The following is a 46439-nucleotide window of genomic DNA, read 5'->3' on the forward strand; positions in this document are numbered from 1 at the left end:
GCTCGTCGGGGCGCTCGGGTGGGACATCGTGCGGCACTGGGAGCCGACCCTGCCCGCCAACGCCCCCGACGAGCTGGGCGTCCCCGAGCTGACGCTGCTGCTGGCCACGGACCTCGCGGTGGTCGACCACCACGACGGCTCGGTGTGGCTGGTGGCCAACGCGATCAACTTCGACGACACCGACGAGCGCGTGGACGAGGCGCACGCCGACGCGCTCACTCGGCTGGACGCGATGGAGGCGGCCCTGCTGGAGCCGACCGAGTCGGCGGTGGCCGTGCTGGCGGACGTGCCCGAGCCCGAGCTCGCGTTCCGCTCCACCCGTCAGGAGTTCGAGGACTCGGTGCGCACCGGCCAGGAGGCCATCCGCGACGGCGACGTGTTCCAGGTGGTGCTCTCGCAGCGCCTGGACCTGGACTGCCCCGCGGAGCCGCTGGACGTCTACCGGGTGCTGCGGACCATCAACCCGAGCCCGTACATGTACTACCTGCAGCTGCAGGACGCGGACGGCCGCGACTTCGCCGTGGTCGGGTCGAGCCCGGAGACGCTGGTCAAGGTGACGTCGGGCCGCGTGGTGACCTTCCCGATCGCGGGCTCGCGGCCGCGCGGCGCGACGCCCGACGAGGACCGCCGCCTGCAGGACGAGGTGCTCGCGGACCCCAAGGAGCGGGCCGAGCACATCATGCTCGTCGACCTGTCCCGGAACGACCTGGTCAAGGTGTGCGAGCCCACCAGCGTCGAGGTCGTCGAGTTCATGGCGGTCAAGCGCTACTCCCACATCATGCACATCTGCTCGACCGTGGTCGGGCGGCTGCGCGAGGGTGCGACGGCGCTGCAGACGCTGGTCGCGACGTTCCCGGCCGGCACCCTGTCCGGTGCGCCCAAGCCGCGCGCGATCGCGCTGATCGACGAGATCGAGCCCGCCCGGCGGGGCATCTACGGCGGCACGGTCGGCTACTTCGACTTCGCCGGCGACATGGACATGGCCATCGCCATCCGCACGGCCCTGATCCGGGAGGGACGCGCCAGCGTGCAGGCGGGTGGCGGGATCGTCGCGGACTCGGTGCCGGCGCTGGAGTACGAGGAGTCCCGGAACAAGGCCGCGGCGGCCGTGCGCGCCGTCCAGATCGCGTCTCGGCTGCGTCGGGCGGGCGCGTGACGGTGGCTGCGCAGCGGCGCCGGACGGGCCGGGGGCGGGCGGCGGTCCTTCTCCTGCTCCTTGCGGGGCTCACCGCGATCGTCGCCGTACCCACCTGGTTCACCACGACCGGCACGACCGCCCTGGAGGGCACCGTCACGGTGCACGTCTCGGGCTCCCAGGTGGCGCCCGCCATCCTCGCGGCCGCGGTGGCCATCCTCGCCGCCGTCGCCGCCGTCGCCCTGGTCGGTCGAGCCGGCCGCTGGGTCGTCGCGGTGGTCGTCGTGGCGTGCGGCGTGCTCGTCGTCGGCACGACCCTTGCCGTGCTGGGCGACCCCGCCGCGGCGGTGACGCCCGTGGTCGCCGACGAGACTGGCGTGGGCAGGCTCGCGGGACCGGTCACGACGAGCGTGTGGCCCTGGCTGGCCGTCGTCGTCGGGGTCCTCGACGTCCTCGCCGGCGTGTGGCTGGTGCTCGCGTCGCGTACGTGGGCGGGGCCGTCCCGTCGGCACGAGAGCGCGGCCGCCCCGGCCGTCGCTGCGGATCCCGACGAGCGGGCCGACTGGGACGCGCTCAGCCGGGGCGACGACCCGTCCTGACCTGCGCCGCGGCGCGCCGGGCTGGGGCTCTGCCGTCCGATAGGGTGAGCGCAGAACCGAGCACGAAGGGCACCACCATGGCCGACAACACCCTCGCGCACCGCGCGCAGAACGCCACGACCACCGAGGCGATGCACCTGCCGCCGACGGCGGCCCCGACCAACCACGGCAAGACGCTCGCCGCCTGGTTCACCACCTACAGCGTCGTGATCGCCTTCACGATCGCCGGGCTCGGCGTCGCGTTCGCCCTGGTGTGGCTGTTCTGGGTCGGCATCGCCCTCGTCGTGCTCGGCCTCGTGATCGGCAAGGTGCTGCAGAGCTCGGGCTACGGCCAGGGCGGCGCCAAGACGCGTGCGCGGGCGGCACGCACCGGCGGGCACTGACCCGCAGCTGTTCCACCGTCATCCGGGACCGGGTGGCGCACGCGACGCAGGAGGACCGATGTCGACCCCCGACGAGCCGCAGAACCCGTACGGCGCACCCCAGCCGCAGGACCCGAACGCCGCGCCGCAGCAGCCGGCGACGCCGCCGCCTCCGGCCGCTCCCCAGTACCCGGCCGCGCCGCAGTACCCCGGTGCGGCGCCGCAGGCACCGAGCGCGCAGCCGCAGTACCCCGGCGCACCGCAGTACCCGAGCGCGCCGCAGTACGGCGCGCCGACCCCGTACCCGGCCGCCGCGCCGTACGGGTCCGCCCCCGGCGGCTACCCGCCGCCCGGCTACGGCGCCGCGTACCCCAAGAACAGCCTCGGCGTCTGGGCGCTCGTCCTGGGCATCCTGTCGTTCGTGCTCTGCGGGATCTTCTCGGCGGTCGCCGCGGTGATCGTCGGCTACAAGGCGCGCAAGGCCGTGGCCAACGGTGAGGCCAACAACGGCGGCATGGCCACGGCCGGGATCGTCCTCGGCTGGATCGGCATCGCGCTGTCGATCGTGGGGATCATCGCGTTCTTCGCGATCGTCGCGTCGAACCCGGACTGGATGACCACGTACGACACCGGCTACTGACATGGCGGCCGTCGACGACGGTCCGCAGCTCCAGCCGACCGGCCCGCTCCCGTCCGTCGCCCTCGCGGCGGGCGTGGCGGGCCGTCGTGCGTCGGTGCGCGGGCCGCTCGTCGCCGGCGGCCTGGTCGCCGCAGCGACGGTGGTCCTCGCCCTGCGCGACCCGCACACCTCCGGCAGCTACGGCTACTGCCCGCTCCACGCGCTGACCGGGCTGTGGTGCCCGGCGTGCGGTGGGCTGCGCGCGACGCACGACCTCGCGCACGGGAACCTGGCCGGGGCATGGTCGATGAACCCGCTGTTCGTGCTGGCCGTCCCGCTCGCGATCGCCCTGTGGGCGCGGCTCGTGCTGCGACGGACGCAGGGCCGGGCCGTGCGCCCGACGCCGGCGTGGCTCGCGTGGGTCGGTCTCGCCGTGGTGCTCGCGTTCGGGGTGCTGCGGAACATCCCGGCTCTGGCGCCGTGGTTGGCCCCCTGACCAAGGTCCCTGTCCCACCCACCGGCCTGTGGTCCGGGTCACTCCGGGACCGATCTACGATGTCCCACTGGACCACCGCCACGATCGACGGCGAGGACGAGGTCCGGAACCGACCGGGGGAGAAGGTGAGCTGTCGATGACCGTGCTGGACGACATCGTCGCGGGAGTCCGACTGGACCTGGCCGTCCGGGAGCAGGCGACGCCGCTCGCCGAGGTCAAGGAGCAGGCCCATCGCCGCGAGTCCGCGATCGACTGCGTCGGGCGCCTGCGCGCCGAGGACGCGGTCCGGGTCATCGCCGAGGTCAAGCGCTCGAGCCCGAGCAAGGGTGCCCTCGCCACCATCAAGGACCCCGCCGCGCTCGCCGCCGAGTACGAGAAGGGCGGCGCCGCCGTCATCTCCGTGCTGACCGAGGAGCGCCGCTTCCACGGCTCGCTGGCCGACCTCGACGCGGTGCGCGCCCGGGTCGACATCCCCGTGCTGCGCAAGGACTTCGTCGTCACGCCGTACCAGGTGTGGGAGGCGCGGGCGCACGGCGCCGACCTGGTGCTCCTCATCGTGGCCGCGCTCGAGCAGACCGTGCTCGAGTCACTGGTCGAGCGGGTGCACTCCCTCGGCATGACCGCCCTCGTCGAGGTGCACGACACCGAGGAGGTCGCGCGCGCAGCCGACGCCGGTGCCAAGGTCATCGGGGTCAACGCCCGCGACCTGCGCTCGCTCGAGGTGGACCGCACCACGTTCGCCCGGGTCGCCCCGTCGATCCCGTCGCACATCGTGAAGATCGCCGAGTCCGGCGTGCGGGGCCCGCACGACGTCATGGACTACGCCCGCGCCGGCGCGGACGCGGTCCTCGTCGGCGAGGCGCTGGTCACGGACGACGCCCCGCGCGAGTCCGTCGCCGACCTCGTGGCGGCGGGTGCGCACCCGTCCCTGCGGGCGGTGCGTCAGTGAGCGGTCGACCGACCGTCGGACCCGTATCGGACAAGCTGCTCGAGGCCGTCGCGAGCGGACCGCTGTCCACCCACGCCGGCCCGTACTTCGGGGAGTTCGGCGGCCGGTACGTGCCGGAGGCGCTGATCGCGGCGCTCGACGAGCTCGACACGGCGTACCACAAGGCCCTCACCGACCCGGCGTTCGGGCGGGAGCTCGCGCGGCTGCACAAGACCTACACCGGTCGGCCGAGCCCCCTGACGGAGGTGCCCCGGTTCGCCGCGCACGTCGCGCCGGGCGTGCGGGTGTTCCTCAAGCGCGAGGACCTCAACCACACGGGCTCGCACAAGATCAACAACGTGCTGGGCCAGGCCCTGCTGGTCAAGCGCATGGGCAAGACGCGCGTGATCGCGGAGACCGGCGCAGGCCAGCACGGCGTCGCCACGGCCACGGCGGCCGCGCTGCTCGACCTCGAGTGCACCGTGTACATGGGCGAGGAGGACACCCGGCGCCAGGCGCTCAACGTCGCCCGCATGCGCCTGCTCGGCGCCGAGGTCGTCCCGGTGACCATCGGCACGCGCACGCTCAAGGACGCCATCAACGAGGCGCTGCGCGACTGGGTGGCCAACGTCGAGACCACGCACTACCTGCTGGGCACCGTCACCGGACCGCACCCGTTCCCCGAGATGGTGCGCGACTTCCACAAGATCATCGGCGAGGAGGCCAGGGCCCAGCTCCTCGAGGAGATCGGCCGGCTGCCCGACGCCGTGGCCGCGTGCGTGGGCGGCGGGTCCAACGCGATGGGCATCTTCAACGCGTTCCTCGACGACCCCGAGGTCCGGCTGTTCGGCTTCGAGGCGGGCGGCGAGGGCATCTCGTCGGGGCGCCACGCCGCGCGGTTCTCCGGCGGCGAGCCGGGTGTGCTGCACGGCGCGAAGTCGTACCTGCTGCAGGACGACGACGGCCAGACGCTGCCCAGCCACTCGGTGTCGGCCGGCCTGGACTACCCGAGCGTCGGGCCCGAGCACGCGTGGCTGCACGACATCGGGCGCGCCGACTACCGGCCCGTCACCGACGTCGAGGCCATGGACGCCTTCCGCATCCTGTGCCGGACCGAGGGGATCATCCCCGCGATCGAGTCGGCGCACGCGCTGGCGGGTGCGATCCAGCTGGGCGCGGAGCTCTCGACCTGGACCGGCGACGACGGACACGAGCCCGTGCTGCTGATCAACCTGTCGGGGCGCGGGGACAAGGACGTGGCCACGGCCGCGGCGTGGTTCGACCTGATCGAGGACGAGCCGGTCGTGCTGGCCGACCAGGGGGAGCAGCTGTGAGCGCCGTCGCCGTCCGGTCGCAGGTCGCCGAGCACCTCGACGCGCTCGGTCGTCCGGCGTTCATCGGGTACCTGCCGGTCGGGTACCCCACGGTCGACGGCTCGGTCGAGGCCGTGCGCACGATGATCGACGCCGGCGTGGACGTCGTGGAGCTCGGCGTGCCCTACAGCGACCCGGTCATGGACGGTCCCACGGTGCAGCGCGCGGTCGACGCGGCGCTGGCGGGCGGCACCCGGGTCAGCGACACCATCCGGGCGGTCGAGCAGGTCGCCGGGCGCGGTGCGCCGATCCTCGTGATGACCTACTGGAACCTCGTGCTGCGCTACGGCGTCGACGCGTTCGCGCGCGACCTGGCCGCGGCGGGCGGGGCCGGGCTGATCACGCCGGACCTCATCCCCGACGAGGCCGGCGACTGGCTCGCCGCCTCCGACGCGCACGGCCTGGACCGGGTGTTCCTGGTCGCCCCCAGCTCGACGCCCGAGCGGCTGGCCTCCACCAGCGCGGCCTCCCGGGGCTTCGTCTACGCCGCCTCGACCATGGGTGTCACGGGGGAGCGGTCGACCGTCGGCAGCCGCGCGGAGGAGCTCGTCGCCCACACCCGGGCGGCCGGCGCCCAGCACGTCTGCGTCGGCCTCGGCATCTCGCGTCCCGAGCAGGCCGCGGAGGTCGCCGGCTACGCCGACGGCGTCATCGTCGGCTCGGCGCTGGTGCGCACGCTGCTCGACGCGCCCGACGAGGCGGCGGGGCGTCAGGCCTTGGCCCGACTCACGGCCGACCTCGCCGAGGGCGTCCGCTCCGCGACCGGACGCGACCGGTGAGCGCGCTGCTGCCGCTCGCCATCCCGAGCCCGTCGCAGGGCGTCTGGCACCTCGGGCCCTTCCCGGTGCGCGCCTACGCGTTCGCCATCCTGCTCGGCATCGTCGTGGCGCTCTGGATGACGCGGCGCCGCTGGGTCGAGCGTGGGGGCGAGCCTGACACGACCCTGGAGATCGCGTTCTGGGCGGTGCCGTTCGGCATCGTCGGCGGCCGGATCTACCACGTCATCACCTCGCCCGACGCGTACTTCGGCGTCGGGGGGAGCCCGATCCGTGCCCTGTACATCTGGGAGGGCGGCCTCGGCATCTGGGGTGCCGTCGCCCTCGGTGGTGTCGGCGCCTGGATCGGAGCCCGCCGCCAGGGCGTCCGGCTCGCACCCTGGGCCGACGCCCTCGCGCCCGGTCTGCTCGTGGCGCAGGCGATCGGCCGGCTGGGCAACTGGTTCAACCAGGAGCTCTACGGCAGCCCGACCACCCTGCCGTGGGGTCTGCGCATCGACCCCGAGCACATGCCCGTCGGCGACCCCGCGGGCACGCTCTACCACCCGACGTTCCTGTACGAGATCGTCTGGAACCTCGCGGGTGCCGCGCTGCTGATCTGGATCGACCGCAAGTTCCGGCTCGGCTACGGCCGCGTGTTCTGGCTCTACGTCGTCATCTACACGACCGGCCGGCTGTGGATCGAGCTGCTGCGCATCGATCCGGCGCACCACATCCTGGGCCTGCGCCTCAACGTCTGGACGTGCATCATCGTCGGCCTCGGAGCGCTGGTAGCGTTCGTGGTGGTCGGACGCCGGCACCCAGGACGTGACACGACCCTCCTGCTGGCACCCCCGACCGCGCAGGACGACGAGGAGAACGCGACCGACCCCGCCCGCTGACCCGCGGAGGGCTGGTAGCTCCCCCTCATCGCTGACGATGCGAACGGTCCGCCGACCGCCCTGTATCGTCGCCACACACTGGGCCGACGACGTCCCGCGTTCCCCCCTTGTTCGTGCTACGCCCCGACCCCTCGGGGACCGTGAGGACGGTGCTGATGTCGACGTCGCCCGCGAGCCCTGGCGCCATGAGTGCGCCGCCGCCGCAGGGTCTTTACGACCCCGCTGCCGAGCACGACGCGTGCGGTTTCGCGTTCGTCGCGACGCTGCGCGGGACGCCCGGCCGGGACATCGTCGACGCGGGCCTCACCGCACTGCTCAACCTCGACCACCGCGGCGCCGTGGGCGCCGAGGAGGACAGCGGCGACGGCGCCGGCATCCTCACGCAGATCCCGGACGCCTTCCTGCGCGACGTGGTGGACGCGGAGCTCCCGCCCGCCGGCTTCTACGCCATCGGCATGGCGTTCCTGCCCGTCGACGAGACCGAGCAGCGGCGCGCCGTCGCGGCTCTCGAGTCGATCGCCGCGGAGGAGAAGCTCGACGTGCTCGCCTGGCGCGAGGTCGTCGTCACCGCCGACCTGGTCGGGCCCACCGCGCGCGCGTCGATGCCGGTCTTCCGCCAGCTCGTGGTCGCGGACCCGTCGCGGGAGCTCTCGGGCATCGACCTCGACCGCCGCGCGTACCGGCTGCGCAAGCGTGCCGAGCGCGAGCACGGCCTCTACTTCGCGTCGCTGTCGGCGCGCACCCTGGCCTACAAGGGCATGCTCACCACGGGCCAGCTCGAGCCGTTCTTCGCGGACCTCTCGGACCCGCGCTACGCCTCCGAGATCGCGCTGGTGCACTCGCGCTTCTCCACCAACACGTTCCCGTCCTGGCCGCTCGCGCAGCCGTTCCGGATGATCGCCCACAACGGCGAGATCAACACGGTCCGCGGCAACCGGAACTGGATGGCTGCCCGCGAGGGCACGCTCGCCAGCGAGGAGCTGGGCGACCTGGCGCCGCTCATGCCCGTCTGTACCCCCGGCGGCTCGGACTCCGGCAGCTTCGACGAGGTCCTCGAGCTGCTGCACCTGTCCGGCCGCACGCTGCCGCACGCCGTGATGATGATGATCCCGGAGGCGTGGGAGAACCACGCCCAGATGGATCCCGCGCGGCGCGCGTTCTACGAGTACCACTCGACGCTGATGGAGCCGTGGGACGGCCCCGCGGCGATCACGTTCACCGACGGCACGCTGATCGGGTCCGTGCAGGACCGCAACGGGCTGCGTCCCGGTCGGTACTGGGTCACCGAGGACGGGCTGGTCGTCTGCGCGTCCGAGGCCGGCGTGCTGGACATCGACCCCGCCACGGTCGTCGCCAAGGGACGGCTGGAGCCCGGCCGCATGTTCCTGGTGGACACCGGCAAGGGCCGCATCATCGACGACCAGGAGATCAAGTCGTCGCTCGCGGCGCAGCGTCCCTACGCCGACTGGGTCCGCGACAACTCCGTCTACCTGCAGCAGCTGCCCGAGCGCGAGCACGTCGCGCACTCGGCCGCCTCGGTCCGTCGCCGTCAGCGCGCGTTCGGGTACACCGAGGAGGAGCTCAAGATCCTTCTCAGCCCGATGGCCGCCGCCGGCGCCGAGCCGCTGGGCGCCATGGGCTCCGACACGCCGGTCGCCGTGCTCTCGAGCCGGCCGCGGATGCTCTTCGACTACTTCACGCAGATGTTCGCGCAGGTGACCAACCCGCCGCTGGACGCCATCCGCGAGGAGCTGGTCACCGCGATCGGCGGCGCGATCGGGCCCGAGCCCAACCTGCTCGAGGACGGCCCGGGCCACGCCCGCAAGCTGATCCTGCCGTTCCCGGTGATCGACAACGACCAGCTGGCGAAGATCGTGCACGTGGCCAAGGAGCCCTCGCTGGGCTTCCGGGCGACCACCGTCCGCGGCCTGTACAAGGTGTCCGGCGGGGGAGAGGCGCTCGAGGCGCGCCTCGAGGAGATCTTCGCCGAGGTGGACGCCGCGGTCGCCGACGGCGTCAGCTTCATCGTGCTCTCGGACCGCAACTCGGACGCGGACCTCGCGCCCATCCCGTCGCTGCTGCTGCTGAGCGCGGTCCACCACCACACCCTGCGCCGGCACACCCGCACGATGATCTCGCTGGTGGTCGAGGCCGGCGACGTGCGCGAGGTGCACCACACCGCGCTGCTCATCGGCTACGGCGCGGCCGCGGTGAACCCGTACCTCGCGATGGAGACCGTCGAGGACCTGGCGCGCTCGGGGTACCTGCCCGGCGTCGGCCCGGAGAAGGCGGTCGCCAACCTCATCAAGGCGCTCGGCAAGGGCGTGCTCAAGGTCATGTCGAAGATGGGCATCTCGACCATCGCGTCCTACCGCGGCGCGCAGGTGTTCGAGGCCATCGGGCTCTCGCAGCCGCTGGTCGACAAGTACTTCACCGGCACCACCAGCCGGCTCGGCGGGATCGGCCTCGACGTCATCGCGGCCGAGGTCGCGGCCCGGCACGCCGACGCCTATCCGGCCAGCGGCAACCGGCAGGCGCACCTGCGGCTCGCGGTCGGCGGGGAGTACCAGTGGCGTCGCGACGGCGAGGACCACCTGTTCGACCCCGAGACCGTGTTCCGCCTCCAGCACTCGACGCGGACCCGGCAGTTCGACGTCTTCCAGCAGTACACCACGCGGGTCGACGAGCAGTCGTCGCGCCTGATGACGCTGCGCGGGCTCCTGGCGTTCAAGGACGGCGTCCGCGAGCCGGTGCCGCTCGACGAGGTCGAGCCCGTGAGCGAGATCGTCAAGCGGTTCAACACCGGCGCGATGTCCTACGGGTCGATCTCGATGGAGGCCCACGAGACCCTCGCGATCGCGATGAACAGCATCGGCGCCAAGTCGAACACCGGCGAGGGCGGCGAGGACCCCGAGCGGCTCCACGACCCCGCCCGGCGTTCGGCGATCAAGCAGATCGCCTCGGGACGGTTCGGCGTCACCAGCGAGTACCTCACCAACGCCGACGACATCCAGATCAAGCTCGCGCAGGGCGCCAAGCCCGGCGAGGGCGGCCAGCTGCCGGGCAACAAGGTGTACCCGTGGATCGGGCGGACGCGGCACTCGACGCCGGGCGTCGGCCTGATCTCGCCGCCCCCGCACCACGACATCTACTCGATCGAGGACCTGGCGCAGCTGATCCACGACGCCAAGAACGCGAACCCGCGGGCGCGGATCCACACCAAGCTGGTCAGCGAGTTCGGCGTCGGCACCATCGCGGCGGGCGTCGCCAAGGCGCACTCGGACGTCGTGCTGATCTCGGGTCACGACGGCGGCACCGGCGCGAGCCCCCTGACGTCGCTCAAGCACGCGGGCACCCCGTGGGAGATCGGCCTGGCCGAGACCCAGCAGACGCTCGTGCTCAACAACCTGCGCGACCGCGTGGTCGTCCAGGTCGACGGCCAGCTCAAGACGGGACGCGACGTCCTCATCGGCGCGCTGCTCGGGGCCGAGGAGTTCGGCTTCGCCACGGCACCGCTGGTGGTCTCGGGCTGCATCATGATGCGCGTCTGCCACCTCGACACCTGCCCGGTGGGCGTCGCGACGCAGAACCCTGAGCTGCGCGCCCGGTTCACGGGCAAGCCCGAGTTCGTCGTCACGTTCATGGAGTTCATCGCCGAGGAGGTCCGCGCGCTGCTCGCGCAGCTGGGCTTCCGCACGCTGCTCGAGGCCGTCGGGCACGTCGAGCTGCTGGACACCCGCGCGGCGATCGACCACTGGAAGGCCGAGGGCCTCGACCTGGCCCCGGTCCTCGCGGTCCCGTCGCCCGTCGCCGGCACCGAGCTGCATCGCACCAAGGACCAGGACCACGGCCTCGACCGCGCCTTGGACAACCGGCTGATCGCCCTGGCCGAGGACGCCCTGGAGCGCAGCGAGCCGGTCCGGATCGACCTGCCCGTCCGCAACGTCAACCGGACGGTCGGCACCATGCTCGGCCACGAGGTGACCAAGCGGTTCGGCGGGGAGGGCCTCGCGGACGACACCATCGACGTGACCCTCACGGGCTCGGCGGGCCAGTCGTTCGGCGCGTTCCTGCCGCGGGGCATCACGCTGCGGCTGTTCGGCGACGCCAACGACTACGTCGGCAAGGGCCTCTCGGGCGGCCGGATCGCGGTCCGCCCCGACCGGAACGCCGCCCTGTCCAGCGAGCACAACGTGGTCGCGGGCAACGTCATCGGCTACGGCGCGACCACCGGGCAGATCTTCCTGCGCGGGCTGGTCGGCGAGCGGTTCGGCGTCCGGAACTCCGGCGCGACGCTGGTGGTCGAGGGCGTGGGCGACCACGGCTGCGAGTACATGACCGGCGGCACCGTCCTGGTGCTCGGCCGGACCGGCCGCAACTTCGGCGCCGGCATGTCGGGCGGCACGGCCTACGTGCTCGACCTGGAGCCCGCGCTGGTGAACATCGACGCCCTGCGGTCCAACGAGCTCGCGCTCGACCCGCTCGACGACGAGGACGCCGAGACCGTCCAGGCGCTGCTGCGTGCGCACCTCGACGAGACCGGCTCGCCCGTCGCCGCCCAGCTGCTCGACGACTTCCCGACGACCCGGGCGCGGTTCACGCGCCTGCTGCCCACCGAGTACGCCCGCGTCCGCCGCGCGCTGGCCAAGGCCGAGGCCGACGGCCTCGACCCGGCTGCGCCCGGCGTGTGGGACCAGATCCTGGAGGTGGCCCGTGGCTGACCCCCGCGGCTTCCTGAAGGTGCGGGACCGTGAGCTCCCGCCCAACCGCCCCGTCGACGTGCGCCTGCGCGACTGGAAGGACGTGCACGCCCACCTGCAGGACGGCCAGCCGTACCTCAAGGAGCAGGCCGGGCGCTGCATGGACTGCGGCATCCCGTTCTGCCACAACGGCTGCCCGCTGGGGAACCTCATCCCCGAGTGGAACGACCTGGTGTGGCGCGGGCAGTGGTCCGACGCGATCGACCGCCTGCACGCGACGAACAACTTCCCGGAGTTCACGGGCCGCATCTGCCCCGCGCCGTGCGAGTCGAGCTGCGTGCTGGGCATCAACCAGCCGGCCGTGACCATCAAGAACGTCGAGGTCTCGATCATCGACGAGGCGTTCGACCGCGGGTACGTCACGCCGCAGGTCCCGCAGCGCCTGACGGGTCACACCGTCGCGGTGGTCGGCTCGGGTCCGGCCGGCATGGCCGCCGCCCAGCAGCTCACGCGCGCCGGCCACACGGTCGCCGTGTACGAGCGTGACGACGCCATCGGCGGGCTGATGCGGTACGGCGTGCCGGACTTCAAGCTCGAGAAGATCCACATCGACCGCCGGCTGGCGCAGATGGAGGCCGAGGGCACGCGGTTCCGCCCGGGCGTCGAGGTCGGCCGGGACGTCACGTGGCCGCAGCTGCAGGCCCGGTACGACGCGATCGTCATCGCGACCGGCGCCACCGTGCCGCGCGAGCTGCAGGTGCCCGGCAAGGAGCTGGGCGGCGTGCACGTCGCCATGGAGTTCCTGCACCAGGCCAACGCGGTCGCCGCGGGCAAGCCGGTGGCGGACCAGATCAGCGCCGAGGGCAAGCACGTCATCATCATCGGCGGCGGTGACACCGGGTCGGACTGCCTGGGCACCGCGCTGCGGCAGGGGGCCGCGTCGGTGACGACGCTGGCCATCGGGAAGCGTCCGCCGGAGGACCGGCCGGCGCACCAGCCGTGGCCCACCGACCCGATCCTGTTCGAGGTCTCGTCCTCCCACGCGGAGGGCGGCGACCGCGACTACCTCGCGTCGACCGTCGAGTTCGTCGGTGACGACGCGGGTGCGGTCCGCTCGTTGCGGCTGGCGACCACCCAGTACCTGTCCGACGGGCGGCGCGTGCCGACGCCCGGGACGGAGCGGGAGATCCCCGCCGACCTGGTGCTGGTGGCGATGGGCTTCACCGGCCCTGAGGTCAGCCCGCTGACCGACCAGATCGGCATCGAGCTGACGCCCCGCGGGCTCGTCTCCCGCACCGACGACTACGCGACGACGGTCCCTGGGGTGTTCGTCGCGGGCGACGCCGGCCGCGGTCAGTCCCTCATCGTCTGGGCGATCGCGGAGGGCCGTGCGGCCGCCGCGGCCGTCGACACGTACCTCTCGGGCAGCACCGAGCTGCCGTCACCCGTCACCGCCAGCACCGTGGCGCTGCGCCCCTGAACCCCTCCTGACCGGGGGTCCTCTACCGGCCGGCCATGGTGGCCGGACGGGACCTTCGGTCCGACCACGAAAACACGGAAGGCATAGGCTCGCCCCATGCGTAGAGCAAAGATCGTCTGCACCATCGGCCCCGCGACGGAGTCGGCGGAGCAGATCCAGGCCCTCGTCGATGCCGGGATGGACGTGGCTCGGCTGAACCGCAGCCACGGCGACACCGAGGTGCACAAGAAGGTGTACGACAACGTCCGCGCGGCTGCGCAGGCGTCCGGCCGGTCGGTCGCGGTCCTCGTCGACCTGCAGGGCCCGAAGATCCGCCTCGGCCGGTTCGTCGAGGGCAAGCACGACCTCGCGGTCGGTGACACGTTCACCATCACGACCGAGGACGTCGAGGGCACCAAGGAGCTCGTGTCGACGACCCACAAGGGTCTGCCGAACGACGCCCGCGTGGGCGACCCGATCCTCATCGACGACGGCAAGGTCCTGGTCCGCGTGACGGCCGTCGAGGGCCCCCGCGTGGTGACCCGCGTCGAGGTCCCCGGCCCCGTGTCGAACAACAAGGGCCTCAACCTGCCCGGCGTCGCCGTGTCCGTCCCCGCGATGAGCGACAAGGACGAGGAGGACCTGCGCTGGGCCCTGCGTGTCGGCGCCGACATCATCGCCCTGTCGTTCGTGCGGTCCGCCGTGGACTACGACGACGTGCGCCGGATCATGGAGGAGGAGAACCGGGTCGTCCCGGTCATCGCCAAGATCGAGAAGCCGCAGGCCGTCGAGAACCTGGCCGAGATCATTGCCGCGTTCGACGGCATCATGGTCGCCCGCGGCGACCTCGGCGTGGAGCTGCCCCTCGAGCAGGTCCCGCTCGTGCAGAAGCGCGCGGTCGAGCTGGCCCGCCGCAGCGCGAAGCCGGTCATCGTCGCCACGCAGGTGCTCGAGTCGATGACCACCAACCCGCGCCCGACCCGCGCCGAGACCTCGGACTGCGCCAACGCGGTGCTCGACGGCGCCGACGCGGTCATGCTCTCGGGCGAGACCAGCGTGGGCGACTACCCGATCGAGACCGTGCGCACCATGGCGCGGATCATCGAGGCCACCGAGGAGCTCGGTCGCGAGCGCATCGCCCCCCTCGGCTCGACCCCGCACACCCGCGGTGGCGCCATCACGCGCGCCGCGGCCGAGATCGGCGAGACGCTCGACGTCAAGTACCTGGTGACGTTCACGCAGTCGGGCGACTCGGCCCGCCGCATGTCGCGCCTGCGCTCCGCCATCCCGCTGCTCGCCTTCACGCCGAACGAGGACGTGCGCAACGTGCTCTCGCTCAGCTGGGGCCTGCAGACGTACCAGGTGCCGCCCGTCGAGAACACCGACGCGATGGTCAACCAGGTCGACTCGACGCTGCGCGCCAACGGCCTGGCCGAGATCGGCGACTACGTCGTCGTCGTCGCCGGTGCCCCGGTGGGCGTGGTCGGCTCGACGAACTCGATCGTCGTGCACAAGATCGGCGACGAGGAGAGCGTGAGCGGCCGCGTCGCCTGACGCCTGACTCGCACGTGCTGGACGGAAGGCCCGGGGGATCCCCCCGGGCCTTCCGCCCTGTCCCAGGGGTGTCGCGGGGACCCGGGCGTCGTTGCCCGGCGTCCGCCCGACCTGTCACCATCGAGGGGCAGACCGGGCGGCGCAGCGCGCGGACGTGGCCCGCGGGCGGGCGGGCGCGCGTGGGGGAGCCGTGGACGATCCCGGTCCGGAGATCCCGTTCGTCGACGTCGTCGTCGGCGACGCCCTGACCCTGCGGGCGGACCTCCTCGTGCTCCCGGCCACCGCGAGCGGCACCCTGGGCGAGCCGTGGCACTCGTACCTCACGCGGCTCGGCGTCACCCTCCCGGTCGACGGAGCAAGCCTGGGGCGGCTCGTGATGGTCCCCGTGCACCGCGGGTCGTCGGCGCGGAACGTGGCGGTCGCCGCGACGGTCGGGGCGGGCGGCGAGCCGGCGGAGCCGCAGGTCATCGTCCAGATCGCCGAGCAGCTCGGGCAGGCCACGCGGGACGACGGGTTCGACGTCGTGGTGACGCCCGTGCTGGGCTCGGGGCTGGGGCGGCTCGAGCCGGAAGCGGCGCTCGGCGGCCTGGTCGACGGGTTCATCCGGACGGCGGCGCCCGGCGCCAGGCTGCGCGTCGTCGCCCGGTCCGAGACCGAGCAGGTCGTCCTCGACGGGTGGCTCGAGAAGCTCCTGGTCGACGCGCTGATGGCCCGGCTCGGCGCGGAGGTGAGCAGCGAGCAGATCGCCGCGCTGGCGGCGTCGTCGGTCGGGCATGCTGCCGAGCCGGAGTCGTCGTCGGCCCCCGCCCCGGGCTTCGCCGTCCATGCGGAGGCCCCGTCGCCGCAGCCGACGTCGGCGGCGGAGCCGACCGCGCCGACGTCCTCCTTCGTGGACCCGTCGTCGGAGGCGGGGCCGAACGACCCGCTCTCGTCGGCTGAGCCGAGCGCCCCGCCGCCCGTGGCCGTCGTGGACGAGACGTCCACCGGTCGCACGAGGCTGGTGCACGACCAGCCTGCGTCGGCCGACCAGCTCGGCCGCGCGAGCCTGGCGGCCGAGGTCGCGAGCCTGCTGCGGGAGCTGGCGGCGAGCGACGACCGGTCGGACGAGGCGTTCGCGGTCCACCTCGATGCTCCGTGGGGCGCGGGCAAGAGCAGCCTGGTCGGGTTCATCGGCCAGGAGCTCTCCGTGCCGGAGGGCGACGATCCGGGCTGGACCGTGATCACCCTCGACGCGTGGCGGTCGTCGCAGCTGTCGCCCGCGTGGTGGGCGCTCCTGGGTCATCTGCGCTCGGGGGTCCGGGAGTCGATGGATCGTCGGGGCAGGATCCGGTTCTCGTGGCGCCGGTTCGTCACCGCGGCGCGCCGGCTCTGGCGGATCTGGCTGCCCCCGGCCGTCGTCGTCGTGATCCTGCTGGTGCTGTGGCTGGTGCAGGGCGATGTCGGCCCGACGATGACGGTGCTCACGGGAGTCGTCGCCTTCACGGTGGCGATCGGCGGGCTGCTCGGCAAGTTCTTCTCCCTCGACTCGCTGCAGGGCGCGCGAGTGCACGAGCGGCTCAACGAGAACCCCATGGAGGAGGTCTCCGAGCAGATCTGGGCGGTCCGGCAGCAGAGTCCGAAGAACGTCCTGCTGGTCCTCGACGACCTCGACCGGTGCAACGAGCGGTTCGCGGTGGAGCTGCTCGACGCGGTGCAGACCCTCCTGCGCAAGGGGCCCGAGCGACCGCGCCGGCGTGCTCCGCAGCAGAAGCGGATGCCGGCGCTGGTCGTGCTGGCCGTCGGGGACGGGCGCTGGCTCCGGGCGGCCTACGAGGACGCGTACAAGGTCTTCTCGCCGTACGTGAGCGAGCCGGGCCGGCCGCTGGGGCACCTGTTCCTGGACAAGCTGTTCCAGCTGCGCATCGAGCTGCCGACGCTCAACCGCACCCAGGTCAAGGGCTACCTGTCCGGCCTGCTGAACGTCACGCCGCCCCACCCCACCGCGGACCTCCACGACCTCCTGGACCGGATCGCCAAGGCGCCGTCCGAGGTGGGCGCGGACTCGCTCGACGAGCGGATGACCGACCTCATGGGCGAGGCGCGCGGGGTCGACGAGGTCCAGCGGCAGCAGGTGGCCGCGAAGGTGCTGGAGACCCGCCGCAACGATCCGGAGCGCAGGCAGCGCGAGCGTCACATCCTCGAGGAGTTCGCCGAGCTGCTCGAGCCGAACCCGCGGGCGACGAAGCGGTTCCTCATGGCGTACAACGTGGCGTTCGCGGCGCGGCTGTGCGAGCTCGACCCGCCCGAGCCCAAGACGTTGGCCCTCTGGACCGTGGTGACCACCCGGTGGCCGGCGCTCGCCGAGTGGGTCCGCGGCGAGCTGCCCGACGGCGACCTCGCGCTGGTCGACGCACCGGGCCACCCGAGCGGCCTGCTGCGTGATCCCGAGGTGCGGGTGGTGGTGCGGTCCGACAAGGGCGGCCCGCTGGACCTGGAGCGCGTGATGCGGTGCTGCGGGTACCCACCGCCGGCCACGGGTCCGGGCTGACGCCGACTCTGCCCGGCTCGGGCGGTCAGGACTGGCGCAGCGGGGGGTGCCCCTCGGACGCCTGCACGACGACGACCCCCTGGCCCGAGAGGCCCAGCTGGTACGCCTCGCCGGACCCTCGACCGATCGCCGCCGAGAGCTTGGCGGTCTTGCGCACGCTCGACGTCAGCGACGTGGACCACAGCACCGCAGCCTGCACGTCGACGAACGTCGGCACGTCCACGTTGAGCACGACGGGGGTGCCGTAGGCCGTCACGGCGATCGCCCCGGAGCCGGAGAACGTCGTGTTGAACAGGCCGCCGCTGATCATCGAGGCGCCCTCGACGCGCTGGATGTCCCAGGTCAGGGAGCTCTCGAACGCGAGGATGTTCGTGCCGTTGACCGTGACGCTCTCGTTCTCCAGCTCGAGGACGAAGATCTCGTCGGCGTCCTGGGCCAGGAACACGTCCCCGCTGCCGGACACCTTCATGAGCGACATGCCCTCGCCGGTGAAGGCCTTCTTGAACATCTTGGAGACCCCGCCGCTGCCCTGGTAGGCGAAGTCGACGTCACCCTGGTACGCGACCATCGAGCCCTGCTTGGCGTAGAAGAACCCGCCGGTGCCGGCGAGGTCGACCTTGAGCATCCGTTCGTTCTGCAGGACGAAGCTGCCGGGTGCGGTGGAGCGTTCGGCGTTCTGGAACAGGGAGCCTCTCATCGCTCGATGCTATCGGCGGCGCCCGTCACGTCCGCCAGCAGTCGGCCGGCCGCGGTCTCGAAGCGGGTGGGGTCGCCGTGCGACCGCGCGACGAGCATCGCCCCCTCGAGCCCGCCGACGATGATCCGGGCGGCCTCGTCCGACGGTCCCGTGAGCCGGAGCGCTCCCTGCGCGCGCCCCGCGTCGAGCACCTGCTCGAGCCACGCCTCGTTGTCGTCGAAGAACGTGGTGACGGCCGCCCGCATGGGCTCGGGGAGGGTGGGGTATTCGGCGGCGAGCATGCCGCACAGGCACATCCGCTGGTCGCGCAGGACGTCGGTGTACAGGGCGACGTAGGCGTCGAGCTTGCGTCGGGCGTCGTCGGGGCGCTCGGCGATCACGGTCAGCGCGGCCGCGAACCGCTGCGCGTAGCGGTGGATGAGGGCCTCGCCGAGGTCGGCCTTCGTCGCGAAGTGGTAGTGCAGGCTCGGCTTGGCGATGCCGAGCTCCGTGGCGACGTCGGCGTAGCTGAACCCGTTGAAGCCGCGCGTCTGCACCAGGCGCTCGGCGACGTCGAGGATCCGCGTGCGGGTGTCGGGCGTCGCGCGCGCCTCGGTCTGGGTCATGCCGGCTGCCCCCCGCGGGTGAGAGTCGTTGACACCTACCTACTAGAAGGTCAGGATACCTCATATCAGGACAGAACGCCCGAGGTACGAGGAGGCCGGACCGATGCAGGAGACAGCGCACAAGACGTTCCAGGCGCCCGACGAGATCCGGGAGTTCCCGCACGGCAGAGCAGAGATCGTCACGGTGGGGGACAGCGAGATCGGCCGCCTGGTGCTCGACCCGGGCTGGCGCTGGTCCGTCGACGTCAAGCCGATCGCGGGCACGCCGAGCTGCCAGGCGCCGCACTTCCAGTACCACGTGAGCGGGCGGCTGGCGATCCGCATGGATGACGGCACCGAGATGGTGGCGGGCGCCGGCGACGTCACGTCCCTGCCACAGGGGCACGACGCCTGGGTGCTCGGCGACGAACCCGTCGTGGTCGTCGACTGGTACGGCGCCAGCGACTACGCGCGCAGGCGGTGATCACGATGAGCGTGGCGGAGAACAAGGCCGTCGTCGAACGGCTGGTCCAGTGCCTGAACGACCGCAAGATCGAGGTCATGGACGACCTGTTCCACGAGGACGCGGTGATGGACTGGCCGCAGTCGGGGGAGACGGTCGTCGGCGGCGACGCCCGGCGCGGCGTCTACGGCGCGTTCCCGGGACTGCCGACGATCACGCCGCGGCGGTTGCTGGCCGAGAACGACCTGGTCGTACTGGAGGCGCGACTGGACTACGACGGTCCGGTGTTCCTGAGCACGTTCATCTTCGAGCTCCGGGACGGGAAGATCGCGCGCGAGACCGCGTACTGGGCCGAGCCGTTCGAGGCGCCCGCGTGGCGGGCGCAGTGGGTCACGCTCGCGTGAGCCCCGGCCGCACGTAGACCGTCGTCGCGGTCCGCGTGCGGCTCAGGCTGCGGGTGAACAGGCTCAGGCGCCGGTCGAGCGGCGGGGCGTCCCGCCAGGTCGGCGCCACCGCGGCGAGCAGCGCGGCGAGCGGCGCGGTCTCGGCGCCGGTCGTCGCCAGCCACCGCAGCACCCGCGCGTCCACCTCGTCGCGCCCGACCAGCGGCGGGGGGAACGCGGACGTGACCGTGAGCTCGCCGACCGCGCCCGTCGCCGGGTCGACCCGCAGCGAGACTCCCGCGCGCTGCCGGGCGGCCAGGGAGGCACGCAGCACGCCGGGCACCTCCGGGGTCAGGCTCGCGATCTCGTCGGGCAGCCGGCAGGCCGCGAGCACCTCGCGGACCAGCTCGGGGCGCCAGCCGCTGAGCTCGTAGTAGACCTTCAGCCCCCAGCGGCCGTCGGCCGTCAGGCCCACCCCGATCTGCTGGCACCAGCCCGAGGTGGCCAGCAACGCGGTCGCGTCGTGGACGGGGGCGCCGTCGGGGACGCCCGCCGCGACGAGGGCACCGGACTCGCGCGCCCGCCAGCCGGGCACGTCGCCGCCGTGCATCGACACGTACGCCTTGAGGGTCGTCGAGGCGTCCGCGTGCAGGTCGAGGCCGCCCCAGAGCCAGAACCGGCTCCCGTCCGGGACGGGCAGGTCGCGGTCCGTGAGCTGGGCGAGCACGGGCCGGGCGGCGTGCCAGGCGTCCCCGAGCCCGAGGTGGTCGGCGGTCCGGGCCACGGCCGCGAGGCCGGAGCGCGCGCGCCGGTGCGGAGCGAGGCGGGGGTCGCCCACCTCGCAGGCGAGCCGGAGGGCGGGGTCGTGGTGCGCGGCGAGCTGCACCGACAGCTCGACCGGAAGCCCGGCGGCCAGGGACGACAGCTGCTCGGCGGGCCACGGCGAGGGCGCGGCGAGGCTCTCGCGGGTGAGCGCACCGAAGGCGGCGCGCGCGACGGCGGTGTCCACGCCCTGGCTGACGGCGGCGTCGGCGACGACCGGGTCCCAGCGGTCGTCGCGGGCACGGGCGGGAGGTCGGCGTGCTGGTACCGACGGCCACGGGCGGGTGGCCAGGAGCGCGTCGAGCGCGGTCGCCGTGGTGAAGGCGCCGCGGGAGTCGGTCGTGCGGGTGGGTGCGTGGCCGGTGTGGGCGGCGGGGACCAGCAGGACCGTGGAGCCCGGCCACTGCCCGTTCCGCTGGGCGCCCGCGAGCAGCCGGTCCAGGGGGGTCGGCACGCCGAGCGCGGCCGCGATCCGCACGAGGTCGGCCGGGTCGCCGGTCGCCGGCACCTCGACCGGGGGACTCCCCGCGGGACGGCCGGCGAGCTGCCACGCGCTGAGCACGAGGGCCGTCGGGTGCGCGGTGCCCGGCCACCAGTGGCTCGACCAGGCGCGGTCCGCGCCGAAGCGCTCGACCCACCGGGCGGCGAGCTGCTCGCGCGACAGCAGTCCGCCCTCGTGCTGCGCCATCAGCACGGCCGCGGTGACCTCGGACATCGCGTCGGACCAGCGGCCCGCGGCGTGCGAGCCGGCATAGGTGCGCACCCCGTCCGCGCCGGAGTGCTCGTCGAGGAAGGCCCACGTCCTCGCGTCGACGGTCCGACCCGTGGCCGACAGCAGCCGCACCGCCCAGGCCGTCGAGTCGGCGTCCGGCCGGACCGTCGGGGACCAGCCCCAGGCGGCGTCGCGCGAGGTGCGCAGGAGCGCGTCGGCGGCCCGGTCGGCGGTGCGGCGGGCGAGCTCGCGCACATCGGCGTGGAGCCGGTCGTCGTCGGCCGCGTGGGCCAGCGCCAGGCCGACGTAGCCCGTGACCCACGACGAGGACGGACCCGGGTCGAGCCAGAAGTCGGTCCACGTGCCGCCCCGGTGCGCGAGCTGCGCGAGGCGACGCACGGCCGCGCTGACCGTCACCTCGACGGTCGGCACCGTCAGTCGCCCGGCGTGGCGTTCGGGTAGACGACGAGGTCCGTGCCCGACTGCTGCTGGCTCTCCGTCCACTGGCCCTGGTGGTCGGCGTAGTTGTTGCGGACGCGGAAGCCGACGGACGTGATGCCGCCGGGCGCCCCGGCGGCCACGTCCTGCAGCGTGATCCGAGCGGCGATGGTCTTGGTCGGGGCGGTCGGGCTGAGCACCACGGACGTCGGCGCAGCCCCGGGCGGGGTGACCTCGACCTCGATGCTGACCAGCGTCTTCCAGCGGTCCGGCACCGTGGCCGTGGCGAACACGGGCGACGTGACGTTCAGGTCGCGGCTCGTGTCCGAGGCGCCGGCGAGCTCGTGCACGTGCTTGAGCATCTGGTCGGGCGTGGTGATCAGGCGCTTGTCGACCAGCTCGAACAGCACGCCGTTCCAGATCATCGCGGCGTCGGGCGTCGCGGCGTCGTCCACCGGCTCGATCGACACCTCGACCGACCCGGTGCTCGGGATGGTCAGCGGGAACGTCGCCGTGCAGCGGGCCGGGCACGTGTCGATCGGGCTCACGGACTCCTCGTCGATCTGCAGGAGCGTGACCTCGGCGCCACCGACCGTGATGTCCACGCCCGACGTGTTGGTCACCGTGACGGTGCGCGGCGACGAGACCGCGGGCAGCGCGACCGTGCACGGTAGGTCGTCCACGTGGTCCAGGCGCAACTGGACGGCGACGGTCGTGGCCTGCACCGAGGCCTGCGCCCCCTCGGTCGCCGGCGGGGACGTCGCCAGGACGACGTCGACCGTCCCGGGCACACCGATCGGGGTCGTGATCTGCTCGCAGAACAGTTGGTAGTACGCGAGCGACAGGTCGAGCGTGAGGTCCAGGCCCGTCAGGGGCGCGGGGGCGTCCGCGTTCCCGACGACCGTGAGCTCCTCCGGGAACGAGCCGCCCATGCGCAGCATCGACTTGTCCACCTCGCCGATGAGGACGGTCGCAGCCGGCTTGTCGATCAGCTTGCGCAGCGTGGCCAGCTTGCGGGCGTCGTGCCACGGCGCGAGCCGCAGCAGCAGACGGACGCGCATGTCGCCGGTGGACGTGCGGTGCAGGGTGGGGATCATGTGCGGGCCGCCCAGCTCGGCGTCCCACGCCAGGCGCAGGTCGTCCGGCAGCCGGAACACGGTGTTGTCCTGGCCCGATCCGCGCATCCAGCCCGCCTCGCCGCGCACCCACTCGTCGGTCAGGTCCGGCACCCCGTGCAGGGCGTGGTAGATCGCCGCGTTCTGCTCGTCGTGCGGGTCGAACACGAACGGGACGCGGCGGACGACCGTCTGCGTGCGGTTCTCGGAGGTGGTCTGCTGCGCGGCGATGATGGCAGTGAGGTCCTGGCCCGCGAGCACCTCGCTGATGCGCGAGTCGAACCGGCGGGTGATCGAGGCGATGGGCACGTCGGCCGCGACGACGGCCGCCGAGACGTCGAGGGGCTGGAGGTCGGCCTGGGGGGACAGCTGCACGCGTTGCTCGAACCGGTGGTCGCGGACGACGGCGTCGTCGAGCACGTGGTGGCGGTGGTCGCGGACGATCGGCCCGTCGAACACCGGACCGGTGGGCGACTGCCCGCCGTCGACCGGCACCTGGACCGTGTAGTCGTAGGTGTACGTCACCTCGAGCTGGCAGCCCGAGCCCGTCTGGCTCAGCGCCGCCTCGAACGCGTTCGCCTGCGCGCGCAGGAGCGGCCCGGCCCCGCCGTGGACCAGGTAGCCCACCCCGGCGACCGGTTCTAGCCCGGGCGACGCGAAGTCGAACGAGCCCTGCCCCCACGTCATGTGGACCCCGGTGATCGTGAACGGCAGCGGGACGGCCGCGGGGTTCGCGGCGAACGGCGCCGTCGACAGCGTCCACTGGAGGCTGAACTCGCCGGCGTCGTTCTTGAGGAACCAGACGTCCGGGCCGACGTGCAGGCCGCTCTGCCGGGGCGCCACCATCAGCTCGGGCCGGAAGTAGACCGTGCCGTCGGTCGCCGTGTACGCGGTGCCGTCGAGCACGGGCTCCTGGCCGGCGGCGAACGTGGGGCCGCCCCCGCCGACGACGAGCGCCGCGTGCTGGAGCATCGAGAGCCTGACCGAGGTCGCGATGGTCTGCGACCGGGCCAGCTGCCACGTCTCGCCGGACAGTCCGGCGATCGCCATCGTGTTGTCGGCCACGGCTCAGGCCACCGGGGTCGGCGGGGTGACGGTCCCCGGACCGGGCACGGCCGGACCGGCCGGCGGAGCGGGCGTGACCGGAGGCGGCGTGGCGGCGGCGTCGGCCCGGACCAGCAGCACGCTGTCGGTGCCGTCCTTCCAGCCCGAGTCCCACGGCTGCCCGTTGCCCAGCGCGAGCAGCTGGATGCGGTAGCGGTAGGACCGGGCCGCGGCGTCCTTGAGCAGCACCCGGAACACGGGCGGCGGCGAGGCGTTGGTCAGCTGGTAGCTCTGCGTCTGCGTGCCACCGGCAGGGTCGTGGTACTCCATCTGCACGATCGCCGAGGAGTACGTCCGGTCGTCGATGTTGGGCACCAGCATGACCTCGAGCGCGGCGGTCGCCCCGACCCCGACCAGCACCGTCTCGCCGAGCACGGCCGGCGTCGGGCCGTGCTGCTCGCTCGAGCCGTTCTTGAACAGGACGGTCGTGCGGTAGCTGAAGGCCGTCTTCGCGGGGTCGCGCAGCGCGACGGACCAGGCGTCGGACGCGGCGTTGGTGGCGAGCTCGGCATGGTGGGTGAGGCGCAGGTCGTGGTCGGCGTCGTCGTAGGAGGCGTCGACGATGACCTTGTCCACCACCGAGAAGTCGCCCTGCGCCACGAACGTCGCGGTGGTCCGGCCCTCGAACGGGTTGCCGATCGAGAGCACCTCCGAGCGCCCGGTCTGCGGGGCGACGTCCATCTGCTGGCCGTCGGCGAGCACGTACGTCACCGCGTAGGTGTACGGGTCCGGGTCGCCGTCGTGGCCCGTGTACGTGAAGTACCGGCCGGTCGGGGACGCGGGCGTCAGCTCGATCGTCTGGCTGGCCGACTGGGCCGTCGATCGCGGGTACGTGAACGCGATCCGCACGGACACCACCTCGGCCGGCTGCGGCCCGAGCGTGACGCCGACCTTGACGAAGCCGAGCGAGCGGTAGCTGATGATCAGCTCGCTGCCGGTGCCAGGCAGGAAGCCGGTGGCGGGCACGCGGATGGTCTGCCCGGTCTCCTTGTAGATGATCTCGGAGAAGTACCGGTACTCGTCCTTGGTCTTGCCGTCGGCCCCGCGCGCGAGGATCTGGCGAAACGTCTTCACCTCGTCGGCGGTGGTGAACAGCATCGACTTCGCGCCCTTCACGGGCCGCGGGATCTGGTCGTCCTGCTGGTCGTACTCGACGTTGACCTTCAGCCCGTAGACCGGGTCCTGCTCGAAGTTGACGTTCGCGTGCACCCGCAGGAAGAGCTCCTTGAAGTACGGGTCGCTGAGGTCGAGGTACGTGACGGCCTTGGTGATCTCCTCGGGCGTCAGGTCCTTGGCCAGCGCGCCGTTCGGGTTCTTGGCGATCTGCACCACGGCCGACTTGGAGAAGGTGATGTCGACCGTGCCGGTGACGGTCGACGTGATCTCCTGCCACGAGATCTCCGGCGGCGGCTTGGTGGGGTCCTGGCCCTTGGCCATCGCCTCTCGGGCCGCCTTGATCTGCTCCTCGGCGCCCTTCATGATCGACGGCACCACGGACTCGGTGAAGATCTTGATCGCCATCTCCTCGAACTTGGCGCGGATGGCCACCGAGTCGGGGTCGGTGCGGAAGTCGGAGTCGTCGATGTCGAGCGTGATGGACTGCGTGTCGTTCTGGAACTGCGTGATCGTGACCCCCGGCGTCGTCCAGCGCCGGTAGTAGTCGTAGGTGAAGGTGATGAGGCCGCCCAGGTACTCGTCGGTCGTGCGCGTGTGCTCGACGTGGACGTTCTGGTAGCGGTTGATCGCCTCCTGCATGAACGAGCTGCGGTCGCCGTGGATGCGCACCGTGATCGACGGGATCCGCGCCGCGAACGTGAGGTTGGTGTAGTTCACGGCCATCGGCAGGCCGCCCTTGAGCACCCCCTGCCGGGCCAGCTCGGACGCGTCCTGGCTCAGGTCCCCGGCCAGGGTGGCCACGTTGGTCCCGATGAGCGAGGGCTTCGACGTCGTGATGGTGCTGGAGCCCCCCGGCGAGGGCATCGAGAGCGCGACGTCGCCCGAGATCCACTCGGCGGGCAGCGTGATCTTGGGCTCCCGCGGCGCGAGGTCGAGCGAGTAGAAGCGCGCGAACCACAGGAAGCGACCGGTGTTGATGACGTCCTTGAGGTACGCCCGGACCTGGTCCATCTCCGCGTCGGTCAGCCGCAGCTCGACGGACGCCGCGATCCAGCCGCGCTGCGCCTCGAGCTCCTCGGGCGGCAGGGTGTCCACGTTGCGCGCGTAGATCATCAGCTGCAGCAGGAGCTGCCCCTGGTCGTCCCGGGCCATGCGCGGCGTGGACGGCATGACGTAGAAGCGGCACGCGTCCTCGTCGTCGCGGTAGACGGTGACGCTCTCCAGGCCGGGGACGGTGAGGCTGTCGTAGAAGCTGAGCATGGTGCGGGTCCTCTCGGAGCTGTGATGCCTAGAGGTGGATGTCGGACAGGCGGGAGATACGGGCGGCGGCCGGAAGGTGCAGGTCGGACTCGAGCGTCAGGTGCTCCTCGGTGCTCTGGGCGACGTCCACGGCGACGCTGACCGTGGGCCCGGACGCCGTGGCCGACGAGCGCCGGACCGCCCGGACCTGCAGGTCGGCGACCGCGTGCGCGTCGGGCAGGTCGGTGGCCCAGGCGGCGGCGACGGCGGGTGCCGACGTGGCGTCGAGCGTGAGCACGACGGTCGCGCGGTTGTCCCCGAGCAGGGAGGGTGCCGTCGAGACGGTGACCCCGTCGGCGAGGTCGATGCGGACCGTGCCGGTCAGCCATTCGGGGGGCGCGAGGACCGGCGGCGGCGGGGTCGGCCTCCCGCGCGTGGCCGTCGGGGTGGCCGCGCGGACGACGGCGTCCCGCTCCGCGGCGGTGAGCGCCAGGTCGACGCCGAGGGTCGCGGTGCCGCCCTCGACGGGTCCCGTGCCGCGGCGGTACAGGACCAGCGAGACGTCCGGTCCGCCGTCGGGGGCGACCACCCACCGCGGCCCGGCGGCGCACGCCCAGACCCGGCCCGGGTCGGTGTCGTCGCGCCACGCGCGGACCGCGCCCGGCACCACGAGCGGTGCGGCCAGGTCGATCACGGCGTGCCGCCCGGGTCCGGCGGCACGGGCTGGGGCGCGACCGGCGTGGGCGTCGCCACCGGAGTCACGGGAGTCACCGGAGTCACCGGAGTCACCGGGACCTTGGGTGCCGGGGGGACGACGAACAGCTGGTCCTGGTCGGCGGTCGCGGGTTTCGTGGAGTCCTGCGAGCCGTCCGCGAGCAGCGAGGTCACAGACCAGCTGTACCGGCGCGCGGAGCGGTCCTTGAGCCGGGCCCGCCACTCCTGAGGTTGGGCCGCGGCGGCGTCGTCGAAGAACAGCGACTCGTTCTGCGTGAACGCCGCGTCGCCGCCCGGGTCGGCGTAGGAGAGGGCGACGACGACCCCGGCCAGGCCCAGCTGGGAGGGCAGCGGGCCGATGTACCGGACGTCGACCTTGAGCACGCCCTCGGCCGGGATGCCGGCGACGATCGCCGGGGTCGTGGCGTCCACCCACTCGCCCGTCTCGACCCCGCCGTCCGCGTACGTGAGGCGCTGGCGCCAGCGGACGGTCGCCGGGACGTCCCGCTCGGGCAGCCGGACCGACCACGGTGTACGGCCGGCCGCGCCGGAGAGCTCGAGGCTCGTCGACTCGACGACCTTGCCCTTCTGCGCCACCTGCAGGTCGACGACGACGCGCGCGAGCTCGCCGAGGGCGTCGACCAGGATGACGTCGCCGTCCACCCGGTCGGCCTTGGGCACGGCGACCACCAGCGCGTCCTCGGCCTGAGAGTTCGGCAGGACGACGGGCGCGAGGTCCTCGCGGGTGCCGTCCGCGTAGAAGACCGTCGGCGTGAACGTGACCTGGTCGCCGGCCGCGACGAGCCGGAGGTTCACCAGCTCGCTGCGGTGGTCGGGGCCCAGCCGGATCTGCGCGCCGTCGTCGACCCCCGCGTCCGGCCGCTGGTAGCGGACGGCCACCTGGACCTCCGTGATGTCGTCGGGGGTGTTGGGCGCCAGCTGCACCATCGCGGGGATCATGACGCCGAGCCAGCGGGGATGCACGGACAGGCTGCGCAGCTCGGTCGTGGTCCACGGCCCCTCGACGTGCGTCTGGCGCACGCCCACGCCGAAGTCCGCCTTGTAGTCGATGATCAGCCGGTACTCGTACGACAGGTCGCGCTTGTCGTCCACGAAGAACTCGAGGTCCTTGACGTCCGTCGACGTCCGCAGGATCGCCGACGCGGTGTCCTTCGGCTTGGTGCCGTCGGGCCGTTGGCCGTACCGGATCTCGACCGTCATCTGGTTGACGCCCTGCGCCGCGAAGTCGACGTCCGCGCAGTCGACGTGGATGGGCAGCCGCTCGAAGAACGGGTTGTTCAGGTCGATGACGTGCACCCGCTGTGCCAGCTCGCCCAGGCTGCCCATCGTCCCGAGGTGTCCCTGCGGGGCCACGTGCCGGGCCTGCGCGGTGACCTGCTCGAGGTTGTACGTGATCGTCTTGCGTTCCGTCTGGCTGACCGACTTCATGGCGAACGCCACCTGCGGGCGGCCCATCTTGTCCCAGACCTCCGTGGCGCCCGACGCCGGCGCCTGCGTGCCCGGCGTCGTGGCGGTCTGCTGGGTTCCCGGCTTGGTCGTCGCCGGCTGCGTGGTCGTCGTGGCGGGCTTGGTGACCGGCTGCGTCGTGGTGGTCGCGGGCTTGGTGGTCGCCGTGGTCGTGGTCGGCGTGGCCGAGTGGTCTTCGAGCGGCGGCGGCGGGTCCTCCTTCTTCGGCGTGGTGGGCGTGGTCGTGGTGCCGGTCGGGGTGCCGGTGGTTCCCGTGGTGCCGGTGGTCGTGCCGGTCGTGCCCGCGGTCGTCCCCGTGGTGCCGGTGGTGCCCGTGGTGGTGCCCGTGGTCGTCCCGGTGGTGCCCGTGGTCGTGCCAGTCGTGCCGGTCGTCGTCCCGGTGATTCCAGTGGTGGCCGTGCCGGTGGTGGTGGTTCCGGTGGTGCCGGTCGTGGTGCCGGTCGTGCCCGTGGTCGTCGTCCCCGTCGTCGTGCCGGTCGTCGTCCCCGTCGTCGACAAGGGCGGGTTCGGCTGCGTGGCCACCATGAGGTTGCCGGCGACGGCGGGCTGTCCGGGCACCAGGGTCGGCTGGAACAGGGCGCCGCTGCACAGGGTCGCGACGAGGTCCGCGATCTGCCGCTGACGGGCGGCCATGCCCTCGGGCGTCGACATCTCGAGCAGCCGGGCCGTCTCCTTGATCGTGATGCTCTGGTTCTTGGTGAGCTCCTCGGTGATCGAGTCGATGTCGGCCTTGAAGAAGACCGTGCCGGCCGTGAACCGCTTCTCCATGAACTCGTACGACGACTTCATGTCGATGGTGATGCTCAGGCTGTAGGCGGGCAGCAGGCCGACGTACTCGAGGTCGTAGACGACGCCGATCGGCAGGGCGTTGGCCGTCGAGCCGAGCACGCCGAGGAAGAACGCGGCGCCGTCCTCGGTCAGGCTCATCGAGATGATCGACCGGTTGTCGCCGTCCAGCGACGCGGTGCCGGAGCTCATGACCTCCTCGACGAACCGCGGTCCGGCGGCGACGGGTGCTCCGGGCGCGGCCGCGGCGCCGGGCTGGAGGCCGACCACCCGGACGGTGCCGCTGGAGTACGGCACGCTGGTCAGGGACACGTCGTCGCCCGCGCGGGCCTTGAGCTTGGACAGGATCGAGCCATACAGGCCGCCCAGGCCCACGTCGACCGTCATCGCGAGGAACCCGCCCGCGTAGGCCTCGGAGGCGTCACCGCCCTTGCGGAACGCGTAGAGGTCGAACAGCGGGCCGTTGGCGTCGCGGCTGATGTGCGGGTTGGCCGGCAGGTAGTAGAAGGCCTTGGGGTTGTCGGCGTCCGCGAGCACCGTGATGCCGAGGATCTCCATCCTGCTCTCGAGGTTCAGCATGGCGTCTCTCCTTGGGTCAGACGGTGCGGGTGGAGACCGCGATGAACGGTCCGATGCTGTCGGTCCAGGCGGACTGGCGTTGGGTGCCGTCGGCCCGGAAGCTCGTGGTCTGCGAGCGGAAGCCCGCCGGTGCGTCCGGGCCGGCGGCGAGGCTGAGCGTCTGCGCGACCGCCGTGGTGGGGTCGAAGAACGCGCTGGCGGCGGTGTCGTCCGGGGCGCCGGCGACGGCCACGCGCACCTGGACCGCGTCCAGCCCGGCCTCGGCGAGCGGGGGACCGACCAGGCGCACCTCGACGGTCCGCATCCGGCTGCCGGTGCTGCCCACCAGGATCGACGGGTCGGTGGTCTTCTCCCAGTCGGTGGTGTCGATGACGCCCCCCGCCGCGGTGGTCACGCGGTACCGGATCTCCTGCGCGGCCGCGTCGAGCACCGGCCAGCTGAGGGTCACCGGCTGCCAGCGCAGCGCGACGGGAACGGGGGGCGGCGCGGCCTGACCGTCGACGGGCGGCGGCATGGGAGTCGGGCCGAGCGTGCGCGTGAAGCGGCGGTGGTACCCGGCGGCGTCGTCGTCGTAGGTGACCTCGACGGTCACCGAGGAGACGTCCTCCGTGGTGACGTTCGGCTGGACGAGCAGCGACCTCGTGCCGTGGAACGGACCGTCCACCCGCAGCAGGGAGTCGTCCGTGACCACGGGCGGCAGCGTGAGCGCGCTGGAGTCGTCGAACGTGAGCACCGCCGCGGCCGTGTAGTGCCGGTCGGCGTCCGGGCCGGTGCGGACCTGCCAGCGGCGCTGCTCGACGGGCGTGACAGGGTCCACCGCGAGGCGCATCTGCTGGTGGGCGGTGAACCCGGTCGCCTTGTCGAGGTAGTCGAGCGTCACGTCCACGTCCTGCACGCCGGAGCCCAGGTGGCCGGTGTCCACCTCGACGTCGAGCACGCCGAGGTCGTCGTACGGCCGGACGGACAGGGTGCGCCCGCTCTCGGGCCGCTGACCGGTCGAGTACGTGAGCGACGTGGCGTCCACCGACCCGGACCGCGTGAACTCGTACGTCACGGCCGCGGTGTACGACAACGTCGGGCGGCCCTTGCGTCGCACGGCCCAGGTCAGGTCCGTCGGCCCTCCCGGGCGGAACACGAGGCTGCCCGTCTCCGGCGGGACCGCGCCGCCGGGCTTCCCATACACCAGGTCCACGGTCACGCTGGTCAGCGACAGCGCCGCCATCTCCTCGGCCGCCGGGCCTGTGACCAGCACCTCGAGCAGCTCGAAGAAGTCGCTTGCCAGGTCCACCTTGTGCGTCCGCGCGGCCACCTCCTCCTTGGTCAGCAGCGTGGCCAGGAACCCCTGCGGCGCGTGCGTGCGCTCCTCGGGCGAGCGCTCGGAGAAGTCGTAGTCGACGACCCGCAGCTCCTCCGCCTTCTTCGCCTTGAGGGACAGCGTGACGATCGAGGTCTTCGGGGCCTGCGCGGGCGGCATCCCGGGGATGGCGGGCATCGTGAGGTTCGGCATGCCCGGGGACGGCTGGTAGAGCTCCTGGATGATCTTGTCCTTGAACAGGGACAGCGCCAGCTCCTTGCTCCGCTGCGCCTCCTCGCCCATGGCCTGCGACGTGAGCTCGACGGTGACGACGCCCTTCTGCACCAGGTCGCTCAGCGTCCCCTCGACCTCGGCACGGATGTACGGGCAGCCCACCGACGCGGAGCCGCCGAGCTCGCGGTACACCTGCGAGACGTCGGCGTGCACGTGCGCCTGAACGCTCGGCCGCAGCCCGAGGAACGTGAGGTCGTAGACCACGCCGATGGGTGCCGCGCCGTCCGCGAACAACGCCTCGAGGAAGGTGGCGCCGTCCTGGCTCAGGCCGAACGAGAAGATCGAGCGCAGCCCGCCCAGCAGGGACGGCGTCCCGCCGCCCACCATGCTCTCGACGAACCGTGGCCGGCCCGGGGTGATCGTCGGACCGCCGGGCGGGACGACCGTCGCCAGGTCGAGCGCGATGACCGAGACGGACCCCCGGACGTAGGGGATGGCGGACAGTGAGACGGTGTCCGGGTCGCGGTCGAGCAGGCCGGCCAGCTTCTGCACGGCGGCGGCGTGCTGGGCGGCGGTCAGCGTGCACTCGACGCCCATGGTGAGGAACCCGGCGCCCAGCTCCGCCGGGATCGTCGTGCCCTTCAGCGGGGACTGCGCCAGCTCGACCGCGTACGTGAACAGGTCGAACATCGGTTGGCCGCCGGTGCGCGCGATCGTCGGCTCGGGGGCGGCGTAGTAGAACTGCGCGGGGTCGGCGTGGTCCGCGAAGACGGTGAGGTTGCCGACGCTCGTCGGCGGCTTCTCGAGGCTCAGCACCGGGTCACCCGCTCACCGTCGCGGAGCGGACGTCGACGACGAGCAGGTCGCTCGTGCCGGACCCCCACGGCTGCACGGACACGAAGCCGTTGGCGTCGACGGTGGTCAGCTGCCACCACACCTGGCGCACCGGTGGGTCGCCCAGCCGGTACACGAACGGCGTCGCCGCCGACTGCTCGGTGCCGGGCACGAGGGTCACGTCCGCCGAGGCGCGCACGTGCTGGTCCATCGGGTCACGCACCTCCAGCCGGAGGGCGGCCCGCAGCAGCTTGCGCTCCGCCAGCGTGCCCAGCACCTTGACGACGACCTGGCGCTCCTCGACAAGCCGGCGGTCCACGATCACGCGGTCGTCCGTCGCCGCCCGCCAGGACCCGTCCACCAGGGCGCCGACCAGGGGCTGCAGGGTCAGCCGGTACGCCACCGACCGCGACCCGCCGGCGGTGATCGAGTACGTGCGGCTGATGTTCGGGGTGTCCGCGCCCAGCCGGATCGTCTCCTCCGGGTACCGCACCCCGGCGGCCTCGTCCTCGTACCGGACCTGCAGCAGCGCCGCGGCGAGCTCGGCCCAGGGCAGGTCGACGAAGAACGTGACGGTGAGCTTCTCGGGCATCGGGTCGGGCAGCGAGCAGAACGGCTCGATCGCCGACGACCACGGCGAGACCACGTCACCGCCGGCCTCGGGCGGGCGGTGGTAGGTGGTGCGCCAGGAGTAGCTCACGTCGTCCGGGAGCGACGCAAAGAGCCAGTGCTGCAGGGGGTTCTGCGCGTCGAGCTGCACGCGGGCTGTCGCCGGGGCGTCCGACGCCGACCCCGGGTGCAGCTCGACGGTCACCGCCGGGAAGAGCGCGAACGAGAACAGGGGCGCCACGGTCACCGTCACGTCGGTCACCGCGTACGCCTCGCGCGGGTCCACCACCAGGTCCGTCGACTGCCGGGTGCGCCAGGCCGAGACCGCCGCGCCGGGCGGGCGCACCGGCGAGGACGGGTCGAAGTCGGCGGACACGCGGTAGACGTACGGGCGGTCCCACACCGTCTCGCGCTCCGCCTCCTCCAGCAGGTTCACCACCCAGTCCTTGTGCTGGCCGGGGGCCGTGAACGTCAGCTCCGCATCGACCGTCGGCTGCGCAGCGGCATCCAGCGGCGTGCGCGCGACCTCGACCTGCACCGACCGCAGGCGGTCGGAGGCGAACCGGTCCACCACCTCGACGCCCACCTCGAGCCGCGGGAACCCGCTGAGCTCCACCTCCTGCACCAGGTGCTGCCGCACGGCGGGCCAGGTCGGGCGGACCTTGCCCTTCTCGTCCAGCCGCAGCGCGTTCAGCAGGCCGCCCAGCGTGCCCTGCGGCCGCAGGTCCCGGACCTCGGCGACGCGCTCGCGGGCGCGCAGGTCCATGCGCCGGACCGAGTTCTCGTCGACCTCCTTGAGCCGGAACGACGCCCCCGGGATGATCGCGCGGCTCAGGCTGGACACCACGTCGTCGACAACCGCGGCGATCTGCTCGCCCGTGCTGGGCGGCGGGATCATCGGCTGGAACAGCTTGTCCAGCACCCAGTCGGTGAGCTGCGTGCGGGTCCGCTCCGCGGCCGCGGCGGCGCCCTCGCCCGTGCCCTCGACCACGGTGTCGATCCGGATGCCCGAGTCCTCGAACGCCTTCGAGATCGCGGTCTCGACGTCGGCGGCGACGTACCAGGCGTTGGTCGTCAGCTTGGTCTTCAGCGACGAGTAGACCTTCGCCCAGTCGGCGTGGATGTCGATGGTGAACGCCGGGCGCAGGGCCGCGAACGTCATGGCGTACGTGACGATGACCGGCTGCTCGGGCAGGTCGAGGCAGGCGCCGATCATCTCCGCCGCCGCCTCGTTGAGCACCAGCTGGAACGTGGCGTCCGTCGTCGCGCCCATCGACGGGCGGCCGCCGCCGGCGAACCGGACGTCGAACGTGCCGCCGGGCGCCGCCGACCCCTCCTTCGGGGGCGTGCTCGTCTGCCCGAGGACCACCAGCTCGACCGAGCCGGTCTCCAGCGGCGCGGGCACCACGCGCAGCCCGGTGCCGTGGACCCCGCGCACGTCCGCGAGGCGAGCGGGCAGGGCCTCGAGCACGTCGGGCGGCACCATCAGCTGCGTGGTGAGCGACAGGATCCCGCCGGACACCTTGGCGGCGGCAGCGCCGCCGCCCAGGTACTGCGTCAGCGAGAGGGCGGGGATGCCGTCGTGGACCGCGAGCTGCGGTGCGGACGGCAGGACGTACCAGAGGCCGGGGTCGGCGTGGTCGGGCAGCAGGGCGTACCCGTCCACGACGGGGTAGGGCGGCGCGAGGGACAGCACGACGGCACCGTGGTCACGGCTGCGGTGCGGGCGCGGGCGGGGCCGGGAGCGGGCCGGGGTCGGGGACCGGCGGCGGGGTGGGGATGGGCGGCGTCGGCACGGGGGGCGCGGGGACCGGGGTCGGCGGCGTCGGGGTGTCGACGACCGGCGGAGTCGGCGGGACGGGCGGTGCCGGGGGAGCCGGTGGTGCCGGCAGGAACAGGAAGTCGGAGGCTCCGCTGAGGGTGCCGGTGAGGCCCTTGACCGAGACGGGCTCGCCGACGGCCGGCACGTAGTCGATGTCGTACGTGTACCGCGACACCGAGGCGTCGGAGCGGGTGACCGACCAGACCTGCGGCGTGGCGTCGGAGAACGCGAGCGCCTGGGTGTCGTGGACGGCGTTGGGCGGGTCGTCGTAGGTGAGCCGCACCACGACGCGCCGCAGGGCGGTCCCCACGCCGGTGTCGGACGGGTCGACGCTGACCTTGACCACGCCGCCGCGGGCGTTGCCCACCACCAGGGTCGAGGCGTCGGACTCGGCCGGCGCCCAGTCCTTGCTGACCACGGACCCGTCCTTGCCGACGATCTTCGTGGCGTAGCGGTACGCGCGGGCGTCGGGGTCGCGGAGCATGAAGCGCCACTGCGGGGGAGCGAGGGCGGAGAGGGTGGACTCGGCGAACTGCAGCGAGCGGGTTTGCTGGTAGTCGTGGGCCTTGTCCTCGTACGCGAGGTCGACGATGACGGTCTGCACCTCGGACCAGTCGACGGTCGGCACCACGGAGAGGTGGAAGCCGTCGTCGAACGGCGTCGAGACGGACAGGTACCCCGACTGCGCGTTGTCGTCGTGGTCGCCGGTGAACCAGTCGGTGGTGATCCGCTGGCTTCCGGACGCGTCGTCGGTGGTGACGTAGGTGAACCGGTACCGGTACGGCGCGGTCCAGGGTGCGTAGATGACCCGGCGGTAGTCCACCTCGGGCGCGTCCTTGGTGAGGATGACCTTGTCGACGACGTCCGGCACCTTCGCGGCCGGGTCGCCGTACCCGATCTCCACCTCGATCGAGGTGAGCTTCTGGGTGTCGAACGCGTTCTTGTCGTTGGCCGCGACCTTGAGCGCCATCACCCCGGGGTTGGGGACCTTGAGCGTGTAGTCCCGCAGGTGGGTGGACTCCGAGTACAGGCGGGTCGTGGTGACCGGGCCGGACTTGTAGTTGACGTCGACGTCGACCGTGTACGAGTCCTCGCTCACCTTGGCCAGGCGCGTGGTGAACGTCTTGGGCGCGTGGTCCTCCTTGGTGAACGTGTAGCTCTCGCGCTTGGAGATGTCGCGGCCGTCCTTCTGGCCCGTGTAGGAGACGTGGCCGACGACGCTGTGCACGATGTCGCCGTAGACGTCGAAGTCCAGGTTGGTGTCGATCGTGACTGTGAGGGTGTTGAAGTACCACTCCGCGGTGCCCAGGTCGATGTCGAGGATCACGTCGTCGATCGGCGCCCCGATGAACGCGGGCGCGATCGTGGCGCTCGGGTTGTACTGCCGCACGACGACGTCCCGCTGCACGAGGTCGAGGTTGAACACCTGGTGCGTGCTCTCGTGGATGAAGCTCATCCACTGGTTCTCGCGGTCGGCGGCGGTGGCGAAGCTGCCGCCCTTGAGGAAGTGGTCCTTGAGCCAGTCGTCCATCTTGCCGAACGCGAACGCGCGCAGCGCCTCGACGTCGTCGTCCTTGATCTGGCTCGAGCCCTTGTCGATGTTCAGGGTGATGAGGCCCTGCGACTCCATGGTCTCGCTGATGGACGTGCGGTGGGCCTCGGTGGAGACGTCGTCGCCCCACACGCTGCCGTCGGTGACCTCCGACGTCGTGTACGTCATGACGACGTCCTTGACCTCGTTCGAGTCGCAGTGCGCGTACACGTGGATGGCGGGCAGGCGGGTGTCGAAGGACAGCGAGTACTCGACGATCCCCACCCCGGCGCCCTTCTTGAGGGCCTGGTAGAACAGGTCGGCGCCGAGCGTCTTGAGCTCCACCGCGTACGACGCGGTGTTCTGCGCGAACAGCGACGGCTTGCCCGTCTGCACCTCGGCGACGAACTTGTCGTCCTTCATGATCAGCAGGCGCACCTCGCCGTCGATGAAGTCCATCGACGTGAGCTTGGGCGGCGGCAGCTGCGACTCGTTGGGGCGCTCGGCGCGCATGCGGTCGACCAGCTTGGGCCGGACCTTGGTCTCGAGGAACTCGGGGTCCTCGACCAGCTCGGTGGTGAAGACGAGGTAGCCGCCGCCCTTCTCCTCGCCGTCCACGTGCTCCACGGGGAACTGGTATTTGAGGAACGTGAACATCGGCTTGCCGTCCGGGCCGGTGGCGATGCGCAGCGTCCGCGGCAGGTAGTAGAAGTGCGCGAAGTCGTCGTCGTCCCGAAAAACGGTCATTCCCTCGATGGTGTCGAACACCGGAATCGACTGCATCAGAGCCCCCTGACAACGGCGCGAGGCCCGGTCCGGCGACGTCGCCGGGGGTCACGCCTCGTCGAATCTATCCCCGACCACCCGTTTGGGGGAGGGCGAAATGTCCCCATATGAGGTAAGGGCGATGCCGCGGCTGTGCGCGAGCAGGATCCGGCGGATCTCCCGTGCGCAGACGGCGCAGAACGGGTCGGCGAGGTTGCGCATCCGGCAGGTCTGCTGCGCCCGGTAGACCCCCGCGGCGTAGCCGTCGCCGCCCTCGAACGAGCCGGTACCGGGGAGGTCGGCCCAGGGTCGGCGGGTGGGGTCGGGCTCGAGCGTGACGTTGAGGCGGTGCGGCTCCGGGCCCGGGTGCCGGCCCTCGTGCCCGTACTCGTCGGCGAGGTCGAACGCGGCGTGCCCCAGCTCGTGCACGCCGAGCGCGGCGGCCCACGGGTGCCGGGTCAGGCAGGCGATCGTGCCGGCCGACCCGCCGTACTCCGCCCGGTTGGCGAGGACGACGACGGCGTCCGCGGAGGGGACGTGCCGGCGGGCCACCCGCAGCGCGGCGTCGGCGTCGACGGTGAGCAGCCGGCCGTCGAGCCGGGACGTCGCCGGCCCGACCACGTCGACCCGGTGGACGTTCACCAGGGCGCGAAGCAGGTCGAACGGCTCGGTGGCCAGCAGCTCGGCGACCAGGGCCCGCACCGCGTCCGCGAACACGCCCAGCTCGTCGGCCGGGAAGCCGTCGCCGAGGACGGCGATGTCGAAGCGCCGGTCCGGCGGGCCGTTGTCCAGGACCGTGACGGTGGGGAACCGGGCGGCGGGCACAGGCCCAGCATGGCGCAGGCGATTCACCCGGACTACCACCCGAGCAGGCATGGCCACCATCACCCGAATGGGTTGAAACTGGACATGCTGACTCGGATTCGCAAGGGGGCGTGATGACAGCCAAGCGTGTGTACTTCTTCAGCGGGACGACCTATTCCCGCTACGACACGGCGATCGACAACGTGCTACCGCTGTACCCGTTGGTCACCGCAGCATCGTGGACGGGCCTGCCCGCCACCATCGACGCCGCACTGAACTGGGGAAACGGCAAGGTCTACTTCTTCAGCGGCGCGCAGTACTACCGGTTCGACGTGCTGCTCGACGCGGTGGACCCGGGCTACCCGAAGGCGATCGCGGGTGCGTGGACCGACGCCGCGACCAGCGCCTTCGACGGGGGCATCGACGCCGCCGTCAACTGGGGCAACGGCAAGGCCTACCTGTTCAAGGGCGGTCAGTACATCCGCCACGACATCGCGGGGGACACGCTCGACCCGGGCTACCCCAAGCCGATCAAGGGCAACTGGGGCGGCGTCGACGGCACGATGTTCGAGAAGGACATCGACGCCGTCGTCAACTACGGCAACGGCAAGGTCTACTGGTTCAAGGGCGACAGCTACGGCCGGGTCGACCAGGCGACCAAGGCGTTCGACCCCGGCTACCCGCGGCTGATCAGCGCGGCGTGGCCCGGGGTCTTCACCTCCGGGATCACCGCGGCGGTCGAGTGGCCGATGGCGGCGGTCCAGCCGGCCGGGTTCCGCGTCCCGGAGAACCGTGCCGGCTGCACGTCGACCCCGTTCGCGGGCGGCACCCGGTTCGGCGAGCGCTTCGAGATGAACATCGACTTCGACGCGGCGCCCTACCCGACCACGTGCGCGGTGGGGGAGTACCGGCAGTACGTGCGCGGACAGTTCCGGGTCAACGGCGCCGTCAAGACGCACCTGCTGGCCGATCCGCGTGGGGGCCCCGCACCCGCCATGCTGCCCGCGCCGGCGCCGGGGGCGTCCGGTGACAACTTCCAGCAGGACGGGATCCAGCTGCCCGCCGGCGGCACCCAGCTGTTCTACGGGCACCGGAGAGGCCAGGTCTTCCAGACCAGCCAGTTCACGCCCGACTTCCAGACCGGCTGCGCGTTCCGCGGCATCGACAACCCGGGCATCGGCGCGGGGACCGGGACCGTCCTGTCGGTCAACCTGGACTTCCGCGGCGACGCCGTGGACCCGGCCACCAGCACCGAGGTGCTGCAGACGTCGAGCTGGTCCGTGAGCTGCGGGGGGACCGCCTGATGAACATCTCGACGATGCTCGGTGGGCGCTGGACGCTGCCCACCATCGAGAGCACGGGGACCACCGTCCGGCTGCACGTGAGCGTGTCCGTCGAGGACACCGAGGTCCTCTCGGGGCAACCGGTCGCCGTCGCGCTGCAGGCCGGCGGCCAGCAGCTGGCGGTCAGCGAGGCGCCGCCCGACGGCGCCTGGTACTACCTCGAGACGCTGGCCATCACGGCGATCGCCGACTTCGCGTTCGACAACCCGGACGGCCTGACCCCCGAGAGCGTGACGGTCACGCTCGGGGGCGAGTCCGCCACCTGGCCCGCCGAGCTCCCGGCGGCCGACCAGGGTCCGGGCGACTTCCCGATGGTGTGACCGGCCATGACCGCCCGGCGCGTGTACTTCTTGCGGAGGACGGCCTGATGAACGAGGCGCAGCGGGTGGGCGGCCACTGGGTCCTGCCCACCCTGGAGAGCAACGCCGACGGGGTGGCCCGCCTGCACGTCAGCATCGCGGTGGGGGAGGTGGACCAGCTGGCCGGGCAGCCCGTCGCGGTCAGCCTGCGGGTCGGGGACCAGGAGCTGCCCGTGCTCGAGGCACCCGCCGACGGCGCGTACTACCACCTGGAGACGATCTCGGTCACGGCCGTCGCCGACTTCGCGTTCGCCAACCCGGACGGGCTCGTGCCCGACACCATCGCGGTGACCCTGGGCGAGGAGACGGCCACGTGGCCCGCCGAGCTGCGGGAGGACCCGGACGGCGGGAGCCCGCAGCTCGTCTGAGCGTCAGACCTGGACCGGGAACGTCAGCACCACGCCGATGGTCGTCAGCAGCACCACGCCGCCGATCGCGATCATCGTGGTGCGGCGCCGCGGCGAGCCCAGCTTGGAGCCGATGCCGCAGAAGAAGAGCACGGACGCGCACAGGACGGTGGCCAGGACGTAGTTGTCCTTGCGCTCGATGGCCACCCGCGCGACCGTCGCCGACCGGTCGGACGCCTTCTCCAGGCGGGTCGCCTCCGTCGCCGACGCCAGCACGTAGTCGTCCATGGCGAACGGCGTGGGCGGCGCCGTGGGGTCGACCAGCGGGTCGGTCGCGAGCCAGGACTTCACCGCGGGCTGGAACTCCGGGCGGAAGCGGTTGAACAGGAATCCCGAGTACGTCGCCGGGTCGGGCACGTACGGGTCGGGCACGACGGCGACGCCGCCCTCCTGGTGCAGCGCCGCCAGCCAGTCCGTGAACAGCATGACGTCGATGATCGTCTGCTGGCCGGCGAGGGTCTGGGCGCGGTTCGACTCGGCCCGCTCGCGCGACGCCGCGCTGTACGCCGCGGCCTGGACCCCGCTCCACTGGCTGCTCTGGAACGCCGACCACGCCGTCAGGACGGTGGCGAGCGCCAGCAGCGCGGTCGCGATCAGGTCGAGATGCCGGAACCAGCCCGACTCGGGTGTCGCAGCCGTCGCAGCCGTCGGCGCAGTCTCGTCGGCCTCCGCGACGTCGTCCATGGTCACCCCCGGCGGTCACCGTCTCACGGCGCCTCCCGCCGGCGCCACGGCACGCCCACGAGAGGCCCGGACGTGCTCTGGCCTGGGACGCCGTAGCGGCCGGGACGGCGCCGGTGGTACCCATGAAACCCCCGGTGCCGCGCCGGGGAGGACGGGGAGCCCGATGGAACGCAGCGCCGGCCGTTCGGCAGGCCTCGTCCTGTTCACCCTGGCCACGGCCCAGTTCCTCATGACGCTCGACAGCTCGGTGATGAACGTGTCCATCGCCCAGGTCGCCGCGGATGTGGGGACGACCGTCACGGGCATCCAGACCGCCATCACGCTCTACACGCTCGTGATGGCGACGATGATGATCACCGGCGGCAAGATCGGCAGCCTCATCGGGCGTCGCCGGGCCTTCGCCATCGGCTGCGTGATCTACGCGTGCGGCTCGTTCGTCACCTCGATCGCCCAGAGCCTCACGGTGCTGATCCTCGGGTGGTCGGTGCTCGAGGGACTGGGCGCGGCGCTGATCATGCCCGCGATCGTCGCGCTCGTGGCCTCGAACTTCGCGACGTCGGAGCGGCCGCGGGCGTACGGCCTGGTCGCGTCGGCCGGCGCGATCGCGGTGGCCGCCGGGCCGCTGATCGGCGGCTTCGTCACCACCTACTGGACCTGGCGGTACGTGTTCGCCGGGGAGGTCGTCCTCGTCATCGGCATCCTCGCGCTCACCCGCCGGATCGCCGACGCCGAGCCCGAGGAACGGTTCCGCCTCGACCTCGTCGGGTCCGCCCTCTCCGCGCTCGGGCTGGGCCTGGCCGTCTACGGCGTGCTGCGGTCCGGCGAGTGGGGCTGGGTGCAGACCAGGCCCGGCGGACCCTCGTGGCTCGGGGTCTCCCCGACCGTGTGGTTCGTGCTCGGGGGGATCCTCGTGCTCCGGCTCTTTGTCGCGTGGGAGCTCCGCGTGGTGGCCGCGGGCCGGGAGCCGTTGGTGCGGCCGGGCATGCTGCGCAACCCGCGGCTGGCCGGCGGCCTGACGATGTTCTTCTTCCAGTTCATGATCCAGGCCGGGCTCTTCTTCGTGGTGCCGCTGTTCCTGTCGATCGCGCTCGGCTTGACCGCGCTGGAGACCGGCGTGCGGCTGCTGCCGTTGTCCGTGTCCCTGCTGATCGCCGCGGTCGGGATCCCGCGCTTCTTCCCGCGGGCCTCGCCGCGCGAGGTGGTGCGCTGGGGCGTCCTGTCGATGCTGGTCGGCATCGTGGTCCTCATCGGCGCGCTCGAGGTGGGTGCCGGCGCCGAGATCGTGGCGGTGCCGCTGCTGCTCGCCGGCTTCGGGGTGGGCGCGCTCGCGTCGCAGCTCGGCGCGGTGACCGTCTCGGCGGTCCCCGACGAGGAGACCGGGGACGTCGGCGGCGTGCAGAACACCATGACGAACCTCGGTGCGTCGCTGGGCACGGCCGTCGCCGGGTCGATCCTCATCGCGACCCTCACGTCGACCCTGCTCCTCGGGCTGGGCGACAACCCGCAGGTCAGCGAGGAGGTCGCGGCGAGCGCCCAGGTGGAGCTCGCCGGCGGCGTGCCGTTCGTCTCGGACGCCCAGCTGAAGACGGCGCTCGCCGACGCGGGCGTGCCGAGCGCCGAGGCGACCGCGATCGTCGACGAGAACGAGGCCGCCCGGATCGACGCCCTGCGTGCGAGCCTGGCGGCGCTGGCGTTCGTCGCCGCCCTCGCGCTGTTCTTCTCGCGGTTGCTCCCGACGGCGCCCGTGGGCTCCGAGCCGGCGGCGGCCGCCGGGCCGCCACCGGCCCGCGTCGACTAGAGGTGCAGCCGGTAGAAGTGGAAGAAGTCGTGCTCCACCGGCAGCACCTCGAGGCGTGAGAACCCCGCGGCCTCCGCGTACCCGGCCAGCACGCTCGGGCGCATGACGGCGCCCGTGCCCACACCGCCCGGGGTCGAGAGTCCGTCGGGCAGGCAGCACAGGATCGAGAACCCGTAGAGCAGGCGCTCGACCACGTCGCCCGGGGTCGAGAAGGTCTCGGCGGCGTGCTCGTCCATCACCAGGACGTAGCCGTCGTCGCGGGCCATCGCCCGCATGGCGCCGAGCACCCCGACCGGGTCCGGCATGTCGTGCACGCACTCGTAGGCCATCACGACGTCGTACTGGCCGGACCGGGTGTCACTGAGGGTGGCGCCGTCGACGGTCGAGAAGGTGACCCGGTCGTGGACCCCCGCCGCCGCCGCGTGCTCCCGGGCCGCCGCCACCGACGGCTCGTCGACGTCGAACCCGTCGAACGTCGCCGTCGGGAACGCCCGGGCGAGGCCGATGGACGACCAGCCCTCGCCCGACCCGATGTCCGCCACCCGCGCCGGCCCCTGCAGCACGGCGTGCAGGTCCGGGAGGGTCGGGACGATCTGCTGGGCCAGCTCGTGCAGGAACAGGGGGCGGTTGAACGCCGCCTGGGCGGTGCGGGCGTCCGGCCCCAGCTGCGCCCAGCTGACGCCACCGCCGTGGCGATACGCCTCGACGAAGTCGTCGAACCGGCGGCCGGCCGCGATCGCGAACCCGGCGAGCGGTGCCGTGTGCGCCGGGCTGTCGCCGTCGAGGAGCACCTCGACCGCGCCCGGCGCGACCCGGAACCGGCGCTCGGTCGCGGCCGCCGCGTCGTCGTCGACCAGCAGCCAGCCGGAGACCGACTGCTGCTCGAGCCACTCCCGCGCGTACCGCTCCTGCGTCCCGGTGCGCTGCGCCAGCTCGACCGAGGTGAGCGGCCCCTCGTCGACCAGGGCCCGGTACCAGCCGAGCGTGCGGCCGAGGTGCAGGGCGAAGGTCTCGATCACGCCGAGCGTGGCGGCGACCACGCGCGTCGAGAAGACCTCCGCGCTCGCGTCCGGTGCCGGGGTCTCGAACAGGTCGCTCGTGCCGGCGGTGCTGGACTGCGTCGTGTCGCTCATCGTTCCTCCCGGTCGGTGCCCGCGGGCGGGTGCCCGTGACCCGAGCATGGCCCGGTCACCCCGCCGCCGTCAGCCCAGGACGTCGCCGATCGCGCCCAGGACGACCGGCCACGCGTCGGAGGCGGGGTCGATGAGCTCGAAGTGGCCCGCGCCGGGGACCTCCACCAGGCCGACCCCGGTGCGCCGGCAGTAGTCGCGCGAGACCCCCACGGGGACCGTGTCGTCGAGCCGGCCGTGCACGACCAGCGTCGTCGCGGCCGGGGCGCCGAGGACCGCAGGGTCCGTGGCCGCGAACCGCTCCGGGACGTCGGCCGGACCGCCGCCGAGGAGCTCGGCGACCGCGCCGCGGCTCAGGCCGAGACGGTCGACGGCGACGAGGTCGGCCACCGGCGCCAGGGCGACCACGCAGCGGACCCGCGGGGGCCGGTCGGCTCGGCCCGGCGCGCCGGCCGGCAACCGGTCGCGCAGCGCGGCCCACAGGGCCAGGTGCCCGCCCGCCGAGTGCCCGACGTACGCGACCGAGCCGAGGTCGACCCGGTCCTGCAGCGCGACCTCGAGGGCGTCCACGGCGGCGGCGACGTCGACGAACGTCGTCGGCCAGCCGCCTCCCGCGCCGACCCGGCGGTACTCGACGTTGGCGACCGCGTACCCCTGCGCGGTCAGCGCGTCGGCCACCACGCGCACGTGCAGCCGGTCGAACGCGGCGCGCCAGAAGCCGCCGTGCAGCAGGACGACGAGGGGCGGCCGCTCGCTCGTCGCCGGAAAGGTCAGGTCGACCACCTGGTCGGGCAGGGGTCCGTAGCGGACGGTCTCGATCGAGGGCACGCGGGGACAGTACCCAGGCGGTGCGGCAGAGTGGCGGCATGGACGACAAGGAGATGCTGCACACGTACCTGCGGGCCCAGCGCGACAGCCTGCTGAGCAAGCTCGACGGGCTGGGGGAGTACGACGTCCGCCGGCCCATGACGAGCACCGGCACCAACCTGCTCGGCATCGTCAAGCACGTGGCCAGCGTGGAGATCGGCTACCTGGGCGACGTGTTCGGCCGGCCGTCGGGCCGCGAGCTGCCGTGGTTCGCCGAGGACGCCGAGATGAACGCGGACATGTGGGCGCCGGCCGACCAGTCGCGCGAGGAGATCGTCGAGCTGCACCGCTTCTCGGCGGCGCACGCCGACGCGACGATCGACGCGCTGCCCCTGGACGCGCCCGGGGAGGTCGCCTGGTGGTCGCCGGAGAAGCGCCACGTGACGCTGCACCGGATCCTCGTGCACATGTGCGTCGAGACGGCGCGGCACGCCGGCCACGCCGACATCGTCCGCGAGCTCATCGACGGCGCGGTCGGCAGCCGGCCCGACGACCCGAACATCCCCGACGAGGACTGGCCGGCCTACCGGGCGCGGCTCGAGGCGTCGGCCCGGGCGGCCGAGGCCGCCGCTACGCGTCCGTGAACAGGCACGTGATGACGAAGCGGATGGGCTTGTCGAACGTGTAGGTGCGGTTGCCCTCGTTCGCGTCGCCCAGGTCGCTGACGAAGTACGTCGCCCCGGTCCTGATGACGACGAAGGCGACCGGCGACGGCTTGGTGTACGTGCGCACCCCGTGGCCGACGGCCGCCTTGCTGCAGTCGTACACGCCGCCGTACTCCCAGGTCGTGGGGTCGGCGGACGGGTCGCGGTGGCACGCGGCCGCGGGCGACGCACCCGCGAGGAGCGCGCCGCCCGCGAGCACCGCGGCGGTGAGTGACGTGCGTAGACCTGCCATGAGCTGCCCCCTGTGGAACGGCGGCACCGCGCTCGTCGCGGTGTCCGGTTTGTCCACGTTAGGTCGGGCGCGGCGACCCGGAGAAGGATGATCCTCGACGTTCACCCGGCGTGCGTCGCGACCGATGCATCCTCCGATGCCTGCGCGACCCGCCGCGCCCGGCGCAGCAGCCGGATCGCGAGGAGCGCGAGCGGGATGTTGACCATCGCCGGGACGCCGACCCAGTACGACGCCGTGAGCAGCGCGTACGTGGCCCACAGGCTCTCCGTGACGAGCAGGACGACCTGCGTGGCGATCGAGATGCCGGCGAGCCCCACCGCGTCACGCCGCAGGTTCCACAGGCGCACGGCCTGCGGCCACCACAGGGTCAGGGAGCCGACCGAGGCCAGCAACCCGACGTACTCCACCTGAGTGCCCATGTAGCTCAGGGGGGCTGGGCGGGCCCGGAGATACCTGCGGTCAGGCGGGCGGCGGCGGTTCGGTGGCGCGGCGCGCGGGCGTCATGAGGATCCCGATGCTGATCACCAGCACCCAGACCGGGAACACCAGCTGGGCCCACTTGTACGTGCCCGCGACGACCAGCAGCACGAGCGCGACCGCGTACCCCGTGAAGGCGATCCCCCGATGGACGGACGCCGTGCGCAGCACGACGGTGCTCACCGAGAGCGTGAAGACGGCCGCCATCCGCATGGCGTACACGGACACGAGCGTCTCGGTGGTGCCGCGGCCGAACGTCCAGAGGCCGGCGTCGAGGGACGCGCCCGGCACCATCTGCATCAGAGTGCTGGCCGTGACCGCGCCCTGGAAGAGCATCGCCAGGAACAGCAGCCCGCTGCCGAGGAACACCGTCGAGAACAGCCGGTCCTCGACGTCCCCCAGCTGGTCCCGCACGACCCCGATGAACCAGAGGAACGCGATCCCGGCGAACGGCACGAGGTTGAGGCTGATCCGGACCAGCGTGCGGCGGGTGGGACTCAGCTCCGCCGTCTCGAGGTTGCCGCCCGAGATCGCCAGCCGGAGCATCACCAGCGCCGCGATGAGCAGCACGGCGAAGACGATGCCGGCCACCGCGGCGGACCGGCGCGTGCGCCATCGGCGGGCCACGAGCACGGGCGCGGGTGTCGTCATGCAGGCCATCCTGACAGGCCCGACGGCTGCACGGCCGTCGGGTGGTGTCAGGGGGTGTCGAAGGCGTCGATGTCGAGGTTGTCGCTGGTCAGGCCGTGGCTGGTGCCGTCGAGCAGGGTGGTCCAGGTGCCGGCGTTGTTGGCGATGATGTCTTCGTCCTGGGTGGTGCCCAGGGTGGGGACGGTGGTGGTGGGGGTGGAGAAGGAGAGCAGGTAGTGGGTGGCGTCGCGTCGGACGTAGCCGTCGACGTTGGTGGCGGCGGGCAGTCCGATCGCGGTGGCGTC

The 46439-nt window shown here is 72.5% G+C and carries 38 protein-coding genes (1 of these 38 cut by a window edge); 20 read left to right on the forward strand and 18 right to left on the reverse strand.

Annotation, left to right across the window (positions count from 1 at the left end; translation table 11 throughout):
- From AC1DWH_RS18015 to AC1DWH_RS18075, 13 genes are all read left to right on the forward strand, one after another.
- Window positions 1–1156: the 3' portion of an anthranilate synthase component I gene (locus AC1DWH_RS18015; protein WP_477094841.1), read on the forward strand. Its footprint begins 413 nt before the window's first position; 1156 of the gene's 1569 nt are visible here — the last part of the coding sequence; its start codon lies off the left edge, out of view; the stop codon is at window positions 1154–1156.
- Entirely contained in the window at window positions 1153–1734 is a 582-nt protein-coding gene (locus AC1DWH_RS18020; protein WP_477094842.1) for a Trp biosynthesis-associated membrane protein, read from the forward strand. Before AC1DWH_RS18015 ends, AC1DWH_RS18020 begins: the two co-directional genes overlap by 4 nt.
- A gap of 77 nt (window positions 1735–1811) precedes the next feature.
- Window positions 1812–2117, forward strand: a complete 306-nt coding sequence (locus tag AC1DWH_RS18025; protein ID WP_477094843.1) for an HGxxPAAW family protein — start codon at window positions 1812–1814, stop codon at window positions 2115–2117.
- 58 nt (window positions 2118–2175) lie between these two features.
- Window positions 2176–2736, forward strand: coding sequence for a DUF4190 domain-containing protein (locus AC1DWH_RS18030; protein ID WP_477094844.1), 561 nt, complete (start codon window positions 2176–2178; stop codon window positions 2734–2736).
- Window position 2737: 1 nt separating this feature from the next.
- A complete protein-coding gene (locus AC1DWH_RS18035; protein WP_477094845.1) occupies window positions 2738–3211 on the forward strand; it encodes a DUF2752 domain-containing protein in 474 nt (157 codons plus the stop codon).
- A gap of 136 nt (window positions 3212–3347) precedes the next feature.
- Window positions 3348–4160: an indole-3-glycerol phosphate synthase TrpC gene (gene trpC, locus AC1DWH_RS18040; protein WP_477094846.1), complete on the forward strand. Its 813-nt coding sequence runs from the start codon at window positions 3348–3350 to the stop codon at window positions 4158–4160.
- Window positions 4157–5473, forward strand: a complete 1317-nt coding sequence (gene trpB / locus AC1DWH_RS18045) for a tryptophan synthase subunit beta (RefSeq protein ID WP_477094847.1) — start codon at window positions 4157–4159, stop codon at window positions 5471–5473. The genes trpC and trpB overlap by 4 nt, the downstream gene beginning before the upstream one ends.
- Complete coding sequence (gene trpA / locus AC1DWH_RS18050; RefSeq protein ID WP_477094848.1) at window positions 5470–6291, forward strand: tryptophan synthase subunit alpha; 822 nt, start codon at window positions 5470–5472, stop codon at window positions 6289–6291. Before trpB ends, trpA begins: the two co-directional genes overlap by 4 nt.
- Window positions 6288–7169: a prolipoprotein diacylglyceryl transferase gene (gene lgt / locus AC1DWH_RS18055; protein WP_477094849.1), complete on the forward strand. Its 882-nt coding sequence runs from the start codon at window positions 6288–6290 to the stop codon at window positions 7167–7169. Before trpA ends, lgt begins: the two co-directional genes overlap by 4 nt.
- A gap of 155 nt (window positions 7170–7324) precedes the next feature.
- Entirely contained in the window at window positions 7325–11890 is a 4566-nt protein-coding gene (gene gltB / locus AC1DWH_RS18060; protein WP_477094850.1) for a glutamate synthase large subunit, read from the forward strand.
- Window positions 11883–13349, forward strand: coding sequence for a glutamate synthase subunit beta (locus tag AC1DWH_RS18065; protein WP_456844707.1), 1467 nt, complete (start codon window positions 11883–11885; stop codon window positions 13347–13349). The genes gltB and AC1DWH_RS18065 overlap by 8 nt, the downstream gene beginning before the upstream one ends.
- A 96-nt stretch (window positions 13350–13445) precedes the next feature.
- A complete protein-coding gene (gene pyk / locus AC1DWH_RS18070) occupies window positions 13446–14882 on the forward strand; it encodes a pyruvate kinase (protein WP_456844708.1) in 1437 nt (478 codons plus the stop codon).
- A 190-nt stretch (window positions 14883–15072) separates the two neighbouring features.
- Window positions 15073–17409 (forward strand): P-loop NTPase fold protein, encoded by a 2337-nt coding sequence (locus tag AC1DWH_RS18075; protein ID WP_477094851.1) that lies wholly within the window; start codon window positions 15073–15075, stop codon window positions 17407–17409.
- A gap of 25 nt (window positions 17410–17434) precedes the next feature.
- Here AC1DWH_RS18075 and AC1DWH_RS18080 read toward each other — a convergent pair whose 3' ends face one another.
- Complete coding sequence (locus tag AC1DWH_RS18080) at window positions 17435–18106, reverse strand: AIM24 family protein (RefSeq protein WP_477094852.1); 672 nt, start codon at window positions 18104–18106, stop codon at window positions 17435–17437.
- Window positions 18103–18711, reverse strand: a complete 609-nt coding sequence (locus AC1DWH_RS18085; protein WP_477094853.1) for a TetR/AcrR family transcriptional regulator — start codon at window positions 18709–18711, stop codon at window positions 18103–18105. Before AC1DWH_RS18085 ends, AC1DWH_RS18080 begins: the two co-directional genes overlap by 4 nt.
- Window positions 18712–18814: 103 nt before the next feature.
- Here AC1DWH_RS18085 and AC1DWH_RS18090 point away from each other — a divergent pair, with 103 nt between their 5' ends.
- Both AC1DWH_RS18090 and AC1DWH_RS18095 read left to right on the forward strand, forming a co-directional pair.
- Window positions 18815–19174: a cupin domain-containing protein gene (locus AC1DWH_RS18090; RefSeq protein ID WP_477094854.1), complete on the forward strand. Its 360-nt coding sequence runs from the start codon at window positions 18815–18817 to the stop codon at window positions 19172–19174.
- Window positions 19175–19179: 5 nt separating this feature from the next.
- Window positions 19180–19557 carry a nuclear transport factor 2 family protein gene (locus AC1DWH_RS18095; RefSeq protein ID WP_477094855.1) on the forward strand — a complete coding sequence of 126 codons (378 nt, stop codon included), beginning with the start codon at window positions 19180–19182 and terminating at the stop codon, window positions 19555–19557.
- Here AC1DWH_RS18095 and AC1DWH_RS18100 read toward each other — a convergent pair.
- Genes AC1DWH_RS18100 through AC1DWH_RS18140 form a run of 9 tightly spaced genes read right to left on the reverse strand, consistent with a single transcriptional unit; the run spans window position 19544 to window position 37563 of the window.
- Window positions 19544–21502: a hypothetical protein gene (locus tag AC1DWH_RS18100; RefSeq protein ID WP_477094856.1), complete on the reverse strand. Its 1959-nt coding sequence runs from the start codon at window positions 21500–21502 to the stop codon at window positions 19544–19546. The genes AC1DWH_RS18095 and AC1DWH_RS18100 overlap by 14 nt on opposite strands.
- A gap of 2 nt (window positions 21503–21504) precedes the next feature.
- Window positions 21505–23688, reverse strand: a complete 2184-nt coding sequence (locus tag AC1DWH_RS18105) for a hypothetical protein (protein ID WP_477094857.1) — start codon at window positions 23686–23688, stop codon at window positions 21505–21507.
- Window positions 23689–23691: 3 nt separating this feature from the next.
- On the reverse strand, window positions 23692–26103 hold the full coding sequence (locus tag AC1DWH_RS18110; protein ID WP_477094858.1) for a hypothetical protein: 2412 nt from the start codon (window positions 26101–26103) through the stop codon (window positions 23692–23694).
- Window positions 26104–26131: 28 nt separating this feature from the next.
- The gene (locus tag AC1DWH_RS18115; protein ID WP_477094859.1) at window positions 26132–26776 is read right to left on the reverse strand and encodes a hypothetical protein; all 645 of its coding nucleotides are present in this window, start codon (window positions 26774–26776) and stop codon (window positions 26132–26134) included.
- Window positions 26773–29649 carry a hypothetical protein gene (locus AC1DWH_RS18120; RefSeq protein WP_477094860.1) on the reverse strand — a complete coding sequence of 959 codons (2877 nt, stop codon included), beginning with the start codon at window positions 29647–29649 and terminating at the stop codon, window positions 26773–26775. Before AC1DWH_RS18120 ends, AC1DWH_RS18115 begins: the two co-directional genes overlap by 4 nt.
- A gap of 16 nt (window positions 29650–29665) precedes the next feature.
- Window positions 29666–31993, reverse strand: a complete 2328-nt coding sequence (locus AC1DWH_RS18125; RefSeq protein WP_477094861.1) for a hypothetical protein — start codon at window positions 31991–31993, stop codon at window positions 29666–29668.
- 4 nt (window positions 31994–31997) lie between these two features.
- Complete coding sequence (locus AC1DWH_RS18130; RefSeq protein ID WP_477094862.1) at window positions 31998–34316, reverse strand: hypothetical protein; 2319 nt, start codon at window positions 34314–34316, stop codon at window positions 31998–32000.
- 13 nt (window positions 34317–34329) lie between these two features.
- Window positions 34330–36756, reverse strand: a complete 2427-nt coding sequence (locus AC1DWH_RS18135) for a hypothetical protein (protein ID WP_477094863.1) — start codon at window positions 36754–36756, stop codon at window positions 34330–34332.
- A gap of 51 nt (window positions 36757–36807) precedes the next feature.
- Complete coding sequence (locus tag AC1DWH_RS18140) at window positions 36808–37563, reverse strand: M64 family metallopeptidase (protein WP_477094864.1); 756 nt, start codon at window positions 37561–37563, stop codon at window positions 36808–36810.
- A gap of 113 nt (window positions 37564–37676) precedes the next feature.
- Between AC1DWH_RS18140 and AC1DWH_RS18145 the strand changes: the two genes are divergently transcribed.
- From AC1DWH_RS18145 to AC1DWH_RS18155, 3 genes are read left to right on the forward strand one after another with little or no spacing between them, the layout of a single operon-like run.
- Window positions 37677–38846 (forward strand): hemopexin repeat-containing protein, encoded by a 1170-nt coding sequence (locus AC1DWH_RS18145; protein WP_477094865.1) that lies wholly within the window; start codon window positions 37677–37679, stop codon window positions 38844–38846.
- Entirely contained in the window at window positions 38846–39205 is a 360-nt protein-coding gene (locus AC1DWH_RS18150; RefSeq protein WP_477094866.1) for a hypothetical protein, read from the forward strand. Before AC1DWH_RS18145 ends, AC1DWH_RS18150 begins: the two co-directional genes overlap by 1 nt.
- A 47-nt stretch (window positions 39206–39252) precedes the next feature.
- A complete protein-coding gene (locus AC1DWH_RS18155; protein ID WP_477094867.1) occupies window positions 39253–39612 on the forward strand; it encodes a hypothetical protein in 360 nt (119 codons plus the stop codon).
- 3 nt (window positions 39613–39615) lie between these two features.
- Here AC1DWH_RS18155 and AC1DWH_RS18160 read toward each other — a convergent pair whose 3' ends face one another.
- Window positions 39616–40335, reverse strand: coding sequence for a hypothetical protein (locus AC1DWH_RS18160; protein ID WP_477094868.1), 720 nt, complete (start codon window positions 40333–40335; stop codon window positions 39616–39618).
- 163 nt (window positions 40336–40498) lie between these two features.
- Between AC1DWH_RS18160 and AC1DWH_RS18165 the strand changes: the two genes are divergently transcribed.
- Window positions 40499–42133: an MFS transporter gene (locus AC1DWH_RS18165; protein ID WP_477094869.1), complete on the forward strand. Its 1635-nt coding sequence runs from the start codon at window positions 40499–40501 to the stop codon at window positions 42131–42133.
- Here the strand turns inward: AC1DWH_RS18165 and AC1DWH_RS18170 are convergent.
- Complete coding sequence (locus tag AC1DWH_RS18170) at window positions 42130–43266, reverse strand: class I SAM-dependent methyltransferase (RefSeq protein ID WP_477094870.1); 1137 nt, start codon at window positions 43264–43266, stop codon at window positions 42130–42132. The two genes, AC1DWH_RS18165 and AC1DWH_RS18170, sit on opposite strands and share 4 nt — an antisense overlap.
- 69 nt (window positions 43267–43335) lie before the next feature.
- Entirely contained in the window at window positions 43336–44091 is a 756-nt protein-coding gene (locus tag AC1DWH_RS18175; protein WP_477094871.1) for an alpha/beta hydrolase family protein, read from the reverse strand.
- A 38-nt stretch (window positions 44092–44129) separates the two neighbouring features.
- On the opposite strand from AC1DWH_RS18175, the gene AC1DWH_RS18180 reads away from it, so the two are divergent.
- Entirely contained in the window at window positions 44130–44714 is a 585-nt protein-coding gene (locus AC1DWH_RS18180; protein ID WP_456847130.1) for a DinB family protein, read from the forward strand.
- Here the strand turns inward: AC1DWH_RS18180 and AC1DWH_RS18185 are convergent.
- The 4 genes from AC1DWH_RS18185 to AC1DWH_RS18200 form a co-directional block, all read right to left on the reverse strand.
- A complete protein-coding gene (locus AC1DWH_RS18185; protein WP_477094872.1) occupies window positions 44701–45027 on the reverse strand; it encodes a hypothetical protein in 327 nt (108 codons plus the stop codon). The two genes, AC1DWH_RS18180 and AC1DWH_RS18185, sit on opposite strands and share 14 nt — an antisense overlap.
- A gap of 101 nt (window positions 45028–45128) precedes the next feature.
- Window positions 45129–45446, reverse strand: coding sequence for a hypothetical protein (locus tag AC1DWH_RS18190; protein WP_477094873.1), 318 nt, complete (start codon window positions 45444–45446; stop codon window positions 45129–45131).
- 40 nt (window positions 45447–45486) lie between these two features.
- Entirely contained in the window at window positions 45487–46155 is a 669-nt protein-coding gene (locus tag AC1DWH_RS18195) for a hypothetical protein (RefSeq protein ID WP_477094874.1), read from the reverse strand.
- A gap of 47 nt (window positions 46156–46202) precedes the next feature.
- Window positions 46203–46439, reverse strand: a 237-nt coding sequence (locus AC1DWH_RS18200; protein ID WP_477094875.1) for a hypothetical protein, incomplete at its 5' end; no start/stop codon positions are given.

The organism is Cellulomonas sp. P2_F12, from assembly GCF_056403775.1.

What these genes read in the sequence shown, in the direction of transcription:
- AC1DWH_RS18160 (WP_477094868.1), bottom strand. Translation starts at nt 40,335, where the DNA reads ATGGACGACGTCGCGGAGGCCGACGAGACTGCGCCGACGGCTGCGACG.
- AC1DWH_RS18085 (WP_477094853.1), bottom strand. Translation starts at nt 18,711, where the DNA reads ATGACCCAGACCGAGGCGCGCGCGACGCCCGACACCCGCACGCGGATC.
- AC1DWH_RS18195 (WP_477094874.1), bottom strand. Translation starts at nt 46,155, where the DNA reads ATGACGACACCCGCGCCCGTGCTCGTGGCCCGCCGATGGCGCACGCGC.
- AC1DWH_RS18170 (WP_477094870.1), bottom strand. Translation starts at nt 43,266, where the DNA reads ATGAGCGACACGACGCAGTCCAGCACCGCCGGCACGAGCGACCTGTTC.
- AC1DWH_RS18180 (WP_456847130.1), top strand. Translation starts at nt 44,130, where the DNA reads ATGGACGACAAGGAGATGCTGCACACGTACCTGCGGGCCCAGCGCGAC.
- AC1DWH_RS18185 (WP_477094872.1), bottom strand. Translation starts at nt 45,027, where the DNA reads ATGGCAGGTCTACGCACGTCACTCACCGCCGCGGTGCTCGCGGGCGGC.
- AC1DWH_RS18150 (WP_477094866.1), top strand. Translation starts at nt 38,846, where the DNA reads ATGAACATCTCGACGATGCTCGGTGGGCGCTGGACGCTGCCCACCATC.
- AC1DWH_RS18110 (WP_477094858.1), bottom strand. Translation starts at nt 26,103, where the DNA reads ATGCTCAGCTTCTACGACAGCCTCACCGTCCCCGGCCTGGAGAGCGTC.
- pyk (WP_456844708.1), top strand. Translation starts at nt 13,446, where the DNA reads ATGCGTAGAGCAAAGATCGTCTGCACCATCGGCCCCGCGACGGAGTCG.
- AC1DWH_RS18135 (WP_477094863.1), bottom strand. Translation starts at nt 36,756, where the DNA reads ATGCAGTCGATTCCGGTGTTCGACACCATCGAGGGAATGACCGTTTTT.
- AC1DWH_RS18155 (WP_477094867.1), top strand. Translation starts at nt 39,253, where the DNA reads ATGAACGAGGCGCAGCGGGTGGGCGGCCACTGGGTCCTGCCCACCCTG.
- AC1DWH_RS18120 (WP_477094860.1), bottom strand. Translation starts at nt 29,649, where the DNA reads ATGCTGAACCTCGAGAGCAGGATGGAGATCCTCGGCATCACGGTGCTC.
- AC1DWH_RS18145 (WP_477094865.1), top strand. Translation starts at nt 37,677, where the DNA reads ATGACAGCCAAGCGTGTGTACTTCTTCAGCGGGACGACCTATTCCCGC.
- trpC (WP_477094846.1), top strand. Translation starts at nt 3,348, where the DNA reads ATGACCGTGCTGGACGACATCGTCGCGGGAGTCCGACTGGACCTGGCC.
- AC1DWH_RS18080 (WP_477094852.1), bottom strand. Translation starts at nt 18,106, where the DNA reads ATGAGAGGCTCCCTGTTCCAGAACGCCGAACGCTCCACCGCACCCGGC.
- AC1DWH_RS18190 (WP_477094873.1), bottom strand. Translation starts at nt 45,446, where the DNA reads ATGGGCACTCAGGTGGAGTACGTCGGGTTGCTGGCCTCGGTCGGCTCC.
- AC1DWH_RS18165 (WP_477094869.1), top strand. Translation starts at nt 40,499, where the DNA reads ATGGAACGCAGCGCCGGCCGTTCGGCAGGCCTCGTCCTGTTCACCCTG.
- AC1DWH_RS18030 (WP_477094844.1), top strand. Translation starts at nt 2,176, where the DNA reads ATGTCGACCCCCGACGAGCCGCAGAACCCGTACGGCGCACCCCAGCCG.
- AC1DWH_RS18025 (WP_477094843.1), top strand. Translation starts at nt 1,812, where the DNA reads ATGGCCGACAACACCCTCGCGCACCGCGCGCAGAACGCCACGACCACC.
- AC1DWH_RS18035 (WP_477094845.1), top strand. Translation starts at nt 2,738, where the DNA reads ATGGCGGCCGTCGACGACGGTCCGCAGCTCCAGCCGACCGGCCCGCTC.
- gltB (WP_477094850.1), top strand. Translation starts at nt 7,325, where the DNA reads ATGTCGACGTCGCCCGCGAGCCCTGGCGCCATGAGTGCGCCGCCGCCG.
- AC1DWH_RS18090 (WP_477094854.1), top strand. Translation starts at nt 18,815, where the DNA reads ATGCAGGAGACAGCGCACAAGACGTTCCAGGCGCCCGACGAGATCCGG.
- AC1DWH_RS18095 (WP_477094855.1), top strand. Translation starts at nt 19,180, where the DNA reads ATGAGCGTGGCGGAGAACAAGGCCGTCGTCGAACGGCTGGTCCAGTGC.